The sequence below is a fragment of the Staphylococcus sp. GW823-FHT05F06 genome (assembly GCF_058795495.1).
On sequence record NZ_JBXAHW010000003.1, the window covers coordinates 115,344 to 173,014 of the forward strand.

General features: G+C 32.0%; 55 protein-coding genes, 2 pseudogenes and 1 riboswitch (2 of these 58 cut by a window edge). Of the genes and pseudogenes, 32 read left to right on the forward strand and 25 right to left on the reverse strand.

Annotated features, from left to right (window positions below; genetic code table 11):
* Positions 1–541: the 5' portion of an alkyl hydroperoxide reductase subunit C gene (gene ahpC / locus AC1Q7N_RS03310; protein WP_002437170.1), read on the reverse strand. It extends 29 nt beyond the left edge of the window; only the first 541 of its 570 coding nucleotides appear in the window; its start codon is at positions 539–541; its stop codon lies beyond the left edge, outside the window.
* 444 nt (positions 542–985) lie between these two features.
* On the reverse strand, positions 986–1,765 hold the full coding sequence (locus AC1Q7N_RS03315) for a 2-keto-4-pentenoate hydratase (RefSeq protein ID WP_002455900.1): 780 nt from the start codon (positions 1,763–1,765) through the stop codon (positions 986–988).
* A gap of 140 nt (positions 1,766–1,905) precedes the next feature.
* On the opposite strand from AC1Q7N_RS03315, the gene AC1Q7N_RS03320 reads away from it, so the two are divergent.
* Positions 1,906–2,661 carry an NADPH-dependent oxidoreductase gene (locus tag AC1Q7N_RS03320; protein WP_002455899.1) on the forward strand — a complete coding sequence of 252 codons (756 nt, stop codon included), beginning with the start codon at positions 1,906–1,908 and terminating at the stop codon, positions 2,659–2,661.
* Between the two features lie 121 nt (positions 2,662–2,782).
* On the opposite strand, the gene AC1Q7N_RS03325 is transcribed toward AC1Q7N_RS03320, so the two are convergent.
* The 4 genes from AC1Q7N_RS03325 to AC1Q7N_RS03340 all read right to left on the reverse strand — a co-directional run bounded on the left by AC1Q7N_RS03325 (position 2,783) and on the right by AC1Q7N_RS03340 (position 6,708).
* Complete coding sequence (locus tag AC1Q7N_RS03325; protein ID WP_002437162.1) at positions 2,783–4,171, reverse strand: L-cystine transporter; 1,389 nt, start codon at positions 4,169–4,171, stop codon at positions 2,783–2,785.
* A 308-nt stretch (positions 4,172–4,479) separates the two neighbouring features.
* On the reverse strand, positions 4,480–5,382 hold the full coding sequence (locus tag AC1Q7N_RS03330) for a hypothetical protein (protein ID WP_001829387.1): 903 nt from the start codon (positions 5,380–5,382) through the stop codon (positions 4,480–4,482).
* A gap of 125 nt (positions 5,383–5,507) precedes the next feature.
* The gene (locus AC1Q7N_RS03335; protein ID WP_001829400.1) at positions 5,508–6,173 is read right to left on the reverse strand and encodes a hypothetical protein; all 666 of its coding nucleotides are present in this window, start codon (positions 6,171–6,173) and stop codon (positions 5,508–5,510) included.
* A gap of 127 nt (positions 6,174–6,300) precedes the next feature.
* Positions 6,301–6,708: a YflT domain-containing protein gene (locus tag AC1Q7N_RS03340; RefSeq protein WP_001829411.1), complete on the reverse strand. Its 408-nt coding sequence runs from the start codon at positions 6,706–6,708 to the stop codon at positions 6,301–6,303.
* Positions 6,709–6,919: 211 nt separating this feature from the next.
* Positions 6,920–7,022, forward strand: a riboswitch (purine riboswitch).
* 282 nt (positions 7,023–7,304) lie between these two features.
* On the opposite strand from AC1Q7N_RS03340, the gene xpt reads away from it, so the two are divergent.
* The 5 genes from xpt to AC1Q7N_RS03365 all read left to right on the forward strand — a co-directional run bounded on the left by xpt (position 7,305) and on the right by AC1Q7N_RS03365 (position 12,799).
* Positions 7,305–7,883, forward strand: coding sequence for a xanthine phosphoribosyltransferase (gene xpt, locus AC1Q7N_RS03345; RefSeq protein WP_001829410.1), 579 nt, complete (start codon positions 7,305–7,307; stop codon positions 7,881–7,883).
* Positions 7,883–9,151 carry a xanthine permease PbuX gene (gene pbuX, locus AC1Q7N_RS03350; RefSeq protein ID WP_002455896.1) on the forward strand — a complete coding sequence of 423 codons (1,269 nt, stop codon included), beginning with the start codon at positions 7,883–7,885 and terminating at the stop codon, positions 9,149–9,151. The genes xpt and pbuX overlap by 1 nt, the downstream gene beginning before the upstream one ends.
* A 37-nt stretch (positions 9,152–9,188) precedes the next feature.
* Complete coding sequence (gene guaB, locus AC1Q7N_RS03355) at positions 9,189–10,655, forward strand: IMP dehydrogenase (RefSeq protein ID WP_145376416.1); 1,467 nt, start codon at positions 9,189–9,191, stop codon at positions 10,653–10,655.
* A 166-nt stretch (positions 10,656–10,821) separates the two neighbouring features.
* The gene (gene guaA / locus AC1Q7N_RS03360; protein ID WP_002468031.1) at positions 10,822–12,363 is read left to right on the forward strand and encodes a glutamine-hydrolyzing GMP synthase; all 1,542 of its coding nucleotides are present in this window, start codon (positions 10,822–10,824) and stop codon (positions 12,361–12,363) included.
* Positions 12,364–12,634: 271 nt separating this feature from the next.
* Positions 12,635–12,799 carry a terminase gene (locus AC1Q7N_RS03365; RefSeq protein ID WP_186311565.1) on the forward strand — a complete coding sequence of 55 codons (165 nt, stop codon included), beginning with the start codon at positions 12,635–12,637 and terminating at the stop codon, positions 12,797–12,799.
* 27 nt (positions 12,800–12,826) lie between these two features.
* On the opposite strand, the gene AC1Q7N_RS03370 is transcribed toward AC1Q7N_RS03365, so the two are convergent.
* Positions 12,827–13,501: an IS6 family transposase gene (locus AC1Q7N_RS03370; protein ID WP_001105960.1), complete on the reverse strand. Its 675-nt coding sequence runs from the start codon at positions 13,499–13,501 to the stop codon at positions 12,827–12,829.
* A 79-nt stretch (positions 13,502–13,580) separates the two neighbouring features.
* The gene (blaZ, locus tag AC1Q7N_RS03375; protein ID WP_145376519.1) at positions 13,581–14,426 is read right to left on the reverse strand and encodes a penicillin-hydrolyzing class A beta-lactamase BlaZ; all 846 of its coding nucleotides are present in this window, start codon (positions 14,424–14,426) and stop codon (positions 13,581–13,583) included.
* A 106-nt stretch (positions 14,427–14,532) separates the two neighbouring features.
* On the opposite strand from blaZ, the gene blaR1 reads away from it, so the two are divergent.
* The 4 genes from blaR1 to AC1Q7N_RS03395 all read left to right on the forward strand — a co-directional run bounded on the left by blaR1 (position 14,533) and on the right by AC1Q7N_RS03395 (position 18,239).
* Positions 14,533–16,290, forward strand: a complete 1,758-nt coding sequence (blaR1, locus tag AC1Q7N_RS03380) for a beta-lactam sensor/signal transducer BlaR1 (RefSeq protein WP_001096386.1) — start codon at positions 14,533–14,535, stop codon at positions 16,288–16,290.
* The gene (blaI, locus tag AC1Q7N_RS03385) at positions 16,280–16,660 is read left to right on the forward strand and encodes a penicillinase repressor BlaI (protein ID WP_001284653.1); all 381 of its coding nucleotides are present in this window, start codon (positions 16,280–16,282) and stop codon (positions 16,658–16,660) included. Before blaR1 ends, blaI begins: the two co-directional genes overlap by 11 nt.
* Positions 16,661–16,923: 263 nt before the next feature.
* Positions 16,924–17,502 (forward strand): recombinase family protein, encoded by a 579-nt coding sequence (locus AC1Q7N_RS03390; RefSeq protein WP_000690625.1) that lies wholly within the window; start codon positions 16,924–16,926, stop codon positions 17,500–17,502.
* Between the two features lie 125 nt (positions 17,503–17,627).
* Positions 17,628–18,239 carry a recombinase family protein gene (locus AC1Q7N_RS03395; RefSeq protein ID WP_000635275.1) on the forward strand — a complete coding sequence of 204 codons (612 nt, stop codon included), beginning with the start codon at positions 17,628–17,630 and terminating at the stop codon, positions 18,237–18,239.
* A 149-nt stretch (positions 18,240–18,388) separates the two neighbouring features.
* On the opposite strand, the gene AC1Q7N_RS03400 is transcribed toward AC1Q7N_RS03395, so the two are convergent.
* Positions 18,389–19,246, reverse strand: coding sequence for a YitT family protein (locus AC1Q7N_RS03400; RefSeq protein ID WP_000162894.1), 858 nt, complete (start codon positions 19,244–19,246; stop codon positions 18,389–18,391).
* A 248-nt stretch (positions 19,247–19,494) separates the two neighbouring features.
* On the reverse strand, positions 19,495–20,523 hold the full coding sequence (locus tag AC1Q7N_RS03405) for a gamma-glutamyltransferase (protein WP_145376521.1): 1,029 nt from the start codon (positions 20,521–20,523) through the stop codon (positions 19,495–19,497).
* Between the two features lie 247 nt (positions 20,524–20,770).
* On the opposite strand from AC1Q7N_RS03405, the gene AC1Q7N_RS03410 reads away from it, so the two are divergent.
* The 3 genes from AC1Q7N_RS03410 to AC1Q7N_RS03420 all read left to right on the forward strand — a co-directional run bounded on the left by AC1Q7N_RS03410 (position 20,771) and on the right by AC1Q7N_RS03420 (position 22,083).
* Positions 20,771–20,959 (forward strand): hypothetical protein, encoded by a 189-nt coding sequence (locus AC1Q7N_RS03410; protein ID WP_002455893.1) that lies wholly within the window; start codon positions 20,771–20,773, stop codon positions 20,957–20,959.
* A gap of 140 nt (positions 20,960–21,099) precedes the next feature.
* A complete protein-coding gene (locus AC1Q7N_RS03415) occupies positions 21,100–21,717 on the forward strand; it encodes a CadD family cadmium resistance transporter (RefSeq protein ID WP_002447710.1) in 618 nt (205 codons plus the stop codon).
* An 18-nt stretch (positions 21,718–21,735) separates the two neighbouring features.
* Positions 21,736–22,083, forward strand: coding sequence for an ArsR/SmtB family transcription factor (locus AC1Q7N_RS03420; protein WP_002447711.1), 348 nt, complete (start codon positions 21,736–21,738; stop codon positions 22,081–22,083).
* Between the two features lie 2,123 nt (positions 22,084–24,206).
* Here AC1Q7N_RS03420 and AC1Q7N_RS03425 read toward each other — a convergent pair.
* The 4 genes and pseudogenes from AC1Q7N_RS03425 to AC1Q7N_RS03440 form a co-directional block, all read right to left on the reverse strand.
* Positions 24,207–24,447 (reverse strand): annotated as a pseudogene (locus tag AC1Q7N_RS03425) (tyrosine-type recombinase/integrase); the annotation flags it as partial.
* A 118-nt stretch (positions 24,448–24,565) separates the two neighbouring features.
* A complete protein-coding gene (locus tag AC1Q7N_RS03430; protein WP_002489086.1) occupies positions 24,566–24,727 on the reverse strand; it encodes a hypothetical protein in 162 nt (53 codons plus the stop codon).
* A 55-nt stretch (positions 24,728–24,782) separates the two neighbouring features.
* Complete coding sequence (locus AC1Q7N_RS03435) at positions 24,783–25,313, reverse strand: hypothetical protein (protein WP_145376523.1); 531 nt, start codon at positions 25,311–25,313, stop codon at positions 24,783–24,785.
* 12 nt (positions 25,314–25,325) lie between these two features.
* Positions 25,326–25,727 carry a hypothetical protein gene (locus AC1Q7N_RS03440; protein WP_002470699.1) on the reverse strand — a complete coding sequence of 134 codons (402 nt, stop codon included), beginning with the start codon at positions 25,725–25,727 and terminating at the stop codon, positions 25,326–25,328.
* Between the two features lie 562 nt (positions 25,728–26,289).
* Here AC1Q7N_RS03440 and AC1Q7N_RS03445 point away from each other — a divergent pair.
* A pseudogene (locus AC1Q7N_RS03445) lies at positions 26,290–26,754 on the forward strand (flavodoxin family protein); the annotation flags it as partial.
* Between the two features lie 262 nt (positions 26,755–27,016).
* Here AC1Q7N_RS03445 and AC1Q7N_RS03450 read toward each other — a convergent pair.
* Positions 27,017–27,151 (reverse strand): hypothetical protein, encoded by a 135-nt coding sequence (locus AC1Q7N_RS03450; RefSeq protein WP_161375103.1) that lies wholly within the window; start codon positions 27,149–27,151, stop codon positions 27,017–27,019.
* On the opposite strand from AC1Q7N_RS03450, the gene AC1Q7N_RS03455 reads away from it, so the two are divergent.
* The 3 genes from AC1Q7N_RS03455 to AC1Q7N_RS03465 all read left to right on the forward strand — a co-directional run bounded on the left by AC1Q7N_RS03455 (position 27,105) and on the right by AC1Q7N_RS03465 (position 30,359).
* Positions 27,105–28,088, forward strand: coding sequence for a PTS sugar transporter subunit IIC (locus AC1Q7N_RS03455; RefSeq protein WP_224785162.1), 984 nt, complete (start codon positions 27,105–27,107; stop codon positions 28,086–28,088). The two genes, AC1Q7N_RS03450 and AC1Q7N_RS03455, sit on opposite strands and share 47 nt — an antisense overlap.
* Before the next feature lie 514 nt (positions 28,089–28,602).
* The gene (locus AC1Q7N_RS03460; protein ID WP_001829355.1) at positions 28,603–28,986 is read left to right on the forward strand and encodes a VOC family protein; all 384 of its coding nucleotides are present in this window, start codon (positions 28,603–28,605) and stop codon (positions 28,984–28,986) included.
* Positions 28,987–29,156: 170 nt separating this feature from the next.
* The gene (locus AC1Q7N_RS03465; protein ID WP_492712797.1) at positions 29,157–30,359 is read left to right on the forward strand and encodes a GTP-binding protein; all 1,203 of its coding nucleotides are present in this window, start codon (positions 29,157–29,159) and stop codon (positions 30,357–30,359) included.
* A 238-nt stretch (positions 30,360–30,597) separates the two neighbouring features.
* On the opposite strand, the gene AC1Q7N_RS03470 is transcribed toward AC1Q7N_RS03465, so the two are convergent.
* The 3 genes from AC1Q7N_RS03470 to AC1Q7N_RS03480 form a co-directional block, all read right to left on the reverse strand.
* Positions 30,598–30,861, reverse strand: a complete 264-nt coding sequence (locus AC1Q7N_RS03470) for a hypothetical protein (protein WP_001832458.1) — start codon at positions 30,859–30,861, stop codon at positions 30,598–30,600.
* A gap of 244 nt (positions 30,862–31,105) precedes the next feature.
* Complete coding sequence (locus AC1Q7N_RS03475) at positions 31,106–31,177, reverse strand: phenol-soluble modulin PSM-delta (RefSeq protein WP_087587975.1); 72 nt, start codon at positions 31,175–31,177, stop codon at positions 31,106–31,108.
* A 90-nt stretch (positions 31,178–31,267) separates the two neighbouring features.
* Positions 31,268–31,336 (reverse strand): alpha-1/alpha-2 family phenol-soluble modulin, encoded by a 69-nt coding sequence (locus tag AC1Q7N_RS03480; protein WP_096824640.1) that lies wholly within the window; start codon positions 31,334–31,336, stop codon positions 31,268–31,270.
* Between the two features lie 595 nt (positions 31,337–31,931).
* On the opposite strand from AC1Q7N_RS03480, the gene AC1Q7N_RS03485 reads away from it, so the two are divergent.
* From AC1Q7N_RS03485 to AC1Q7N_RS03495, 3 genes are all read left to right on the forward strand, one after another.
* Positions 31,932–33,428 carry an NADH dehydrogenase subunit 5 gene (locus AC1Q7N_RS03485; RefSeq protein ID WP_002437143.1) on the forward strand — a complete coding sequence of 499 codons (1,497 nt, stop codon included), beginning with the start codon at positions 31,932–31,934 and terminating at the stop codon, positions 33,426–33,428.
* Positions 33,429–33,445: 17 nt separating this feature from the next.
* A complete protein-coding gene (locus tag AC1Q7N_RS03490) occupies positions 33,446–36,007 on the forward strand; it encodes a DUF2309 domain-containing protein (protein WP_145376525.1) in 2,562 nt (853 codons plus the stop codon).
* Positions 36,008–36,119: 112 nt separating this feature from the next.
* Entirely contained in the window at positions 36,120–36,488 is a 369-nt protein-coding gene (locus AC1Q7N_RS03495) for a Na-translocating system protein MpsC family protein (RefSeq protein ID WP_001829349.1), read from the forward strand.
* 41 nt (positions 36,489–36,529) lie between these two features.
* On the opposite strand, the gene AC1Q7N_RS03500 is transcribed toward AC1Q7N_RS03495, so the two are convergent.
* Entirely contained in the window at positions 36,530–36,778 is a 249-nt protein-coding gene (locus AC1Q7N_RS03500; RefSeq protein ID WP_001829374.1) for a hypothetical protein, read from the reverse strand.
* Between the two features lie 251 nt (positions 36,779–37,029).
* Here AC1Q7N_RS03500 and AC1Q7N_RS03505 point away from each other — a divergent pair, with 251 nt between their 5' ends.
* The 4 genes from AC1Q7N_RS03505 to AC1Q7N_RS03520 all read left to right on the forward strand — a co-directional run bounded on the left by AC1Q7N_RS03505 (position 37,030) and on the right by AC1Q7N_RS03520 (position 40,266).
* Positions 37,030–37,701, forward strand: a complete 672-nt coding sequence (locus AC1Q7N_RS03505; protein ID WP_001829381.1) for a phosphatase PAP2 family protein — start codon at positions 37,030–37,032, stop codon at positions 37,699–37,701.
* Positions 37,702–37,807: 106 nt separating this feature from the next.
* On the forward strand, positions 37,808–38,536 hold the full coding sequence (locus AC1Q7N_RS03510) for an alpha/beta hydrolase (protein ID WP_002456834.1): 729 nt from the start codon (positions 37,808–37,810) through the stop codon (positions 38,534–38,536).
* Positions 38,537–38,550: 14 nt separating this feature from the next.
* Positions 38,551–38,793 carry a hypothetical protein gene (locus AC1Q7N_RS03515; RefSeq protein ID WP_001829367.1) on the forward strand — a complete coding sequence of 81 codons (243 nt, stop codon included), beginning with the start codon at positions 38,551–38,553 and terminating at the stop codon, positions 38,791–38,793.
* Between the two features lie 144 nt (positions 38,794–38,937).
* Positions 38,938–40,266, forward strand: coding sequence for a sodium-dependent transporter (locus tag AC1Q7N_RS03520; RefSeq protein WP_001829393.1), 1,329 nt, complete (start codon positions 38,938–38,940; stop codon positions 40,264–40,266).
* A 178-nt stretch (positions 40,267–40,444) separates the two neighbouring features.
* Here the strand turns inward: AC1Q7N_RS03520 and AC1Q7N_RS03525 are convergent, their stop codons facing one another.
* Entirely contained in the window at positions 40,445–40,984 is a 540-nt protein-coding gene (locus tag AC1Q7N_RS03525) for a pentapeptide repeat-containing protein (protein ID WP_002456835.1), read from the reverse strand.
* 302 nt (positions 40,985–41,286) lie between these two features.
* Here AC1Q7N_RS03525 and AC1Q7N_RS03530 point away from each other — a divergent pair, with 302 nt between their 5' ends.
* The 6 genes from AC1Q7N_RS03530 to aae all read left to right on the forward strand — a co-directional run bounded on the left by AC1Q7N_RS03530 (position 41,287) and on the right by aae (position 47,655).
* Positions 41,287–42,195, forward strand: coding sequence for a PLP-dependent cysteine synthase family protein (locus AC1Q7N_RS03530; RefSeq protein ID WP_001829369.1), 909 nt, complete (start codon positions 41,287–41,289; stop codon positions 42,193–42,195).
* Positions 42,188–43,333 (forward strand): bifunctional cystathionine gamma-lyase/homocysteine desulfhydrase, encoded by a 1,146-nt coding sequence (locus AC1Q7N_RS03535; RefSeq protein ID WP_001829386.1) that lies wholly within the window; start codon positions 42,188–42,190, stop codon positions 43,331–43,333. The genes AC1Q7N_RS03530 and AC1Q7N_RS03535 overlap by 8 nt, the downstream gene beginning before the upstream one ends.
* Before the next feature lie 246 nt (positions 43,334–43,579).
* Positions 43,580–44,605, forward strand: coding sequence for a methionine ABC transporter ATP-binding protein (locus AC1Q7N_RS03540; protein WP_001832450.1), 1,026 nt, complete (start codon positions 43,580–43,582; stop codon positions 44,603–44,605).
* Between the two features lie 2 nt (positions 44,606–44,607).
* Complete coding sequence (locus tag AC1Q7N_RS03545) at positions 44,608–45,267, forward strand: methionine ABC transporter permease (protein ID WP_001829353.1); 660 nt, start codon at positions 44,608–44,610, stop codon at positions 45,265–45,267.
* Positions 45,268–45,310: 43 nt separating this feature from the next.
* The gene (gmpC, locus tag AC1Q7N_RS03550) at positions 45,311–46,156 is read left to right on the forward strand and encodes a dipeptide ABC transporter glycylmethionine-binding lipoprotein (RefSeq protein ID WP_002456836.1); all 846 of its coding nucleotides are present in this window, start codon (positions 45,311–45,313) and stop codon (positions 46,154–46,156) included.
* 524 nt (positions 46,157–46,680) lie between these two features.
* Entirely contained in the window at positions 46,681–47,655 is a 975-nt protein-coding gene (gene aae, locus AC1Q7N_RS03555) for an autolysin/adhesin Aae (protein WP_001829380.1), read from the forward strand.
* Between the two features lie 126 nt (positions 47,656–47,781).
* On the opposite strand, the gene AC1Q7N_RS03560 is transcribed toward aae, so the two are convergent.
* Positions 47,782–49,287: a glycosyltransferase gene (locus AC1Q7N_RS03560; protein ID WP_001832460.1), complete on the reverse strand. Its 1,506-nt coding sequence runs from the start codon at positions 49,285–49,287 to the stop codon at positions 47,782–47,784.
* Positions 49,288–49,661: 374 nt separating this feature from the next.
* On the reverse strand, positions 49,662–49,940 hold the full coding sequence (locus AC1Q7N_RS03565) for a hypothetical protein (protein WP_001829373.1): 279 nt from the start codon (positions 49,938–49,940) through the stop codon (positions 49,662–49,664).
* A 187-nt stretch (positions 49,941–50,127) separates the two neighbouring features.
* Here AC1Q7N_RS03565 and AC1Q7N_RS03570 point away from each other — a divergent pair, with 187 nt between their 5' ends.
* Positions 50,128–50,514: an NUDIX domain-containing protein gene (locus tag AC1Q7N_RS03570; RefSeq protein ID WP_001829379.1), complete on the forward strand. Its 387-nt coding sequence runs from the start codon at positions 50,128–50,130 to the stop codon at positions 50,512–50,514.
* Between the two features lie 512 nt (positions 50,515–51,026).
* Here AC1Q7N_RS03570 and AC1Q7N_RS03575 read toward each other — a convergent pair.
* The 3 genes from AC1Q7N_RS03575 to gltC form a co-directional block, all read right to left on the reverse strand.
* Positions 51,027–51,812 carry a YibE/F family protein gene (locus AC1Q7N_RS03575; protein ID WP_001829362.1) on the reverse strand — a complete coding sequence of 262 codons (786 nt, stop codon included), beginning with the start codon at positions 51,810–51,812 and terminating at the stop codon, positions 51,027–51,029.
* Positions 51,809–52,921 carry a YibE/F family protein gene (locus AC1Q7N_RS03580; RefSeq protein ID WP_002437110.1) on the reverse strand — a complete coding sequence of 371 codons (1,113 nt, stop codon included), beginning with the start codon at positions 52,919–52,921 and terminating at the stop codon, positions 51,809–51,811. Before AC1Q7N_RS03580 ends, AC1Q7N_RS03575 begins: the two co-directional genes overlap by 4 nt.
* Positions 52,922–53,057: 136 nt before the next feature.
* On the reverse strand, positions 53,058–53,939 hold the full coding sequence (gene gltC / locus AC1Q7N_RS03585) for a glutamate biosynthesis transcriptional regulator GltC (protein ID WP_002456837.1): 882 nt from the start codon (positions 53,937–53,939) through the stop codon (positions 53,058–53,060).
* Positions 53,940–54,130: 191 nt separating this feature from the next.
* Between gltC and gltB the strand changes: the two genes are divergently transcribed.
* Positions 54,131–57,671, forward strand: the 5' portion of a protein-coding gene (gene gltB / locus AC1Q7N_RS03590) for a glutamate synthase large subunit (RefSeq protein WP_001832455.1). 956 nt of this gene lie beyond the right edge of the window; only the first 3,541 of its 4,497 coding nucleotides appear in the window; it begins with the start codon at positions 54,131–54,133; its stop codon lies beyond the right edge, outside the window.

Genomic DNA, 57,671 nt, shown 5'->3' on the forward strand with positions numbered 1-57,671 from the left:
GTTGTAATGATTCTGAACCTTCTTCCCATTTAGCTGGGCAAACTTCACCTGGATGTTGACGTACATATTGAGCGGCTTTAATTTTGTTAACTAATGTACTTGCGTCACGTCCGATTCCGTCGGCATTGATTTCTGCTGCTTGTACCACACCATCAGGGTCGATAATGAAAGTACCACGTTGTGCTAGACCAGTTTCTTCATCCAACACATCGAAATTGCGAGTGATTGTTTGAGAAGGATCACCAATCATGCTGTATTCTAGTTTGCTGATTGCATCAGAATGGTCATGCCAAGCTTTGTGTACGAAGTGTGTATCTGTTGATACTGAGTACACGTTAACACCTAATTCTTGTAATTTAGCGTATTGATTTTGTAAATCTTCTAATTCAGTAGGGCATACGAATGAGAAGTCAGCAGGATAGAAACATACAACGTTCCAAGAACCTTTAAAATCTTCTTGAGTAACTTCTTTAAACTCATCTTTTTTTGGATCATAAGCTTGTGCTGTGAAAGGTAAAATTTCTTTGTTAATTAAAGACATAGATAAATTCCTCCTGAAAAGTTAAGTGTTAATTAGAATTACTTAAAAATAATTGTTTGTTTATAATAATTCTAATCTCTTGTTTAGTATTATTACATCTTGGCATTGAATAGTCAACTTTAGAAGTTCTTAAAATCTATGAAAGTATAAAAAAGCTATAATTAAGCCGTTTTAAATCCCTCATTAATTAAAGAATAACGAGTAAAAAAAGTTGAAAATCCAATGTGAAACTGAAATTTTCAAATGTGTATGACTTTGAAATTCAGTTGTCATTCTCAACTATGGTTATTTTATTGATAATGAAGTGTAATTTTATTACTACTTCATATATATAATAACATGTATCATACATGGATTTCCCTTTTTAGCATCTGTATAAAGCAGATAGAGTTAATTCCACAAGTTGTTATGACTTTCTGTGAAAATAACCCTATTAAACTTACTTTATTTATTAACCGAAAATGATACCTTACCGATACCACTATATTCAGCACGGTACGTGCCATATTCTAATTTTAGTGGAGATATAAAAGTTCCAGATGAAATGATATCTCCTTTTTTAAGTTGTTTACCGTGCGTGTGTAGTTTTTTAATTAGCCAATGAATAGCGTTTAAAGGATTTCCGAGTACTTCGGATGATTCTCCTGTGGCAATGCATTTATCATCTTTATATAAATTTAAATGTACATTAGCAAATGCATCGTTATCAAGTCCGTCTACAGGGTCACCTACTACGACAAGTCCTGTTGCGGTATTATCTGATATTAAATCTGATAAAGTAAAATTTGGAAACCAATTTTTATATCTTGCATCTGGAATTTCAATGCCTGGCGCGATACGGGTATGATATCTAATTGTTTCTAAATCAGCATCATAAGGTAAGTCTTCCTGCACTATAAAGATAATTTCTGGTTCTAGTAATGGTGAAAATAATTCTGAAAGAGAGACTGAGGCACCATCATTAACAATTTGGTTAGATAAGAGTGTTCCATATGCAGGTTCGTTAGTGTTAGCAATTGCTTGCGTTGCCTTGCTAGTCATACTAACTTTATACCCTGTAACAGTCGAACGGTCTTTGAAAGTTAATTGGTCAATTAGTTCTTCTTGTACATGATATGCTTCTTCTTCGTTTAATTGATAGTTCTCACTAATGAAATCGATGGGTTTTTTATATCTATAAGCTTTAAATAAAACTTTAGCCACTTCTTTATTTGTTAGTGTCATATTGTACCCCTCCCCTAAATTATCTGAAAATTTATACTATTATGATAACTTTTAAATGTGAAGTGTGCAAATTGATTTAAATATACTTCATTTAGGGTATAAAATAATTAATAATGTAAATTTTGATAGGAGTGGGTATAGTGTCAGATTATGTTTATGAGTTGATGAAACAACATCATTCAGTTAGAAAATTTAAGAATCAACCACTTGGTTCTGAAACGGTAGAAAAATTAGTAGAGGCGGGACAGAGTGCTTCTACATCCAGTTATCTTCAAACTTATTCTATTATTGGTGTTGAAGATCCAAGCATTAAAGCGCGTTTAAAGGAAGTGTCAGGTCAGCCTTATGTTTTAGATAATGGTTATTTATTTGTATTTGTTTTAGATTATTATCGTCATCATTTAGTAGATGAAGTTGCGGCGTCAAATATGGAGACATCATATGGTTCTGCAGAAGGACTATTAGTAGGTACAATAGATGTTGCATTAGTTGCGCAAAACATGGCAGTTGCTGCCGAAGATATGGGGTATGGAATTGTTTATTTAGGGTCATTGCGTAATGATGTTGCGCGAGTGCGTGAAATTTTAAATTTACCTGATTATACGTTTCCGTTATTTGGTATGGCAGTAGGTGAACCTTCTGATGAAGAAAATGGGTCACCTAAACCGCGCTTGCCATTTAAACATATTTTTCATAAAGACCAGTATGATGCGAATCAGCATCAACAACGTAAAGAATTGGAAGCATACGACCAAGTAGTGAGTGAATATTATAAAGAACGTACTCACGGTGTGCGTACAGAAAATTGGTCACAACAAATAGAAACATTTCTAGGACGTAAAACACGTTTAGATATGTTAGATGAATTGAAAAAAGCAGGATTTATTCAAAGATAAAAAGAACCTGAGACAGAAATACATGTCTCAGGCTAGGGTGGGGCGATATTTTCAACACGAATGTTGCCCCGCTCTTTTTATAATTGTATGTCGTAATGATCAATGACCACTTTTCTTACATTTAATTTGCAGATAAATCGCCGTAATCATTTGAGTCAAATGTTTTTTTGTCCCAATGATTCGTTAAGCGTGCGGTACCTGTTCCAGCTAGCATTGAGTCATTAACGTTAAGTGCTGTACGACCCATATCGATGAGAGGTTCGATAGATATCAGTACCCCTGCGAGAGCAACTGGTAGATTAAGTGTAGATAATACGAGTATTGATGCGAATGTTGCCCCGCCACCTACACCTGCAACGCCAAATGAACTTATAATAACAACAGTAATAAGTGTAACAACAAATTGGAAGTCAATTTCTACATTTGCTACTGGTGCCACCATAACTGCTAGCATAGCAGGATAGATTCCTGCACAGCCATTTTGCCCTATGGATAAACCAAAAGTTGCAGAGAAGTTTGCAATTCCCTCAGGTACACCTAAACGTTTTGTTTGCGTTTGAACATTTAATGGTAATGCACCTGCACTTGAACGTGAAGTAAATGCAAAGATTAGTACTTCTATTGTCTTTTTCACGTATTTAACGGGATTGATACCTAAGACACTCAGTATAATTAAATGGATAATATACATTGTGATTAGAGCTGCGTATGAAGCAATTAAGAATTTACCTAACGTCCAAATTGCAGAAAAATCACTTGTCGCAAGAGTAGAAGCCATAATAGCTAAAATGCCATAAGGCGTTAATCGTAAAACAAAAGTTACGATAGCCATAACGATAGAATAGATTGCTTCTATACCACGTTTAAGTAAGCTTCCATGTTCTGGCTGTTTTCTTGCAACTCTAAGATAAGCAAAGCCCACAAACGTTGCAAAAATAACAACTGCAATTGTCGAAGTTGTACGTTGTCCTGTGAAATCTAAAAATGGATTGCTTGGGAATACTTCGAGAATTTGTTGTGGTAAAGTGTTTGCAGTTAAATCTTTGGCTTGTTTTGAAATTTCTGTACCACGTGAATGTTCTGCACTACCTAAATCAATAGACGATGCATCTAGACCAAAGATTAAAGCGTAAAAAATTCCAACGATAGCTGCGATGGCTACAGTACCAATTAAAAACATAAAAATATAAGAACCGATCTTAGCGAATTTTTCACCAATTTGTATTTTGCTAAAAGCGGCAACAATTGAAATGAATATTAGTGGCATGACAATCATTTGTAATAGTGCAACATAACCATCTCCGACAATACTAAACCAGTCTGTTGATTGTTCGAGAGTTTTAGACTCTGCACCATATATGAGGTGTAATACAATGCCAAATACGATACCTATTGCTAAAGCGGTAAAGACACGTTTAGGGAATGAGACGTGTTTTCTTGCCATAATATTTAACATTATTAGGAAAACAAGTAACACGATGACATTAATTACTGTAAAAAGTATTTCCATATCGATATATAGCTCCTTTTTAATTTTTAGTATTCCGACATATGTAATAAGAATAAAGGGGGTTAAGAAGAAATTCAAGTTGTTGATTTATAGTTTTCAGATTCATTTAAAGTTGAATAGAGTGAAGGTGATTATTAGAACAATGAAAAATGAGAAGTTTATGTTTATCAGAAAAGTGAGCAAAGAGGACGTAAAGAAGTTTATATTAATAAAAAAGACGCGTGCAATCATGCTATAAGAAGACATGATTGCACGCGTTTTTATTTAATATTATGAATAAACATGAGTCAGCTATGAATACAAATCATTTATAAGTTAAATAGACGTGCAAAGAAACCTTTCTTCTCTTCTTTAGGTTGTTGTTGGTAAGTCGATTGAGAAGAAGGTGTAGCTGATGTTGATTGAGAATGAGAAATTGACTCAGATTTTTCTGAGTTAGATACACTTCCTGATTCTGACAAGAACTCGCTTGTAGACGTACTTTTTGATTCAATTTCCGATTTGCTATTTGTATTACTTTCGGATGTTATTGAGTTAGACTCGGACAGAGATGAACTCATTGAATCATTTGCTGATTCAGATTGGCTCAAACTTGCTGTAGTGCTTTGACTTGCGACGTTGCTCTGAGATATTGAAGCGCTATTTGACATTGAATCAAAATGACTGCGTAATTCACTATCTTTTAATTCGTTAGCTTTAGCGATGTCTTTAGATTGTTGTTCTTGTGCTGACTGAATAGCCTCTTGAGAATTTTGGATTGATTTTAAAGATTGGGCATTCGAATCTAATTTTGTTGTAATATCAGTCTGTAATTCTTTGAGTTCCTGTTGTTGCTGATGAACTTGGTTAATCATTTGCCCTAACATTTGACGTTCTTCTCGCATTTTTTGAATTTCAGAACGTAAATCTTCAACGAGTTGTGCTACATTTTGATCAGTTGGTAATTGGCTATCCTCGTCTTTAACAATGACTTGTAAAAAGTCTTTTTCCTTTTCAAGCTCTTCAAATGCTAAATCATAACTATTTGTTTGTTTAACTTTGTTAGCGATATCTGTAAATAATTCGATGTCATCTTCTTTAAAGTCTGTGGCTTCACGACCACGATATTCTGTTTTACTAAGGTGATAGCCTCGTTCCTCTAAATGTTGTACAATTTTTCGGACCTGCTTTTCACTTAGTTCTACACGTTGAGCAAATTCTTTAGTTAACATTGAAAAAGTCCCTTCATATTTTAATTATGTATGGTGACGTTTGTCTTCGGTCAGTGAAACGTCAGTCTTATCTCATATGATAGTTTACCTTTTCTTAATATTGATTTCAAGGTGTTTTAGACAGACTATCTTAAATTCATTTCTTTTAGGAGAGGGTAAATAATTTCTCTTGAAATGCCATTTGCAAAAACATATTTAAGAATATAATTAGATTTGACACTTGTACCATAAATGTCCTTTGTTAATTCAATGTTAGCTTTAATAAATAAATCTACTTTTTGTGGCGTTTCCTCTTGGTTTTGGTTTGGATGAATATAGTCAATGTCGTCCTGCTTTTCAAATTGATTTTCAAAGAGGAATTGACGACGATGTTCTAGTGCATTTCTGAGCTTGTCATCGATGTTAGCAGTCGAGGGTTCTTTTGGAACTTCTAACATGATGAAATTAATATCTCTATTATGAACTTCTTGTGATAAAAGGTTTAATTGTTTTTCTATTGCCTCTAAAGTTAAGGACATTCTTTCATCATGATTGGGGCTTTCTTTTGCGATTAAGTAAATTAAAAATGCAGAATTGGTTGTTGCTTCGTAATGTGCAGTTGCTAAGCTAACTACAGTCTGGTTTTCAATTCCAACGATAAAGGCGTAATCATTTTCTGTTTTATTATTTTCAAGTGAGCGTTTAAAAATTTTACTATCTTCATCTAAACCAATATCCAATTTATCATCATATAATTTGAGTGCCTCGTTAAATAATGGATCTTTAGCTGATTCTATCACTTTAAATTCCATGTTATATCCTCTCCCTAATATTATTCATTCGTAGCGAATTAGCTTTATTTAATGATAAAAAAAACCATAATGTCTGCTCGACGACACAAACATTATGGTGCAATGCTTTTATAATTTAGAAATAAAATTATGCTTTAGGCCCTTCAGACTCTGCGGCATAATGAGTAATATCCACTTCTTTATATGCAGCATTATTATCTTCAACTTCATCATGAGAAGAACGGTCACTGTTAGCAACAACGAGCATTTTATCGTTTAAAATATCTTGTTTATATCCTTCTAGTTCATTGTCAGTTAAATCATAACGAGATAATACTGTTTCTTCTCCATCTTCACCTGTAAGTAAACGAGACATACGGTCACTAAATGAGCCACTTGTAGCCATTAACGAGATTTGAGAGTTGTGTAAATCATCTAAGTGCAACTTACTTTTACTGATAACAGCTAATTCTGTCTCTAAATAACCTTCAGATTTTTTTTGATTGATGACTTTATATAATTCATCTTGGTTATTCACTACAGTAATTTTTGCCATGATTATCGCCCCTTTTAAAAATGTTGTCTTACATGGTTATACCCTAGTCTAATTTAATAAAACTATTACACAGATAATTATATAATTTTGTATTAAAACATTTCAATGATAATTCATCCTTTAATATAACGCTTACACTGAATTTTGATGCTTTTTGAATCGTGAACATCTCTTTAATTATATTGAAAATACAACAAAAATTTGCTATTATCATAAAATAATTTATATGACTCATATAATCTAGAGAATATGGCTTTAGAAGTTTCTACCGTGTCGCCATAAACGACACGACTATGAGTAACAATCCAATACATTAAGAGCAGTTTAAATCGCTAAAGCAACATAAAAGTGAAACGCATTTGGTATAACTGGTAACAAATGAGGATACACATAAGCCTGTATAAATTGAGTGCAATTGTTTAAGTTTTATCAAATTTAATAAGCGTTTTTAGGATTACGTATGCGTATCTTCTTCTTAATTTGCTTTAAGGCAAAGTATTGCACGTTCACTCATAGATCCTGAAACTATTAATGGTAGTTTGAGGTTTTTTTGTATCTAGGAATCGAATTTGAATTTACTTGAGGAGGTTTTTTGAGTGGAGTCGTTAGGACGAAAAGTCAAAGAAGATGGCGTTGTCATCGATGAGAAAATTTTGAAGGTAGATGGATTTTTAAATCATCAAATTGATGCAAAGTTGATGAATGATGTAGGTAAAACATTTTATGAGTCTTTCAAAGACGCTGGTATTACTAAAATTTTAACTATTGAAGCTTCTGGTATTGCGCCTGCTATTATGGCTTCTTTTCATTTTGATGTTCCTTGTCTATTTGCTAAAAAAGCTAAACCTAGTACTTTGAAAGATGGCTTTTATAGCACGGATATTCATTCATTTACAAAAAATAAAACGAGTACAGTCATTGTATCTGAAGAATTTTTAGGTGCAGACGATAAAGTACTTATCATTGATGACTTTTTAGCTAATGGTGATGCTTCGCTAGGTCTTAATGACATTGTAAAACAAGCAAATGCGACGACAGTTGGCGTGGGTATTGTGGTTGAAAAAAGTTTCCAAAATGGTCGCCAACGTTTAGAAGATGCAGGCTTATATGTATCTTCACTTTGTAAGGTAGCTTCATTAAAAGGCAATAAGGTAACTCTTTTAGGTGAAGCGTAATGAAAAATTTCATATTAAGTGTGCAACATTTGTTAGCGATGTATGCAGGGGCTATTCTTGTTCCTATTATTGTGGGGACAAGCTTAAAATTTTCAGCTGAAGAAATTGCTTATCTAGTTACTGTTGATATATTTATGTGCGGGGTAGCGACATTTCTTCAAGCAAATAAAGTCACAGGGACTGGATTACCGATTGTACTAGGATGTACGTTTACTGCCGTTGCACCTATGATACTCATCGGTCAAACGAAAGGACTTGATGTTTTATATGGTTCGCTTTTAATATCCGGTATCTTAGTTGTTTTAATTGCACCTTTTTTCTCTTATTTAGTTAAATTCTTTCCACCTGTTGTAACAGGAAGTGTTGTGACAATTATTGGAATCAATTTAATGCCAGTTGCAATGAATTACTTGGCAGGTGGTGAAGGAGCGAAAAACTATGGCGATACTAAGAATTTAATATTAGGTGGTGTTACACTACTCATTATTCTTATTTTGCAAAGATTTACAAAGGGCTTCTTGAAATCAATTGCGATACTTATAGGATTAGCAATAGGTACTGCTTTAGCTGGTATATTTGGAATGGTTGATATCAAACAAGTGGGTGATGCACATTGGTTTGGTTTCCCTGTGCCATTCAGATTTTCTGGCTTCGGATTTGATGTCAGCTCAATACTTGTATTTTTCATTGTTGCAGTTGTAAGTTTAATTGAATCTACTGGTGTCTATCATGCACTGAGTGAAATTACTGGTAGAAAACTAGAAAGAAAAGATTTTCGAAAAGGGTACACTGCGGAAGGTCTAGCAATCATTTTAGGTTCAATATTTAATGCGTTCCCTTACACTGCATATTCCCAAAATGTAGGTCTTGTTTCTTTATCAGGAGCTAAAAAGAACAATGTGATATATGGAATGGTTATTCTTTTACTAATTTGTGGTTGTATACCTAAATTAGGTGCTTTAGCTAATATTATTCCATTGCCGGTTTTAGGTGGGGCAATGATAGCAATGTTTGGAATGGTTATGGCATACGGCGTTAGTATTTTGGGTAACATTAATTTCCAAAATCAAAATAATTTATTAATTATTGCAATTTCAGTAGGGTTAGGTGCTGGTATTAGTGCAGTACCTCAAGCATTTAAAGGATTAGGAGAACAATTTGCTTGGTTAACTCAAAATGGTATAGTGCTTGGCGCAATTTCTGCAATCATCTTAAATTTCTTTTTTAATGGTATAAAGTATAAACAAACTGAAGAAAATGTGAAATAATGTAACTAAGTATAAATAAAATTGGAGGCTGTTTTTAATGTGGGAAAATAAATTTGCTAAAGAATCTTTAACATTCGACGACGTGTTACTCATTCCAGCTGCATCAGATGTTTTACCAAGCGATGTTGACTTAAGTGTCAAATTATCAGATAAGATCAAGTTAAACATTCCTGTTATCTCAGCAGGTATGGATACAGTAACTGAATCAAAAATGGCAATTGCTATGGCTCGACAAGGCGGTTTAGGTGTTATTCATAAGAATATGGGCGTCGAAGAGCAAGCTGATGAGGTAAAAAAGGTTAAACGTTCAGAAAATGGTGTTATTTCTAACCCGTTCTTCTTAACACCGGAAGAAAGTGTGTATGAGGCTGAAGCATTAATGGGTAAATACCGTATCTCTGGTGTACCCATTGTCGATAATCAAGAGGATCGCAAGTTGATTGGGATTTTAACAAATCGTGATTTACGTTTTATTGAAGATTTTTCAATTAAAATATCAGATGTAATGACGAAAGATAATTTAATAACAGCTCCAGTTGGTACGACTTTAGATGAAGCCGAGGCTATTCTTCAAAAACATAAGATTGAGAAACTTCCATTAGTAGAAAATGGTCGTTTAGAAGGATTAATCACTATTAAAGATATTGAAAAAGTACTTGAATTCCCATATGCAGCTAAAGATGAACATGGCAGATTGTTAGCTGCGGCAGCAATCGGTACGTCTAAAGATACTGAAATTCGTGCACAAAAACTAGTTGAAGCTGGCGTAGATGCATTAATTATTGATACAGCTCATGGTCATTCTAAAGGCGTTATTAATCAAGTTAAACACATCAAGGAAACATATCCTGAAATTACTGTTGTCGCTGGTAACGTAGCGACTGCAGAGGCAACACGTGCTTTATTTGAAGCGGGTGCCGATGTTGTTAAAGTAGGTATTGGTCCAGGCTCAATTTGCACAACACGTGTTGTTGCAGGTGTAGGTGTGCCTCAAATTACAGCAGTTTATGATTGTGCTACAGAAGCCCGTAAGCATGGTAAGGCTATTATTGCTGATGGTGGTATTAAGTTCTCAGGTGATATTATCAAAGCATTAGCTGCTGGTGGTCATGCGGTTATGTTAGGTAGTTTGTTAGCTGGTACAGAAGAAAGTCCTGGTGCAACTGAAGTATTCCAAGGTAGACAATATAAAGTTTATCGCGGTATGGGATCTTTAGGTGCTATGGAAAAAGGTTCAAATGATCGTTACTTCCAAGAAGATAAGACGCCAAGAAAATTTGTTCCTGAAGGTATTGAAGGTCGTACAGCTTATAAAGGACCATTACAAGATACAATTTATCAACTTATGGGTGGCGTTAGAGCTGGTATGGGTTATACTGGTTCAGAAAACCTAAAAAAATTACGTGAAGAAGCACAATTTACACGTATGGGACCAGCTGGTTTAGCTGAAAGTCATCCTCACAATGTTCAAATTACGAAAGAATCACCAAACTATTCTTTCTAGTGTTAAACTTTGGGTGATGAATTAATCATTTGTAGGAACGTGCTTAATTCTTAAAACAACAATGCTTAATGATACGTTACAATACTTAAAGCTATCATTTAGAGCATTGATAGGCGCGTTTCTCTTACTTTTACATAAAATCAAACAATAAAGGAGATTCATGACTATGGAAATGGCGAAAGAGCAAGAGCTGATTCTTGTTTTAGACTTTGGTAGCCAATATAACCAGTTAATTACGCGTCGTATCCGTGAGATGGGCGTTTATAGTGAATTACATGATCACGAAATTTCTATTGAAGAAATTAAACGAATGAATCCTAAAGGTATCATTCTTTCAGGTGGTCCAAATTCAGTGTATGAAGAGGGGTCATTTACCATCGACCCTGAAATTTACAATTTAGGTATTCCAGTTTTAGGTATTTGTTATGGTATGCAATTAACGACTAAGCTTTTAGGTGGTAAAGTTGAGCGTGCCAATGAGCGTGAATATGGCAAAGCTACAATTAACGCTAAATCAGATGAACTTTTCTTTGGCTTACCTTCTGAACAAACAGTATGGATGAGTCATTCTGATAAAGTAATTGAAATTCCTGAAGGATTTGAAGTGATTGCAGATAGTCCAAGTACTAATTATGCAGCTATTGAAGATAAAAAACGTCGCATTTACGGTGTACAATTCCATCCAGAAGTACGTCATACTGAATATGGGAACGACTTACTAAGAAACTTCGTCCGCCGTGTTTGTAATTGTACAGGTGAATGGACGATGGAGAATTTCATTGAAATTGAAATTGAGAAAATCCGTCAACAAGTAGGTAATCGTAAAGTATTATGTGCAATGAGTGGTGGAGTAGATTCATCCGTAGTTGCTGTACTTTTACATAAGGCAATCGGCGACCAATTAACATGTATTTTTGTGGACCATGGTCTATTACGTAAAGGTGAAGGTGACATGGTCATGGAGCAATTCGGTGAAGGTTTTGATATGAATATTATTCGTGTTAATGCTCAAGAACGCTTCATGAGTAAACTAAAAGGTGTTTCTGATCCAGAACGTAAACGTAAAATCATTGGTAATGAGTTTGTATATGTCTTTGATGACGAAGCTGCGAAATTAACAGATGTAGATTTCTTAGCTCAAGGTACGTTATATACGGATGTGATTGAATCAGGTACTAAGACAGCTCAAACAATTAAATCTCACCATAATGTAGGTGGATTACCTGAAGACATGGAATTTGAACTTATTGAACCGATCAATACATTATTCAAAGATGAAGTGCGCGCATTAGGAATAGAATTAGGTATACCTGAACACTTAGTTTGGAGACAGCCGTTCCCAGGACCTGGATTAGGTATCCGTGTACTTGGAGAAATTACTGAAGATAAGCTTGAAATTGTTCGTGAATCAGATGCGATTTTACGTGAAGTGATTCGTGAGGAAGGTCTTGAAAGAGATATCTGGCAATACTTTACAGTACTTCCAGGTATTCAATCGGTCGGTGTCATGGGAGACTACCGTACGTATGATCATACTGTAGGTATTCGTGCGGTAACATCCATCGATGGCATGACTAGTGACTTTGCTAGAATTGATTGGGAAGTCTTACAAAAGATTTCAAGTCGAATTGTCAATGAGGTGGACCACGTTAATCGCGTTGTCTATGACATTACCTCTAAGCCACCAAGTACAATTGAGTGGGAATAGAATATAATATAATAATGCAACAACCCTTTAACAGCAATGGTTAGAGGGTTGTTTTTGTATTTCCGAAGTTGGAAAAGGGCGGTGGATGAAAGTTTATTAGGTATTAATGAATAACTATATTTATTAACCAATTCAGCTAATGGTGACGGAAACTAAGGAAATTGTTATAAAATGTGGTGAATATAAGGAAAATCTATAAAACGGTAAATTGCAACTTGTTTATAATGAATATGTATAGCTAGTAGAAGGCCATACTAAGCCAAGTGATTGTTTGAAAGTTCGTGATGATATGCTTGGGAAATGCCATAAACTATTTACTGAGAGAAAAGAGTTTACAGGTGATACGCCAGTAATTGTTAATATTGGCGAATGGGATGAGGGCGATGAAGAAGATAAACAGAGAGCGGTTCTGTTGCAAAGTAAAAAATATAGCTAATCACTAATATATCATGTCAGTGTTCGTTTAACTTGCTAGCATGATGCTAATTTCGTGGCATGGGGAAAATCCGTAGATCTGAAGAGACCTACGGTTCTTTTTATATAGAGCGTAAATACATTCAATACCTTTTAAAGTATTCTTTGCCGTATTGATACTTTGATATCTTGTCTTTCTTACTTTAATATGACGGTGATCTTGCTCAATGAGGTTATTCAGATATTTCGATGTACAATGACAGTCAGGTTTAAGTTTAAAAGCTTTAATTATTTTAGCCATTGCTGCCTTCGTTGAAGGTGCCTGATCTGTAACTACCTTTTGAGGCTTACCAAATTGTTTAATGAGACGTTTGATAAACGCATATGCTGAATGATTATCTCGTTGCTTACGCAACCAAATATCTAATGTATGTCCCTCTGTATCAATGGCACGATATAAATAGCTCCATTTTCCTTTTATTTTGATATACGTCTCATCAATACGCCATTTGTAATAAGCTTTTTTATGCTTTTTCTTCCAAATTTGATATAAAATTGGGGCATATTCTTGAACCCAACGGTAGATCGTTGAATGATGAACGTTTACACCACGTTCTCTTAATATTTCAGATATATCACGATAGCTCAATGCATATCTTAGATAGTAGCCAACGGCTACAGTGATAACATCCTTGTTAAATTGTTTATATCTGAAATAGTTCATACAGAAGACTCCTTTTTGTTAAAATTATATTATAAATTCAACTTTGCAACAGAACCGTATTTATTATGCATTTAGAATATTAAAATTCCTTCATTACACTCTTGGCGGTTTCACTTATCAACTTATCATTTGGCTTATCACTTTTATTGTCTTTATTCGTAAAAATGACTAAAACAATAGGTTCAGATTGGCCCTTAGGATAAACAAAAGCAACATCATTTCTAGAAGCATATGTTATTGCTTGACCACTTTTATCAGCAACATTACAGTCTTTTGAAACACCGTCTTTAATTAAAGTATCTCCGCTTTTATTATTTAACATTAAATCAAGTAAGAATTTTTTGTTTTCTTTGCTTAATTTTCCATTTGCGATAAGTTTATTTAAAGTCTTACCGAAAGCAGCAGGTGTTGAAGTATCTTTTTTGCTCTTTGGTGAATAGTAATTTAATTCTATCTCATATCTAACTGGATTTGTTACTTTATCTCCTAGTTCTTTTAGACGTTGTTTAACTTTTTTGATTCCACCAATTTCTTTTATAATTTTATTGTTTGCTGTATTATCACTATATGCCATTGAAGCCTCAATAAGTTCTTTTAAAGTGATATCTTTTCCTACATATTTTTCTAAAATAGGAGAATAAGCAACTATATCATCTTTGTTAATATGTATTTTTTTATTTAACTTATTATAAGGTACTTGTTCTAACAAAATAGCACTATTTATCGCTTTTGAAGTCGAAGCATAGGCAAATCTCTTATCTGAATTAAATTTTACTTCCTTACCACTTTTAGTATCTAAAGCATAAACACCAATATGAGCATTATATTTTTTTTCTAAATCATTTAACTCTTTGGCATGTGAACTGTTTGAATTACATGCACTTAAAACTAAAGCAATTGCAATTAAAAATATTAACTTTTTCAAAATAAACCCTCCAATATTACAGTTGTAATTTTTACAAATTAATAATATTACAATTGTAATATTGGTGTCAATTGTTTATTATAAATAATTGAAAGAAGGTGTCAAAATGGCTAAATTACTAATAATGAGCGTAGTAAGCTTTTGTTTTATATTTCTATTGTTAGTATTTTTTAGGTATATATTAAAACGCTATTTTAATTATAGTTTAAATTATAAAGTTTGGTATCTAACTGTGCTTGCTGGATTAATTCCTTTTATCCCAATTAAATTCTCTTTTATAAAATTTAATAATGTGAATAATCAATCGCCCACAGTTGAAAGTAGGTCACACGACTTGAACCATAACATAAATACCACCAAACCTGTTCAAGAGTTCACAACAGATATCCATAAGTTTAATTGGGATTCAATTGATAATATCTGCACAGTTATTTGGATAGTTTTGGTTATTATTTTAAGTTTTAAATTTTTGAAATCCTTATTATATCTTAAATATTTAAAGAGACAGTCACTTTATCTAAACGAAAATGAAAAAAATAAAATAGATACGATACTTTTCAACCATCAATATAAAAAAAATATTGTGATTCGAAAAGCAGAGACTATTCAATCTCCAATAACTTTTTGGTATGGGAAATATATTATTTTGATTCCTAGTTCATATTTTAAAAGTGTAATTGACAAAAGACTAAAATATATAATATTGCATGAATATGCTCATGCTAAAAATAGAGATACTTTACATTTAATTATCTTTAATATCTTCTCTATTGTTATGAGTTACAATCCATTAATACATATTGTAAAAAGAAAGATAATTCATGACAATGAAGTAGAAGCCGATAGATTTGTTCTTAATAATATTAACAAAAATGAATTTAAAACTTATGCGGAATCTATTATGGACTCCGTATTAAATATTCCATTTTTTAATAAAAATATATTAAGCCATTCATTTAATGGTAAAAAGTCATTACTCAAAAGAAGATTAATTAATATAAAAGAAGCCAATTTGAAAAAACAGTCCAAATTAATTCCAATTTTTATTTGTATTTTTACTTTTTTGCTCATGGTAATTCAAAGCCAGTTTTTGATGGGGCAATCCATAACTGATTATAATTATAAAAAGCCCTTACAGAACGATCACCAAATTTTAGATGAAAGTAAAAATTTTGGTTCAAATAGTGGATCTTTCGTCATGTACAGCATGAAGAAAGACAAATACTATATTTATAATGAAAAAGAAAGTAGAAAGAGATATTCTCCTGATTCAACTTATAAAATTTATTTAGCGATGTTTGGACTTGACCATCATATCATAAGTGATAAAAATTCACGTATGTCATGGAATCATAAACATTATCCTTTCGAGTCTTGGAATAAGGAACAAGATTTAAATACAGCAATGCAAAATTCAGTTAATTGGTACTTCGAACGTATTAGTAATCAAATACCAAAGAACTATACTGCGGCTCAACTCAAGCAATTAAATTATGGTAATGAAAACTTGGGAAGTTATAAAAGCTATTGGATGGAAGATAGTTTGAAAATATCTAATCTTGAACAAGTAATAGTTTTTAAAAATATGATGGAACAAAATAACCATTTTAGTAAAAAAGCAAAGAATCAATTATCTTCTTCATTATTGATTAAGAAAAATGAAAAGTATGAACTGTATGGGAAAACAGGTACAGGTATAGTAAACGGGAAGTATAATAATGGGTGGTTTGTAGGTTACGTAATTACAAATCATGATAAGTATTATTTTGCTACACATTTATCAGATGGAAAGCCGTCTGGGAAAAATGCTGAATTAATCAGTGAAAAAATATTAAAAGAAATGGGTGTTTTAAATGGCCAATAAGCAAGTTGAAATATCTATGGCTGAATGGGATGTTATGAATATAATATGGGATAAAAAATCAGTATCAGCTAATGAAATTGTAGTTGAAATTCAAAAATATAAAGAAGTTAGCGATAAAACGATTAGAACATTAATCACAAGACTATATAAAAAAGAGATTATAAAACGATACAAATCAGAGAATATTTATTTTTACTCATCAAATATTAAAGAAGACGATATTAAAATGAAAACTGCTAAAACCTTTCTTAATAAACTGTATGGAGGGGACATGAAAAGTTTAGTGCTGAATTTTGCGAAAAATGAAGAATTAAATAACAAAGAAATTGAAGAATTGCGAGACATTTTAAATGATATTAGTAAAAAGTAATTAGAGATATGTTTCAAACATAATACATATGTAAACTATGCTTGACTCTTATTAAATTAGTTTTGTTAATAACATTTAAAATATTTTATTAAATATGAGAGTGTCCAGAAAATAACCATTTTCTATACACTCTCTTTTTATGTCTATATATATAGCAAGTATACATATTTTAGTGTTCAATAACCCAACAGAAAATCTATGTTCATAAATATGGTTAGAATTAAGTTATGATACAATGAAGATGTATATAGGAGGTTTGTATTTTGAAAATAGGTTATGCAAGAGTTTCAACTGGTTTACAAAATTTAAATTTGCAGGAAGATCAATTAAATCAATATGGTTGTGAAAAGATATTTAGCGACCACATAAGTGGATCAAAAAGTAAACGTCCTGGTTTAGATAAAGCCATTGAATTTGCGAGGGCAGGAGATACGATTGTTGTTTGGAGACTAGATAGACTAGGGCGTAATATGGAAGATTTAATCACATTAGTTAATGAACTTAATAATCGAGGCGTGAGTTTTCATAGTTTAGAAGAAAATATAACAATGGATAAATCAAGTTCTACAGGACAATTGTTATTTCATTTATTCGCAGCATTTGCAGAGTTTGAACGCAACTTAATTTTAGAACGTTCTTCAGCAGGACGAATTGCCGCTCGTGCTAGAGGACGCTATGGAGGTCGTCCCGAAAAATTAAATAAACAAGATTTAAAGTTACTCAAAACACTTTATGATAATGGAACACCAATTAAAACTATTGCAGAACAATGGAAAGTTTCACGTACCACAATCTATCGTTATCTCAATAGGTTAAATAATCAAGAAAATAAAGATAAATAATATTACTAAGTTTTAAGAAAGATAAAAATAGACAGGACACACCCTAATCATACAAAATGAATTGTTGAAATTACAGCAATTAAAATGTATGATTAGGGTGTATATTAATTATGAGGTGAAACTAAATGATTGTGGGCTATGCGCGGGTATCATCAGTAGATCAAAATTTAGAAAGACAACTTGAAAATTTAAAAACATTTGGTGCTGAAAAAATTTTTACAGAAAAACAATCAGGTCAATCTATAGAAAACAGACCCGTCTTTCAAGAAGCATTGAACTTTGTGAGAATGGGAGATCGTTTTGTCGTGGAATCAATTGATCGTTTAGGTCGTAATTATGATGAAGTCATTAATACCGTTAATTATCTTAAAGAGAAAGAAGTACAATTGATGATTACCAGTCTACCAATGATGAATGAAGTCATTGGTAATCCATTATTAGATAAATTTATGAAAGATTTAATTATACAGATATTAGCAATGGTTTCAGAACAAGAAAGAAATGAAAGTAAACGTCGACAAGCTCAAGGGATTCAAGTTGCGAAAGAGAAAGGCGTATATAAAGGACGACCTTTATTATATTCTCCCAATGCGAAAGATCCTCAAAAACGTGTTATCTATCATCGTGTTGTAGAAATGTTAGAGGAAGGCAAAGCGATTAGTAAAATTGCGAAAGAAGTGAATATTACAAGACAAACTGTTTATAGAATTAAACACGATAACGATGATTTGTTTTAATAAACGGTTTTTCAATGCAAATGAGAGCTTCTCACAGCGTCTGAAAACTTATGGTGATCAATTATTCTGAGATTTTAATATTAAAACAAGAAAAGAGAGAACCAATAAAAAGCTACCTAATAACTGGTAGCTTTTTATTTATCGTAATTTTAATATATATCTGATTTTTTCATATTTCCAGCCTTAACTTCTGCTGTATCATATATTGCGATAAATGCGTCTGGGTCTACATCATTTATAATTTCTTTAAGTTTTTGTTCTTCGAGTTTATTAATAACACAAGAAATTTCTACAAATGAATTATTTTCTTCATCAATAGTCACTTTTGTAAATGTGCAATACCTTCCCAGTCTTTCTTTAATTTCTTTATTCATAATGTCATAATCTTTTGTAATAATTTTAAACGTTTTCGAACCACTTAGTCCTTCTTCAATAATATGTATAACTTTTGAAGCAATAAAATATGCGAGCGCTGATAAAATGGCACCTTTAAAGCCAAAAACAGTAGAAACAAGTATAAATACGAATGTATTGAGAAATAAAATTAAATCACTTGTTCCGAAAGGTAACTTTCTAGATAATAAAACGGCTAACATATCTATACCATCTAATGCCCCACCATTTCTAAGGGCAAGACCCATGCCTAATCCAATAACAACTCCACCAACTACAGTAATAAGTAGTGAATCACCTTCAATAATTGTTGGTACATGATGCATAATCGAAGTGAATATAGATAATGATAAGATACCTATTATTGAAAATATAGCAAACTTACGTCCGATTTGTTTATAACCTAACCATATAAATGGTAAATTGATTATTCCTATTAATATTCCTAAAGGTAAACCAAACAAAGTGGAACCTACAATACTAATCCCTGTGACTCCTCCGTCAGAAACGTTATTTGGGATTAATATAGATTCCAAACCATATGCTGTAATAAGTGCCCCAATTATAATAAGTAAAATCCTGCCGAATGATATAATCACCATTTTTTTTGTCATTTTTGAACTCCTATTTTTATTATTAAAAAGTCTTCACCTATATTATAACTTGTTTTATCAATTTAATGAAATTGGTGTTAATGATTGATATCATATTTTTTTAAACAAAATTCTAAAAAAGATAATTTAATGTTTAATCAGCGTCTAATACTCAAAGTAAATAAATGAAAAATTTCCCAAGGCATTTACAAATATATTAAAATACACCAATCTCTAAAATTTTGAAGATTGGTGTATTTTAAATCAGTTTATCTGGTTCCTACATCATTTGCAATTTCAGTTTTTTTATTTTTAATATGATAAATACCTGCTTGAACACTTCCAAAATTAGGATTATCTTTTTCTTCTTTAATATTGTAACCTTGATTTTGAAGTATATCTAAATACTTTTTATTCATCCCTTTTTCAAAATGTACTGTATTACCATCATTATAAAATCTAGGTTTATATATACTATCTTGCAACGATCCATTACCTCTAAGGTAATCAATAATTACTTCATTAAGAATAGTTGGTATTTTATTTCCACCAGGGCTACCAATTCCCATATAGTAGTCTGGTCCAACTATAATTGTTGGAGATATATATGACCTTGGCACAGTATTTTTAGCATGATAATTGTTACTATCTTTATTATCAGAGAAGTTCGTCATGGAATTATTCATATAGAATCCTTCATCCATATATTTACCAGACCCAAAGTATCCTGATAGTGTATTTGTCGTACTCGTCATTTGACCTTGTTTGTCAACGACTACAAAGTGTAAAGTACTCGTTTTCTTAACACTATTATCGCTAATAGAGTCAGATGTATTTTGATTGTTATATTTATTACTTATATACATATTTGAAAGGTATTCTTGAGAGAAGTTCGTTTTAGCATTAACGATATCTCTATTACTGTACATTAAATCTCTTCCTGATAAAACACTATTTAAGTATTGTTCATCACTTTGACCATTATTAAGCATCTCATCTAATTTTAAACCTTGTAGCATTAATCCGCCACCTAAGGGATTAGATGATGAATAAACATGGGTATTTAAATACTTTGTTTCACTTGGTTTTTTCTGTTTTGATTTATAATTATTAAAATCAGTTTTATCAATCTGGCCGTTTAATTCTGTAGTTAGATGCTTTGCAAGTTTATCGTAAAAGTAATTAGGCCCATTATTTTTAATGCCTTTTAATGTTTTAGTAAGTTGTGGCTGCTTTACAATATCTCCATTTTTAACAGTATTACCATCTCCTTTGAAAAAAGGAGATGATTTATCAATACCTTTGCTATATTTTTTTACTTTGCAACAGAACCCAGAGAGCTCTAGATAAAATAAAAGAAAACTATCCTAATAGAACTATGATTGTGGATGATATACCGTTAGAGGATTAAATAGAGCCTATCTGAAAATATTCAGATGGGCATTTTTAGGTTTTTAATTGCGGAGTTATTTTGTTAGAATTTAAATTAATTAATAAATTATAATTTAAAAGAGGTAAGATTAAAAAATAATAGGAGAATGGTAATTGGACAAAGTTAATTACTTTTTAAAAGCTTTAGTATTGGTAATTATGCTTCGTTGTACCATGAATTATTTACTTCCATCACCTGATACAATAACTTTTGAAATTTTAGATGGGCTTGCTTTTGGTGTTTTAACTGTATTTTTAATTAATTGGATTATTGGAATTTTTAAGAAGTATTCACAAAAATAAATCGCTCATTTATGTTGATTTTGAAATTGTTAAGAATTCTAAGTATCGATATCAATAAAGCAATTGGAATAAAGCATCTATGATTATTTGAAAACATAAGTTACAATATATTCAAAAATATTTTTGAATGAGGTGTAATTATGATTCAGACTATTGTAACTGCTGCTATTCTGTATATTGCGACAGCAGTAGATTTATTAGTGATTTTGTTAATATTTTTTGCTAAAGCAAAGACTAAAAAGGAATATCGAGATATTTATATTGGTCAATATGTAGGATCTGTGACATTGATTGTCGTAAGTTTATTCTTTGCCTTTGTCTTAAATTATGTTCCTGAAAAATGGATATTAGGATTATTAGGGTTAATACCGATTTATTTAGGAATTAAAGTGGCTATTTATGATGATTGTGAAGGAGAAAAGAGAGCTAAAAAAGAATTGAATGAAAAAGGATTGTCTAAATTAGTTGGTACGGTTGCAATTGTTACGATAGCAAGTTGTGGTGCTGATAATATTGGTTTATTTGTTCCGTATTTTGTGACATTAAGTGTTACTAATTTATTCATTACTTTGTTTGTCTTTTTAATTTTAATTTTCTTCTTGGTATTTACTGCACAAAAATTAGCTAATATTCCAGGAGTTGGAGAAATTGTTGAGAAATTTAGCCGTTGGATTATGGCTGTTATTTATATAGCTTTAGGTTTATTTATTATTATAGAAAATGACACTATTCAAACAATTTTAGGATTTATATTTTAATTTAGGGTGTGATTTCATATGAGTTATGAAAATGCTTGTGATGTGATCTGTGTACATGAGGATAAAGTTAACAATGCTTTAAGTTTTTTAGAAGATGATAAATCTAAGAAATTACTTAACATTTTAGAAAAAATTTGTGATGAGAAGAAATTGAAAATTATATTATCTTTGATTAAAGAAGATGAGTTGTGTGTTTGTGATATTTCTTTGATATTGAAAATGAGTGTTGCTTCAACTTCACATCATTTAAGACTTTTATATAAAAATGAGGTACTTGATTTTTATAAAGAGGGAAAGATGGCATATTATTTTATTAAAGACGATGAAATAAGAGAATTTTTCTCTAAAAATCAGGAGGGTTTTTGAAGCGAGTTGAAAACGAGTTTCCTCTTGCTTTGATATTATACAGAAATAATACTAAAATAAAAAATAAATGTAAGCGTGATTTATAAACACAAAAGTAGATGTTTAACATTTACAATTATAGTTTTCTTAAAGATAATGAACGTATCTACTGAAATGTACTACTCAAAATTGAGTATCCTTTAAATGACTGTATCCGCTAGATGTAGTCTTTTTAACTTGTCAAAACTTGACATTTCATAAAGTTACAAACAGATTTAAAAGTACGCTTGTAACCAGTACCTTAAAATAGGTAAGTGGTTTGATATTAGAATAAAGGGTGCCTCAAATTAGGGGTACCTTTTTGTGTATAACCGAACCCAATGTGGTTTCGTTAAATGTGTCCGTAAGTGGACGTATTATCTACTTAGCTTAATATCCTCAAATTTGGGGATATTGATTTATACACAGCCCCAATGTGGGTTCAGTAATAGACTGAATAACTCTATATATTTACTCAGCTCAAATGTGAGCGTATTAATTAATAATACAAATGCTGACGCACTAAGTCAGTGCATTAGAAAACGAAAATATTCGTTCTCTAAAATTAAGCTGAATACAGCCGAAATGTCGGCACTAGTAGATATATCACAACGGTAAATCAGAAAACGACTATATCCGTTCTATAAGTTCAGACAAGCCAAATGTGGCTTGTCTGAATATATATAGCTAGAAAACTCAAATATGAGTTCTCTTATATCCAAACTACTAAAACGTTACTTTGGAAAACCGAAATATCGGTTATCTAACTTATAGATGTGCGTAGTCAATTTGGCTACGCAGCTTAAAATGAAAATTTTAATATGTGGGATATTATCACTCCCCAAATCTGAGGAATGAAAGCTATGTACCTACAATGAGTACGCAGCTTATAGTCGAAATATATTTATGATGTATAATCTCGTGGCGCAGATTTGCGCAGTGAGTTTCACAGTCCAAATATGGACAGTGATATATACAAATTTGTTTACATCTCATACAGTATTTTAGCGTGTAAGCTGACGCACCACTTTAGTGCATGAGCTTATGTAACAATTTGTGACGGTAGCTACTAATTGAATATAGCAACCGCTTCGATATGTAGGCACATTCTCAATTTAAGCATATGTTAATACACGGGTGTAGTCCTAAATTAGGATTGCAGCATTTATCAGCTTGTTGATTTAGCAATGTGGTTAAAGGTTTTGTGTTTTGTTGATACCTTAAATAAATAGACAGATTACTAAATTGGAATTTTTAAATGATTTCTTTAATGTTTAAAAAAGGATTAAGTGGTATAATTAACTAGTAATAACCTTTATATATTTAGCCAATGGCATTAGCTCGAGGTAGTTGCTAGCACTCATTCTGACCTTTTAGCATCTATAATTTTAATTATAATCTTGTTAGGAGTGGTAAAGATGAGCGATAGTAAAACTCTCAGACAAATATGTACACCAATTTTACAAAACAGTATTAGTGATTGTTTTGAGTGCATAGCCTCTGCCTTTAGCTAAGTATATAAAGGATTACACACACACACACGGACAAGTTAAATATTTCATTTTAAACGCCACTTACTAAGTGGCGTTTTTATTTTGAATACGTTAATTAAAAATTAATAGCAATCTATAAAAAAGAAGTACCTATAAAACTCTAATATGACAACGTATATCAATAGTCGAAAACACATGTGAAAAATACATATCATCGAGTGGGAATAATAGCATAGAATAATGAAAACCCTTAGGCATAGGCTTAAGGGGTTGTTTTTGTACTTCTGAAGTTGGAAAAGACGGTGTGTGAAGTTTGTTTTTATTTGAACGCAAAAAATAGAGATAACCATATAGATTATCTCGCTACCAGGATATATCATTTAAATAATAAAACATAGATAATCCCCATAACTGCACTGAATATAAACATCATCCAAATTAAATGTGGATTAAATCTCCAATCTTTTGAATGAGTTTTAGTTATTTTCTTTGCATACCATAAATCGATTACTTCTAGTAAAGCACAAAATAAACCACATAATAAAGGATATATAACAAAATTTATTTAAAAATCCTATCTTTATTAATAAGTTATTATGTATCTTTTCTAATTTATTCAGTAACATGCCTATATATTTGTAGGATAGTTTTATGGTCTGTATGACCTACACGATTCATAATTGTACTTAGTAATGTGTCTAACTGTGATAATAATGATATGTGACTATGACACATTAGTATGGCTCGTTATATGCTTTTCAATACCTACATTCTTTGCACCAATTTGTAAATTTCTATTGATTGATGTAATTGATAGGGGGCTTCCTCTATGGTTAGTGAATATAAAATCTCTATGTAACAATAGATTGTTTAAATCAGGATGTTAATTTGTATCTTTCAAACCACTCATCAAATGCTCATGGAATGTTAGTGACTTAAGTATAGTAGGGTCTTATAGTTTAATTTTTCTTCTATACGCTCATCTTATTTAAGCGTTTCTGAGCCACTTTTTGTAACTGCTTATCATTTCTAAATACCATGCTAACACGTCGCCAATTGTTTGTGAGTGAATCTTTATACTTCTCATAATAGCGATATTTAGTTTCACCATGTTTATTTGGTGAATTTCTCATGCCACGAGTTTACCCTCCCTAAATAAAAAGGGTAGACGTGCTACCCAATTATTTATTATTCTTCATAATCTTTAGGATCATACTCATAACCATACTTTTGCGCGTTCTGTTTACGTAGCTCCTCTTTTTCTGATTGAGTAGCGTTATTCCATTCCTCTTGTTCTTTAATCCATTCATCTGGTTCTTCGTTTTGAGATTCCGAAGCTTCATTTACATCTTCTGGATCAATCAAACCAAAATCTGTACCTCCGGGAATGTTTTGTTTATCCCATTCATATATCTCTTCTTTTGTAGGTTCATGATTATCAGACTGTTGTGCTTGTTGATTAGCTTGTTGCGTTTGTTGTTGAGATTGAACCTGTTCATTTGTAGCAGATTCTTGCATTGACTTGTTATTCTTTTTTTCTTGAGATTTCTTTTGTTCTCCAGACTTTTTATCCTCATTAGTTTTTTTGTCTTTTTTATCGTCAGATTTCTTTTCAGTAGTAATTTCTGACTTTTTATTTTCATCTTCCTTAGTGTCGTCTTGGCCACAAGCACTTAACACTAGTGCAGCAGCAAATAATGTACATAATAATTTTTTCATATGTATTCTCCTTTAATTTAATGCCTCATTCATAGCTTTTTTATACTTTTCAAATACATGATCGTCAATGTCGCCATTCATTTGAATTAAAAATTTATCTTTAGTGTATACATGTGAATAGAACGTAGCACTGGATTTACCCAATTCTTCATAATACTTTTTCATTTCTTTTAGGTCATCTTCATTTTTAAATTTTAAAATACGTGCATTCTTATCTTCTGAAACAGTAAATATTTTAGCATTTTCAGTTTTCATTGGTGCCATACCAAAATCTTCACGGTCCATTTTTCGTAAGTTTTCGACACTTAAACCTTCTTTTTTAAATTTGCTTGTAATATCACTGATTTCATAATTCTTACCACATGCAGCTAGCACTAATAAACTACTTAATAAAAATATAAAAAACTTTTTCATTTTATAAGTAACTCCTTTTTTTACTACCTTTTATATTCATTTTTCTATGGTGTATTAGATATTGTTCGATAGAACCACCACCTTAATTGATGAATTAACTTTCATTAATGAATAGTTATCGTGTGTAAGTGTCTTTTATTTTATCTTATATCTTTAAGAGATTGGATACTGTTATGATTGGCAAATAATTTTAATTGGTTTTCATTTTAGGATAATGTCTTTTCTGAACTCACTTAATTGTTCAATATTATTATTTAAATAAATTTCTTCTTGCTTTAATATACTATTGAAAATTGAAGTGATAATTTCTGTTATCATAATTTTAACTTACCCTTATAATAATACACCATTTAAAATTTTTTTGTTTAAATTGTCATAACTAGTATTGAATAATTATATATTTTTTAATTCTTTAATATAGATTTTACTATCTTCAACAGATATAAACTCACTTAGCATGATCTTGATTTTTTATTTATGTCTTTTTAGGTCTAGTTCAACTACTTAACTTTGGATTTTTAAAACCTATTGATAATAATAAAATGTTCTAATTGATGGAAAGTTTATAAATTTATACCAAAGTAACATTGAAAAGGTTAATGATAATCGTCATAGCAATGAAACTAGCATTCATAATGATGATTATAAAAAAATTTTAAATAAAGTTTTAAAATCAGATATTATAATTTTCTCAACGCCTCTCTATTGGTATTCCATGAGTGCGTCTTTAAAACTCTTTATTGATAGATGGACTGAATCATTGCGAGATACGCAAATAGATAACTTCAAAGAAATTATGTCACAAAAAAAGTACTTAATTTTAATCATAGGCGGTGACAGTCCACGTATTAAAGCACAACCTTTAGTCCACCAATTTAAATTAATATTTGAATTTATGAATATTACTCATTTTAGATTTTTAATAGGCGAAGGTAATAAACCATTCGATGTTTTAAATGACTCACAATTTATGGAAGAACTCGCAAATACAAATCTTGCTTTGAAAAAAGGTGATATTTATGATTGATTTATTAAAAATTTAAATTGTTCTTTTTAGAGAACTGAATTCATCAAAATCACGATTGTGTATCGTTTCAATCATTTCATTAATATGTCGTGGAGGATTAATTTGAGGAATTCTAATAAAAGTCTCCATTGGTAGAGTAAGTTGAAGCTTGTTACAATGTTTTACTATTTAACTTTATTTAATTTAATAAATATTTTCTATTTTTTAAAAAATTCTCCTCAAAGGTATATTTTTTTGGTACTATGTATTTTATAGTTGTTTTCTAAAAAATCAGAAAATTATAAGTGTTATGGGGAGTGTTTGATATGGATTTGCTTATAGGTACTTTATTTTTAATTTTAGTTTTAGTTATTTTTACTCTATTTACATACAAAGCACCTAGTGGGATGAGGGCGATGGGAGCTTTAGCGAATGCGGCGATTGCATCGTTTTTAGTTGAAGCTTTCAATAAATATGTGGGTGGTCAAGTATTTGGGATTAAATTCTTAGAAGAACTGGGAGATGCTGCTGGAGGTTTAGGTGGTGTGGCTGCGGCTGGATTAACTGCATTAGCGATTGGGGTATCTCCAGTTTATGCACTAGTTATTGGGGCAGCTTGTGGAGGTATGGACTTGTTACCAGGATTTTTCGCTGGGTATATTGTAGGCTACATGATGAAGTATACCGAGAAATATGTGCCAGACGGTATTGATTTAATTGGTTCAATCATTCTTCTCGCACCTATAGCTAGGTTAATTGCTACTGGATTGACGCCAGTGGTTAATAACACGTTAATTAAAATTGGGGATATTATACAAAGTAGTACAGATGCTAACCCGTTGATTATGGGAATTGTATTGGGAGGTATTATTACAGTAGTAGGTACTGCTCCATTAAGTTCAATGGCTCTCACTGCATTGCTTGGTTTAACGGGTGCGCCTATGGCTATAGGTGCCATGGCCGCATTTAGTTCCGCGTTTATGAATAGTGCATTGTTCCATCGTTTGAAATTGGGAGACCGTAAATCAACCATTTCAGTCGGAATCGAACCGCTTTCTCAAGCTGATATTGTTTCCGCTAATCCTATTCCTATTTATGTCACTAATTTCTTTGGTGGGGCAATTGCCGGTATTATAATTGCTTGGTCAGGTATGATTAATAATGCAACTGGCACTGCTACACCTATTGCAGGTTTTTTAGTGATGTTTGGTTTTAATAGTTTAACGAAAGTGATTATCTATGGTGTGGTTATGGCGATTATAGGAACTATTGCTGGTATTGTAGGGTCTATTGTTTTCAAAAAGTACCCCATTATTACTAAAAAGCAAATGTTAGAACGGGACACAACGACATAACTGAGTATACAATGATGAGCGCTAGGACTAGGCGATTTGAAAATTGATCAAAGTCATAAATGATTTCACGATTATGTGAATACATAAAATGAACAGAATATTTTCTATTCAAAGTTGGAGAAAATATTTTTGTTAATATGTATGCGTGCAACTCTTAAATATTAGGAGAAATGTGGTTGAACAAAATAATATCACACCATTTATTTGACACTTGAGTATGAAAAATATACAGTTAGGCAAATTTAGTATGTTGAAGCATAAACGTTTTATAATAAAAGTGTTAAAAAAGTATTGAGAGGATATGTAGATTATGAACGATTCAATTCAATTCGTAATACAATTTCTCAACTTTTTAAATAGTGTGCTAGTCAACGGTGAACCTAAAATATAGAAAAGTAGCCACTCCATTGAGGAGTGGTTTTATTGTATTAATTTGCAATAATCCCGAAAATGATTAGTTTAAATTGATGAAAGTGTGTCTAAATGTGTTAATAAATAAAAAAAGGAGGAAATTATGAAAAATGTAAGCCCATTTATTTACGTTAAGGACGTAGATAAATCTTTATGTTATTACAAAGATGTATTTAATGCTCAAACAGAAATACTTATGGGTAAAGATGGTCGAACTTATCATGCCCAACTTATTATTGGTGATGAAACGTTCGTACATTTCTCCGATACGTTTCATAAGCATCCCGTTTCTAAAAATCCTCATCTTATTATTGAATGTGATTCATTAGAAGAGTTGGAGCGTGTCTATAAAAGGTTAATTGATGATGGTGGTCATGCTAAAGTGAAACTCAATAAAACTTTTTTTAATGCCTATCATGCAGAGGTAAAAGACCGTCTCAATGGTATCATTTGGGTATTTAATTACTTTTTAGATGAACATATATAATTGTAATAGTTTAATCTTAGTTAGTTGGAAATTTATAATGATTCCAACTAGCTTTTTTTATTTAATCACGTTTATTCAATTTTTAAAAAATTGAGTATTGATAAAAGAAGGAACTTTCTATAGAATGTAAAACGTAATAATTACTATTTACAAAAGAGAGGGTTCTTGAAATGGCGAAAATACCTGTAACTGTATTAAGTGGATATTTAGGGTCGGGCAAAACGACATTGCTTAATCATATATTAAAAAATAGAGAAGGGCGACGCATTGCTGTCATAGTCAATGATATGAGTGAAGTTAATATTGATAAGGATTTAGTAGCACAAGGTGGCGGCTTATCTAGAACAGATGAGAAATTAGTAGAACTTTCTAATGGATGCATATGTTGTACTTTAAGAGACGATTTGTTACGAGAAGTCGAGCGCTTAGTTCACAAAGGGGGTATCGATCAAATTGTAATTGAATCAACTGGGATATCTGAGCCTGTACCAGTAGCTCAAACGTTCTCATACATAGATGAAGAATTAGGTATTGATTTAACCTCTATATGTCGATTAGATACAATGGTGACGGTTGTAGATGCGAATCGCTTTGTTAATGATATTCGTAGTGAAGATTTATTGGCAGACCGTGATGAAAGTGTTGATGATGAAGATGAGCGTACTATTGCTGACTTACTCATTGATCAAGTAGAATTTTGTGATGTGATGATTATCAATAAAATCGATTTGATTAGCGACGAAGCTTTAGAAAAATTAGAAAATGTATTACGTGCATTGCAACCCGAAGCTAAAATTATTAAAACAGTAAATGCTAAAGTGGAATTATCAGATGTACTTAATACGCAATTATTTGATTTTGAGAAGGCAAGTGAATCAGCTGGATGGATCAAAGAATTAACAGCTGGAGGACATGCGACACATACGCCGGAAACAGAAGAGTATGGGATTACATCATTTGCTTATACTAGACGATTACCATTTCATGCAAAAAGATTTCATCAATGGCTAGAACAAATGCCAGAAAATATTGTAAGAACAAAAGGGATTGTATGGTTAGCGCAGTATAATGATGTAGCGTGTTTGTTATCACAGGCTGGTTCATCTTGTAATATTCACCCCGTTACATACTGGGTGGCAACAATGAGTGAAAGTCAACAGCAAGCTATTTTGGAGGCGCGTCAAGATGTAGTAGAAGATTGGGATATCGAATATGGAGATCGTCAAACGCAATTTATAATTATTGGTACGGATTTAGATCAAGAAAAAATTTCCCGGGAATTAGATGCATGCTTAATTCATAGTAGTGAGATTGATGAAGATTGGCGATTACTAGATAGTCCGTATCAATGGACTTATGATCGACGAATGTAATTGTTTGATTCTGTACTTTAAATGAAAATGTAATATGAATGAATATACTGTGCTGTTTCACGTGAAAAATAAAATAGGCAAGTGCCTCTGAATTCAGAGACGCTTGCCCGCTTAAATAATGAAATCTAAAATATTAATATCGACGTATTTTCAAAATCAGTTATTAGTTGCAAAAAATTTCTATGGCCGAAGGTGTGATATGAGTCGTGCCTAACTATTTTGCAGTTGAAAATAACATTTAAACGATTGCAAATGGTGTGGTAAAGATAAGTAAGGCAAAAAAGTTAATAAAAAATAGGATGATGTTTAACGTCTTATTACCTTTAAACATTGCTATGATATTAATAATAATTGAGATAACAAAGATAATTGCTCCTGGGAAATACCAAAAGTTAAAGTCAGTGTTGTTATAGATGTTCGTAAACATGGTTGTAAAACATATAAAAATGCTAATGAGTGTGACAATAATTGATAATAAACTGGAAATTGAACACTTCTTCATTTTGTCCTTCCTTTCGATGTCGTTATTTATCAAATGAATCAATAGTCATCGTTTTTTCAACAAACGTGATACTGTGTATACCATTATAAGTAAAAATATATTCATTACAATAGTTTATTTTGAAAAGTTATCCAATAATGAAGAGAAGTAAATGTTGGATGTTTAAAGGAGTTTAAACGAGCTGAAAATAAATAGACATAAAAAAACCACCATCGTAAAAGATGGTGGTTATGTAGAATGTAGACTATTTTTTGAATTTTTTAACGATGTCTACGATAGTTTTAACGACTTCGATGATAGTTGATACGATGCTCATGTTCATGACCTCCTTTCAAAAGGGAAATGTATTTAGAGATGGTTGTTGAATATTCAAAAGCTAACTTATAAAATACGTAACTTTTAAATATTATTTTTGAGTAAATTGATCAATTAAGCCTTTAACAATTTCAACAATTTTAGCGATTACATCTGCCATTTAAATGACCTCCCTTACTAATTTGTTATCTATAGTGTAACTGGAATTTGAATTAAATATGTGCATAGTCCCTAAATTAAAATATCAATGTCTTAAGTGAATGATTCATGTTTTTCACTCAACAGTGAGTTATTCCTAAGTGTTATTTTGTCTTTATACTGTTTACATAAGCTTTACAAAAGGATCTTTGAGTAATTAAGCTTTCAATAATCATTATTATATGATTAATTGAGTCTTATTTTGAGAAGCGTAACCATTGACACTCTTGCTCATTTAAAATATATTAATAGTATTATTCGAAAAGGTAATAACTAAGTCTTGCTTTAGCAATTTTAGGTTGAATAACCTTGATTGATAAAGGGGAAAGAGTTCTTACTTTACTACAAAATGATATAGGCAGCTTATTTAAATAAAGTGTACGATTTATTTATACTCCGTAAGATTTATATACATATTGAGGATAAAAGTGCGAAACACTTGAGTTAAATTGAAGCCTACAATAGTTTAAATTCTTTCATTATGACATATATGAAAGGTTAGCTATTGTAGGCTTTTTATTATTGTTTTAGATATTTTTTGAGATGGAGGATACGCAATGTTAAGTTCAGAGTTAATTTTGTTTATGTTTTTTATTACACTTGTCATTGCTATACTGAGTGGATTAATATTTTTGAATCATCGAGTTCCCATTCAATATATTAAATTTCATATATATTTACTTGTTTTACCTATCATTACGGGATTAAGTGGATTAATATTTTTCGGTGAAAGGGCGAATGTTGGACCTTTTGTAGTTGATCATCTTACTTGGTTAATGATGACATTTATTTTGACTTTAGGCTTTATCATTCAAAAGTTTTCTATGCGTTATTTAATTGGCGACATGCATTACCGTAAATATTTTCCGTTTTTTACATTAATTACTGCATTTGCTTCATTGGCATGGTTAAGTGGAGACTTAAGGTTAATGACCATGTTTTGGGGTGCAACATTATTTGTGTTAACACGGCTCATTAAAGTTAACAAATTATGGAAGGTGCCTAGGGAAGCAGCAAGAATTTCAGCTTGGTCATTTATATTGGCATGGTTGTCGTTATTGATTGCTGTCATTTTATTGTATATCGCTACAGGAGATTGGTATATTTATTCGAATATGTCAGATGATAATGCAATCAATTATGGAATGCGTCTCTGTATCAATTTACTTATTGTTTTAGCTGTGATTATTCCGGCGGCACAATTTCCATTTCAAGGCTGGCTTATTGAATCTGTAGCTGCGCCTACGCCAGTTTCAGCTATTATGCACGCTGGTATTGTTAATGCTGGTGGCGTTATTCTTACACGCTTTTCTCCGGTATTTAATGACGAAATAGCCATTTCACTGTTATTAATTATTGCAAGTATTTCAGTATTGTTGGGTTCTGGAATCAGTCTTGTGCATGTTGATTACAAGAGACAACTTGTAGGTTCTACGATAAGTCAAATGGGTTTTATGTTAGTACAATGTGCGCTTGGGGCATATTCTGCGGCGATAGTACATTTAATATTGCATGGTGTGTTTAAAGCGACATTATTTCTACAATCGGGTTCTGTTGTTAAAAGATTTAACATTCCTACGCCTCCATCTGTTAAAAAATCATATGGCTGGCTTGTATTTGGTCGTCTACTAGCTATTCTTATAGCGATAATATTTTGGTTGAATAGTGATAGACATGCATATGATGTATTAAGCGCTCTTATATTAGCTTGGTCGTTAATGGTGTCATGGAATCAATTAGTTGCTTTTAGTCATGGACTCATCGGAAGAGTCATCGGAGTATGTATGATTATTGTTGTAGCAATTGTTTATATTATTACGCATCATTATTTCTTCACGACATTAAGTAACGTTGATATTCATATTGTTTCACCACCACTCATAAGTATTATTCTATCGATTGCTATTATAGTTTTCGGCAGTATGTTAAGCATATGGGTATCACGGCGAAGAGAATCAAAGGCATTTGCGAAGTTATACTTGTGGCTTATTAAAGTAGGAGAGGCTAAAACCCAATCTATAGAAAGTCATCCATCATATTTAAAACGATTTTAGTAAAGGAGGATAGAATTATGCTTCAATCAGATATCAATGAATTAGTCAATCAGGCTAAACGTGTAATTACACCTTTATCACCGATTTCAACATTTGCTGCCCGTAATCCGTGGGAGGGGCTAGAAGATGCTTCGTTTGATCAAGTGGCACGTTGGTTAAAAAGTGTGAGGGATATTGACATTTATCCTAATGCGTCTACTATTCACAGAGCGATTAGTAATAAAGAAATAGATTTAAAAGTATTTGAAGAACGGTTGGATGAAAATCGTGCGCATTATAATAATAGGTCACTATCTGACAGTGATATCAACACATATATTCAAAGAGCGAAAAATTTAAAAACGATTGAAGAAGGTTACTTTAATACAAAAGATAACGAGAAACTGGAAAAATGGGTACAAACTAATTTTAAGGATTATAAGAAAAAAGAAGATGTGATAGCGCAAAGTGCTAGTGTTTTCACAAAGGAAGGTACACGACTTATTGATATTTTAAATGCTCATATGATTAAGTGGTCTAAATTATATGTTGATGACTTTCAATCAAGTTGGACTATGCCAAAAAGAGAAAAAGGATTCTATCATGCCTGGCAACGTTTAGTTAAACATGATCCATTATTCACAAAAAAACAACGACTTACTTTAGCACATTTGCCAAATCAAGCAACCGAAGCAATAGAGTACGCCTTTCAAGAATTAGGAGTAAAAGAAGAACATCGACAATCATATATTGAGAGTCATTTATTATCTTTACCAGGTTGGGCAGGAATCATGTATCATCGGTCACAGACACAAAGTAATGATGCGTACTTATTAACAGACTATGTTGCGATTCGTCTATCAATTGAGATGGTACTTTTAAATGACCACCATACAACATTATTAAAAAAATCTATATATCTTCAAAAAAAGTTAGAGCAAATACGTTATTTGCTATTTAACATACAAATGAATGTTGAGCAGTGGTTAAATCTATCATCTAAAAAGCAACAAGCATACATTGAATTGGGGACACGATTCAGCCCGTTTTATTTTAAAAAGTTATGGTTAGATGCATGGGAAGAAACGCATGAACGTCGATTGGTTGATGAAATTTATCGTGTTCCAACCGAAGATACTGATCAAGCAAAAGTACAACTTGCGTTTTGTATTGATGTACGATCCGAACCGTTTAGAAGACATTTAGAAAGTGAAGGGCCTTTTGAAACAATAGGGATTGCTGGGTTCTTTGGTCTGCCAATTCAAAAAGAAGTACTTGATGAACAATTTGCACATCCATCTTTACCAGTGATGGTAGAACCTGCATATCGTATTAAAGAATATGCTGATCAACATGAAATGAAAATTTATAATCAACAACAACATACACTTACATCTATGTTTTACAACTTTAAATTAATGAAAAACAACGTGTTGCCAAGTTTGCTTTTACCAGAATTAAGTGGTCCTTTTTTAAGTATTGCGACTATAGCTAACACAATTTTCCCTAAAAAAGCAAAACGTATTGTTCATCGATTCTCACAAAAATGGCTACGTAAACCAACAGGTAAATTAACTATTCAGCGTGAGCAAGATGCGTATTCAAAACTACCAATCGGCTTTACTTTAGAAGAACAGATTCAATTTTCCAAAAAAGCATTACAATTAATGGACTTAACAGATGATTTTGCACCACTTATTGTTCTATGCGGACACGGTAGTGAATCACATAATAATCCCTATCATGCTTCATTAGAATGTGGGGCTTGCGGCGGTGCCTCGAGTGGGTTCAATGCGAAATTATTAGCAGTAATGTGTAATCAAGAAAATGTTAGACGTGGATTATTGATGGAAGGAATCGACATTCCAAGACATACAGTGTTTATAGCTGCTGAACATCAAACGTCAGTTGATGAGTTAGAGTATATTTATGTTCCACCTTTAACTACAGAAGCTCAAAATGCCTTTGACGAACTTAAGCATGTGATGCCAAAAGTATGTTATAAAGCCAATTTAGAACGTTTGGCATCGTTGCCAAATATAAAAAACACTGACCATAATCCTAATGCTGAAGCGCATCGTCACGCTAGCGATTGGAGTGAAGTTCGTCCAGAATGGGGTCTAGCACGAAATGCTGAATTCATTATTGGGAAACGTCAAATCACCCAAAATAGTAATCTAGAGGGACGGGCATTTCTTCATAATTATGATTGGACAAAGGATGAAGACGGTGAGATTTTAAATACAATTATTTCTGGGCCAGCACTAGTAGCCCAATGGATTAATTTACAATACTACGCCTCAACCGTGGCACCTCACTATTATGGAAGCGGTAGTAAAACAACGCAAACTGTAACAAGTGGTGTAGGTGTCATGCAAGGAAATGCTAGTGATTTAATGTATGGCTTACCATGGCAGTCAGTAATGATGAATGACAAAGAGGCGTATCACGCACCTATTAGGCTTTTAATTGTTATTCAAGCGCCAGATGCATATATTCAACGTTTGTTAAAACATCATAATCACTTTAGACAAAAGGTTGATCATCAATGGATAAGACTTGCCAGTATTGATGAAAATAATAGTTGGAAAGACTGGTAGGAAATACTCGGTGAGATTAACAATTAAAGATTCATTAGAAGAAATTAAGTTTTTTGATTATTTCGGTTTAATGTTAAACTATAAGTAATCAAGAAATAGGAGTCGTCCAGTTATGAAAAAGACGAAAGGTATTTATGAATCTGAAATTAGTAAAGCCATTACACAATGGGAGAAAGATTTTTTAGGAAGAGGTTCTTTGTCTGTAAAAACAGATATTCTTCGTGATATGGTTATTGTTAGTTTACAAGGTATTTTGACACCTGCTGAATATCGCGTGTGTAAAACGAATGAAGGGCTTTTAAATATTAAACGTACACGTTCTGAACTTGTAGAGTCTGGTGAAGAGGACTTGAGTCGCATTATTAAAGATTTGACTGGACTTAATGTGAAAAGTTTTCATAGTGATTTAAGTACTATTACCGGTGAACGCGTAATGATTTTTAAGTTGGAAGATCGTTTTGATAAAGCATTACATGAGTAATAAATTATTTAACGGTACTATCTTTAATAGATAGTGCTGTTTTATTTTAAATGCAAAAAGTCATTAAAGAAGATGAATAGACGATAACCTATACCCATTAAATTTGGAATCATAATCATAGTAGCGATGAGTTTATCTGATTTAAAGCCAATGATACATAAAATAATTGGAATTATGTAAAGAATAAACAACCATACTAACAACGTATCAAAGTCTGGATGTAATGGAATAAAAAAACGAATTAAGGTAATAAGGAGCGCAATATAAATCAATATTTTTTTAGTAAACAATGTGTCGCCTCCTCATTAAAATTATATTTTATGTTAAATCACATTATACATTATTGTATATGTAATGAGTATGATATTTTGTAGACATTTAAAGTATTCAAGTAAATGTTCTTTAAGTAAAATTAATGATAAAACACTGATATAGTGTAAAATGAGAAAGAATGAATATGTTTGAAGTGAGAAGACATATTACATATTCAAAAGAAGACATAATAACTTAAGTGAACCATATTAAAGAAATAGGTGTTGATATGAATTTTAAATATATGAATATAGCAAAAGGGATAATTCCAATTTTAATAAGCATGATTATTCTTTTAAGCTTTATCTCTACTCATGTGCTAGCGCAAAATCAGTGGTTGAGAATGGTTGATCTTAGCGTACAAGAGTGGTTTAGTAATCAATTTGGGGATCCCAATAGAGTGTTTGGACATGGTTTCATCAACAATATAATGACGTTTTGCGCTACCTTTGGTGATGTTAAGATCATTTTAATTGTGGCTACCATTATTGCAGTGCTACTCACGTTTTACAAGAAGGTTCCACAAGCAATATGGCTAATCATAACGATGACTAGTGGCGCATTGATTAATTATTTAATTAAGCAAACGATTGAAAGGTCAAGGCCCGAGAATCATTTAATTGTTGATACAGGATGGTCTTTTCCTAGTGGGCATTCTAATATTAATACATTATTCTTTTTAATGATTATGATCATTATTATCCCGTTAATCCGACAGCGTGCTTTTAAATTTATAATCACAATTTTAAGTATTGTATTTTGGATTAGCGTTTTAATAAGTAGACTGTATTTTCATGCACACTACTTTTCTGACGTTGTAGGAGGCGTAAGTTTAGCTATTATTTGGGTGTCGTTATTTATATTAGTGTCACCTTTATTAAATTTTTGGGGAGAAAAGTAAGTGAAAGTAGCACGAAAAATTTAAAAATATCATTTTTTAGACGGTCTTGAGAGTGCAGGGCGTCTATTTTATATCAACATCTACATAAATAGGAGTGAATGTAAAAATGAAAGTTAAATCACCACAATCAATCTACTTAAAAGGACATCGTCAACAAGCTGTATTGTTATTACATTCTTTTACGGGAACTGTACGTGATGTAAAACATTTAGCACAACAGTTGAATGAAGAGGGATTTACTTGTTACGTGCCTAGTTATCCAGGCCACGGTTTGCCGCTTAAGGAATTTACCCAACACAATATCAATGATTGGTGGGAACAAGTTACAGCAGCATATCAATTTTTAAGAAATGCAGGATACAGTAGAATTAATGTGACAGGCGTATCATTAGGCGGATTATTTACTTTAAGGTTAGCTGAACATTTTGATTTAGAACGTATAGCTGTGATGTCAGCCCCACATAAAAAGCGTGAAAGCGAGATTGCGTGGCGTCTTGAAAGGTATGGGCATCGAATGAATGAAATTTTGAGTTTAAGCGAAGAAGAGCGTCGTCACCAAATGGAAACCATCTTGTCTTATGATAAAGAAATTGAAGTGTTTCAAGGTGTAATTGATGAAATTATGGCTTATCTTGCAAATATTACAGTACCAGTGAATATTATGTATGGCGAAGAAGATGACCCATTATATGCTCAAAGTGCGCAATACATTTATGATAATGTAAATAGTCAAGATAAAGAACTGCTCAAATTTGAAAAAAGCGGTCATCTTATGACGTATGGCGATCATGCATACAGAGTAGAACAATCTATTATTCAATTTTTCAGTAAATAAAGGAGTGTAGAAATATGAAACGTACATTTTTATTAACTTATACAACCGTATCAGGAAAAACATATACGGAATTTAAAACATTTGAAAATGGTCCCGATTACGATACATGTGTATCACGAATTATAGATGAATTTGATGAATTGGCATACTTATATATTAAAAAAGATGTTGTACATTATATTAATGTTGATCACATTGAAAGTCTAGACATTGAAGAAGTGACAGAGGGACAACACATTACTTATGATTTTGAATAAAAATACAGCATCAATCCATAAATATCAAAAAATGTGTATCTCATTATTCTGACAATATATAGGTACATTGCACATAAAATAAACTCATGATAGAGTAGAACTTAAGCATTTTAACACTTTAGCGCTTTAAAGGGAGTTGGTAATTTGAGTGGTCATTCACAATGGAAGACGTCTACCGGTTTTATATTAGCTAGCGCAGGTTCTGCAATAGGATTGGGTGCAATGTGGAAGTTCCCATATATGGCAGGTATATACGGCGGTGGCGCTTTTCTATTAATGTTTTTAATTTTTACTATATTTGTAGGACTACCACTGTTAATTATGGAATTTACGGTAGGTAAAATGGGTCGTACATATACAACGCAAATATATAAGAAATTAACGGGAAAGAAATGGCTTAATATTATCGGATGGAATGGTAATTTAGCCGTATTTATACTATTTGGTTTTTATAGTGTTATTGGTGGTTGGATTATTATATATATAGGTTATGTCATAGCACAAATCATGGTTTTTAAATCAAGTACGCTGACAAATATTCAATTTGAAACAATCATTAGTAATCCATGGTTGACTGTTTTAGGTCAAGGCATATTTATTTTGATAACAATGGTAATTGTTATGTTAGGTGTTGAAAAAGGTTTAGAAAAAGCTTCTAAAATAATGATGCCTCTATTATTTATCTTTTTAATTATCGTTGTAGCACAATCTTTAACTTTAGAAGGTGCTTTAGAAGGTGTACGTTATATACTGCAACCTCGAGTTGAAGATATGTCTATTCAAGGTGTACTATTTGCGTTAGGACAATCGTTTTTTACGCTGTCCCTAGGTACAACCGGAATGATTACTTATGCAAGCTATGCACCTAAAAATATGACGATAAAGTCTTCAGCACTTTCAATTGTCGTAATGAATATTTTAATTTCTGTCTTGGCTGGATTAGCTATATTTCCTGCGCTTAAAACATTTGGTTACCAACCCCAAGAAGGCCCTGGCTTATTATTTAAGGTTTTACCACTAGTATTTAGCGAAATGACTTTTGGTACATTCTTTTACTTTATATTTTTACTATTATTCTTATTTGCGGCATTAACGTCTTCTATATCATTATTAGAGTTAAATGTATCTAATTTTACTAAAAATGATAATAGTAAAAGACAAAAAGTGGCAATCATAGGTAGTATACTTGTATTTATCATTAGTATCCCAGCAACATTATCTTTTAGTAGTCTAAGTCATTTGCGTTTTGGCGCTGGTACGATATTTGATAATATGGATTTTATTGTATCTAATATTCTTATGCCATTAGGGGCACTAGGAACAACATTAGTGGTTGGCCAATTACTAGATAAAAAATTATTAAAAGAAAGCTTTGGGAAAGACAAATTCAACCTATTTTTACCGTGGTATTATTTAATTAAGTTCATCATGCCTATTGTTATTATTTTAGTATTTATAGTTCAATTATTTTAAGTCATTGAGACGTTATTGATAAAACTAAAACAAACGGTCAATTCCATTTTTTAGTGGAGTTGACCGTTTTACTATATAAAGAATGTTATGTAGTTGATTCGAAATATCTAACACCATTAAACGAGCGAATGTTTAACTATGATCTTAAATTGTTTTCTTAAGCGGAAGATAATGAATGTTAAATAGAAGTGTCTATATTTTCTAAAGTAACATCTTGTTTTTGTAATTCATTCATTAACTTTTGCGACATAGTTGAATTAGTAATAATTACATTTTTGAACTCACAATTTTTGAATTTTACATCTTTAAATGTTGTTCCTTCAATTTCTACATTTTTGAAAGAAACGTTTTTAAAAATGATATCAGTCCATTTTACGCTACGAATGAGATTGCTATCGAACATTGCATTTTGGAATAAAGTACTATTAAATACGGATTGATCAAATGGTGTATTCACAAATGTTGAATCTTTAAATTGGTTTTTGTAAAAATGAACATCTTCGAAAATACAATTATTAAACCCGCACGTTGTAAATTTACAATTACAAATTGCTTCTATATTCTTAAAAATACCTTCATTAAAATTACAGTTTTTAAAACGACTTTTATTAACCTCTAATTCATCATACATAGAATTTCTAAAACTAGATGATGTGTAACGAAGATTCTTATAATTTTCATTGGTAAATACAGATAAAGATAAATCTTGTTTCGTCATAATTAAAGCAGCTCCTTATCATTTCTAGTGTATGTAATTCGATAACTTTTATCGATGTGCTAGCTTATTTACCCCTATCATAACACTTTCGGTATGTATTCTCATATAAACGTAATCAATTATAAAAATACTTATTTTAAATAATGTTTAAATTTCAAATTGATTGTACGTTTTTCAGAAATTGCAAAAACAATGCCGATAAGTTATAATTCATATCTGATAAGTAAGAATTAGCGCTAACATAAATAAAGAAAGTGGGTTAAGTTCAGTGATACTCATTGTTGTCATCTGAACCAAAAATAATGATTGCATACGATTTGATAGGACAAACTCCATTAGTTTTATTAGAAAGCTTTAGTGACGAGAATGTTAAAATATACGCCAAACTTGAGCAATTTAATCCTGGTGGTAGCATCAAAGACCGTCTAGGGAAGTACTTAATTGAAAAAGCAATAGATGAAGGACGACTTAAAGAAGGGGATACAATAGTCGAAGCGACTGCTGGTAATACAGGCATTGGACTTGCTATTGCTTCTAATCGGCACAAAGTAAAATGTATCATCTTTGCTCCAGAAGGATTTGCAGAAGAAAAAATTTCAATTATGAAAGCATTGGGTGCAGATGTTAGACGTACCCCCAAAGCTGAGGGAATGACTGGCGCACAGCAAGAGGCGTTGGCATACGCAACACGATATGGATATTTATATATGAATCAATTCGAAACTAAAGATAATCCTGGGGCATATACACAAACACTTGCCAAACAACTCACAGATGAACTTTCACATATTGATTATTTTGTGGCAGGTGTTGGGTCCGGTGGTACGTTTACAGGAGTTGCACAACACTTAAAAACGTATGATGTAAAAAATTATATTGTAGAACCAGAAGGCTCTGTCTTAAATGGTGGTGTCAGTCATCCTCATGCAACTGAAGGGATTGGTTCTGAAAAGTGGCCATCATTTTTAGAAAAAGAATTAGTAGATGGTATTTTTACTGTTGCCGATAAAGATGCTTTTAATAATGTTAAACTTGTCGCGAATAAAGAAGGATTGTTAGTTGGTAGTTCTTCGGGAGCGGCATTACAAGGAGCGTTGGAATTAAAAAAAAGCATTCAAAATGGTGTGATTGTTACCATCTTTCCAGATGGAAGCGATCGATACATGTCCAAACAAATATTCAACTATAAGGAGAGTTTTAATAATGAATAAAAAAACGCAAATGATACATGGGGGACATACGACAGACAACTATACTGGAGCAGTGACAACACCTATTTATCAAACAAGTACTTATTTACAAGATGATATTGGTGATTTAAGACAAGGGTACGAATATTCACGTACTGCAAATCCTACACGTGCGTCTCTTGAAAGTGTTATTGCTAATTTAGAACATGGTAAGCATGGTTTTGCTTTTGGTTCAGGAATGGCAGCAATTAGTGCAGTTATCATGTTATTAGATAAAGGAGATCACTTAGTTCTTAATTCTGATGTTTATGGTGGCACATATCGTGCATTAACTAAAGTATTTACTCGCTTTGGTATAGACGTAGATTTTGTTGATACAACTAAAATTGAAAACATTGAACAATATATTAAACCTGAAACTAAAATGTTATATGTAGAAACACCTTCAAATCCATTATTGCGTGTGACTGATATTAAAGCATCAGCAAAAATTGCAAAAAAATATGATTTGATATCTGTAGTCGATAATACATTTATGACACCTTACTACCAAAACCCTTTAGACTTTGGTATTGATATCGTATTGCATTCGGCTACTAAATATATTGGAGGCCATAGTGATGTTGTAGCTGGTCTTGTTGCTACTGCTGATGATGATTTAGCAGAACGTCTAGGCTTTATTTCAAATTCTACAGGTGGTGTACTTGGACCTCAAGATAGCTATTTATTAATCAGAGGTATTAAAACGCTAGGTCTAAGAATGGAGCAAATAAACCGAAACGTTGAAGGTATTGTGCAAATGTTACAAAAGCACCCTAAAGTTCAACAAGTATTCCATCCTAGTATTAAGGAACATATGAACTATACTATCCATCAAAATCAAGCAACTGGGCATACAGGGGTAGTATCTTTTGAAGTTAAAGATACAGAAGCGGCTAAACAAGTGATTCACGCAACAAACTACTTTACACTGGCAGAGAGTTTAGGGGCAGTTGAAAGTCTAATTTCTGTACCGGCACTTATGACGCATGCGTCCATCCCATCAGATGTAAGAGCCAAGGAAGGTATTACGGATGGTCTCATTCGTTTATCTATTGGTATTGAAGACACAGAAGACTTAGTTAATGATTTAGAACAAGCCTTAAATACTTTGAGATAATATCACTTATTTAGAGATTAAGATGATGAAATGAAACGTTTTGCATCTTAATCTCTTGTTTTATATTTACTATTGAGTTGCGTAATTTCCACAATTTTTGAGATAAGTAACCAATTGTAGAACATTATTTTTCAGAATATTAATTAATTTTGGAAAAATCAAAAAAGATTGTTGACGGTACGACATCAATTCAATATAATGCAAATATTCAGATAATTTTAATCGGAAATTGGAGGGAGAGATTAGGTGATTGAATTCAAAAATGTTAACAAAGTTTTTCGCAAAAAAAGAGAAACTATTCAAGCTTTGAAAAATGTATCATTTAAGATTGACCAACATGATATTTTTGGTGTTATTGGTTATAGTGGTGCTGGTAAAAGTACATTAGTTCGGTTAGTCAATCAACTTGAGACAGTATCAGATGGTCAAGTTATTGTTGATGGTCATGAGATTGATACATATAAAGAAAAAGATTTACGTGATATTAAAAAAGATATCGGTATGATCTTTCAACATTTCAATTTGCTTAATTCTAAATCAGTCTATAAAAATGTTGCAATGCCACTTATTTTAAGTAAGACAAATAAGAAAGAAATTAAGGAAAAAGTTGACGAAATGTTAGAATTTGTGGGGCTTGCTGATAAAAAAGATCAATTTCCAGATGAATTATCAGGTGGACAAAAACAACGTGTTGCCATCGCAAGAGCATTAGTAACGCATCCTAAAATATTATTATGTGATGAAGCGACAAGTGCTCTGGATCCAGCTACTACAAGCTCAATTTTAAATTTATTAAGTAATGTGAATCGAACATTTGGTGTGACGATTATGATGATTACACATGAAATGAGCGTAATTCAAAAAATTTGTCATCGTGTAGCTGTCATGGAAAATGGCGAAGTGATAGAAATGGGGACAGTTAAAGATGTCTTTAGTCATCCACAAACGAACACTGCAAAAAATTTCGTTTCGACGGTGATTAACACTGAGCCTTCAAAAGAGTTACGGGCCTCTTTTAACTCGAGAAAAGATTCAAATTTCACAGATTATAAACTGTTTTTAGACTCTGAACAAATTCAATTGCCAATATTGAACGAGCTTATCAACGAGCATCATCTTAACGTTAACGTATTATTTTCTTCTATGTCAGAAATTCAAGATGAAACGGTTTGTTATTTGTGGTTGAGATTTGAGCATGATGAGTCATTTAATGATTTTAAACTTACTGATTACCTTTCAAAACGACATATTCGGTATGAGGAGGTTATATAAATATGTTTGGTTCAAGTTTAGATTCATCTCAATTATTACAAGCTCTATACGAAACATTGTATATGGTGACTGTATCACTTGTAATCGGTGCTTTAATAGGTATACCTCTTGGCATCTTGTTAGTGGTAACTAGAAAAAACGGTATATGGTCGAATACAATATTGCATCAAGTATTAAATCCTATCATTAATATTTTAAGATCAATTCCGTTCATTATTTTATTAATAGCCATAGTGCCTTTTACTAAATTGCTAGTTGGCACATCTATCGGCACAACAGCAGCCATAGTACCACTCACGGTTTATGTAGCACCTTATATCGCACGCTTAGTAGAAAACTCATTACTGGAAGTCGATGACGGGATTATTGAGGCAGCTAAAGCAATGGGTGCATCACCTCTTCAAATTATACGTTATTTTTTATTGCCAGAAGCACTTGGTTCATTAATTCTAGCTATAACTACAGCTATTATTGGTCTCATAGGTAGTACAGCAATGGCTGGTGCTGTTGGTGGTGGCGGTATAGGTGATTTGGCTTTAGTGTATGGTTATCAACGATTCGATACAATTGTCATTGTGATTACAGTCATTGTACTTATTATTATTGTTCAAATTATACAAACGTTAGGTAACTTTATCGCTAGGGTTATCCGTAGAAATTAAAATACTAGTAAGTGTTTTATAAATATTTAGGGGGAATTCATTTATGAAAAAGATTTTAAGTTTTTTAATCGTTGCAATTTTAGTTTTATCAGCATGTGGCGGTAATAATGGTAAAAAGGTAACCATAGGTGTTGCATCCAACGACACGAAGGCTTGGGAAAAAGTTAAAGAATTAGCTAAAAAAGATGATATTGATTTAGAAATCAAGCACTTTTCAGATTACAATGTTCCAAACAAAGCACTTAGTGACGGGGATATTGATTTAAATGCCTTCCAACACTTTGCTTTTTTAGATCAATATAAAAAAGCTCATAAAGATACCAATATTGAAGCACTTAGCACTACAGTATTAGCTCCATTAGGTATTTATTCAGATAAAGTTAAGAACATTAAAGATGTTAAAAAAGGTGCGCAAGTTGCTATTCCGAATGATGTATCTAACCAAGCTCGAGCACTTAAGTTATTAGAATCTGCAGGTTTAATTAAGCTTAAGAAGAACTTTGGATTAAACGGAACAACAAAAGATATTGAAAGTAATCCTAAAGATTTAAAAATTAAAGCTGTTGATGCACAACAAACAGCGCGTGCACTTTCTGATGTGGATATATCAGTTATCAATAACGGTGTTGCAACAAAAGCAGGAAAAGACGCTAAAAAGGATCCTATTTATTTAGAAAAAGCAAGTTCAGATGCAGTAAAACCATATATTAATGTTGTAGCTGTCAACTCTAAAGACAAAGATAATAAAACCTACAAAAAAATTATAGAACTTTATCATTCAAAAGAAGCTCAAAAAGCATTAAAAGAAGACACTAAAGACGGTGAAAAACCAGTAGATCTTTCTAAAAAGGAAATCGAAGAAATCGAAAATGAGTTGGCAAAAAAATAATATAAAGTTTTAGCGCAACATTCACCATATAGAAATTTTTAGTCTAGAATTCCAGTTATATGTGATGGTTGCAAAACAATTTTATAGTCAATGACTAAGTTGAAGATATATTTCTATATCTTTCATGGCATTTTACCTTTTTGAAGTGGGATAAAGAATTCATAGCGAATTCTATTCCTACTTCTTTTTTTATTCGAAATGTTGCATTTAGAATCTAGAAATAAGCGTCTGTCCATTTAATATTAATTTGAAAATAGAAAAAACATTACATTCGAAATTGTAAATATAAGGTGCGAAACCATATTAATAATAATTGTGATAAAAAAGACATTGTAATTGACTGCAAAATGTATTAAATTGGATAAATGCAAATATGTTTGAGCGTAGCCCTATTTTTTATTTAAAATAATATTTGTAATCAGAATGTCATCTAAAGCAAACATGCTATACATAATTAAAGAGTATAATATCTTTGTATTGTTAAAACGCGAATAAACAAAACCTAAAGTAGAGGAGGATTTCAAGTGCAAAAAAAATATATTACTGCCATTATTGGAACAACTGCCCTTAGCGCATTGGCATCAACTCATGCACAAGCTGCAACAACGCATACAGTAAAAAGTGGAGAATCTGTATGGTCAATTTCTCACAAATATGGGATTAGTATTGCTAAATTAAAATCACTTAATGGATTGACTTCCAATTTAATATTCCCTAATCAAGTATTGAAAGTATCAGGCTCATCTTCAAGAGCAACGTCAACAAATAGTGGCACAGTTTATACAGTTAAAGCTGGAGATTCATTATCTTCTATTGCTGCAAAATACGGTACAACTTATCAAAAAATCATGCAACTTAATGGGTTAAATAACTATCTTATTTTCCCTGGACAAAAGTTGAAAGTTTCTGGTAAAGCGACGAGTTCCAGTCGTGCAAAAGCTAGTGGGTCTAGTGGTCGTACTGCAACATATACTGTTAAGTATGGAGACTCACTATCTGCAATTGCTAGTAAATATGGGACAACGTATCAAAAAATTATGCAATTAAATGGATTAACTAATTTCTTTATCTATCCTGGACAGAAGTTAAAAGTGCCTGGAGGTAGTTCTAGTAGCTCATCTTCTAATAATACTAGATCAAACGGTGGCTATTATTCACCAACTTTTAACCATCAAAACTTGTATACTTGGGGACAATGCACATGGCACGTATTTAATAGACGTGCTGAAATAGGAAAAGGTATCAGTACATACTGGTGGAATGCAAATAATTGGGACAATGCATCAGCTGCTGATGGATATACTATTGATTATCGTCCTACAGTAGGCTCAATTGCACAAACTGACGCTGGTTACTATGGTCACGTAGCGTTTGTAGAGCGCGTGAATAGCGATGGAAGTATTTTAGTTTCAGAAATGAACTGGAGTGCAGCTCCTGGAAATATGACATATAGAACAATTCCAGCTTATCAAGTGAGAAATTACAAATTTATTCATTAAGAAAATTGTTTAACAATATATAACTATCAAATTAAGCCCATTGATGATTGGATTAAGAATCATCAATGGGCTTAATTATAGTTTTATAAAGATGCTACCAAATCTTTATAATATCGGAAAACTTTACTATTTTAATAAGTCTAAGCTTTGCATAAGTTGTTTGTAATTATTCACTGCGGCGTTATATTTTAAAGTGTCTTTATTTTTCACTTTTTGTAGTGGGTGCTCAATGATGTTAATCATATGTTTTGATAAACTATCAATATCATTTTTTTCAATGAGATAGCCATTTATCCCGTTTTGAATAATTTCACTTGGACCGTAACGAACGTTATAAGATAGGACTGGACACCCCATTTCTATACTTTCCATAAGTGTTAAGCCAAATCCCTCATATTGACTTGTAAGTAGAGAGGCTTTAGAATTCTTAAATTCTTGTAAAGGTTGATTGGTATATTTAAATATTTTAACTTTATCCGATAATTTTAATTCTGAAATCAAAGTATTCATCAATGGAATTTGATTATCTTCATCTCTACCAAATAAATGTAATTCTGTTTGGTAACCACTTTGCAAAAACTTGTGATAAGCTCTAATAATATGATCAATCTGTTTCTCTGTGCTAAAACGGCCTATATATATAAAGCGATTTTGATTGTTTGAGGAATCTTGTTCTACCTCCGTATCTAATTCGATAAAATGTGGTACTAGTTGGAATTGGTCGTCACTTATATGGAAATGTTGCTGTATATCGTGCTTTTGTTGGTGAGTGAGAACAATATACTTATAAACATTTTTTGATTGATTTAAAGCAAATCGATATGATTTTTTTATTTGGTCCCCTGATAAATGCGAGCTATGTAAAACAAGAATATTTTTTGTTTGGTGCGTTTGTTTAAGTAATGGTTTATCTAAAAATCGAGCATCATTAAAGACGATATCTTGATTTTTGAATCTATTCTGAAAATAAAACTGAGCTAATAATTTATCATTTTTAAAGGTCTTATAAAGTTTTTTATTTCTATATATTTCTACGCCATTAATTTTGCTGTTTGGTTTAGTTTTGAAATATCTCTTGCAGTACATAGAGCCCTCAGTATCAAATAATTCGTCGCTATGTTTTAAAGAAGAGTCATCATAATAATATTCTTTTCTATGAAGTTGGCCGTATAAGTTATATTGATGGCGCTCATATTTCAATCCTGATGTGGGAGAAATGAAGTCCTCATATTCAAGAACATTAGACTGTCCATAATACTTTCGAGATCTCACATGACATTCATTATTATAATAATGAATAAGACCACTCTTTTTTCCTTGCTTATCAATAAGTCCTTTAATCTTTCTAGGTGTTTTAATGTATTTTGGATTCCTAGTAATCAATGTTTTTGGGACTTTAAAAAGTTTGAAATTTGATAACCATTCATACATATTCTCGAATTGTATATTTTCTGTAACTTTGTTTTCTTGTCTGTATTTTTTATAAATACTAGGATAATTACCATGATAATTAGTGGTGAGAATTTTACTTGGAATTTTAAATTCTTCATCTAACAGTTTAATTCGTCTGAGTAAAGCTTGAGTTCTACCACCATGGGATAATGGAAGGGTGGTTGTTACTGTGTATATCATAATTAATTCTCCTTTATTTCAAACTTAAATTATTAGATAAGTTGTATAAATTGTTAATTACTTATGATAAACATTTTTATGAAAATTACAAGAATTTTAATAACTATTCAGAATTTGTACTATATAACCGTGTTTGTGTTTAGTATTAAATGCAATGCTTTGTCACACTATTTTATAATTGTTTAATTTGTTTAAAATAAAAAAGAGGTGAGGAAGAATTTTTAATCTATTCATCTCCCCACCTCTTACTTTAAGATAAAAAGTTTAAAAATGATTAGAACAATATTTTTAAAACTAGTCATCTCATAAGAATATATTTTAATGTTTGGCAACTTATTTTTTCTGAAAAAATTTAATTATCAGTTTTAATTTGTTTAGTGATAGTCATATTCATCTCTAACTTTTTTAAAACTTGTGAATAAGCGTACCCCATTGATTGCAAATGATCCAAGTGCACTTAACTTACGAAGTTTAGATGCAGATTTAATAGAAATGTAAAAATCAATGATTGTTCCAAGTGCGCTTAGACCTAATGATAAATAGACAAGTTGTTTATTCTTAGCATTATAGCGAATTCCGTTATAACCATCTACAATGAATCCTGCTACATTGAATAATCTTGATAAACGTGAAGCGTTTGCTTGTTTAGCCATAAATTATGATTCCCTCCGTATACCATACTTATTTTGAAGATTAAAATATTCGAATGTATGGTTAATTGTCATATTTTCAATTAAATGTAGTTTAGTTAAATCATGTAGTAACTTATTTATGATAACATAATACTAAATATAAGTATGAAATTGAAGATATTTATTATGAATAAGGGTGAATTGATGAATGATTAAATGTGTTTGCTTGGTTGAAGAAAAGAATCATCAGTTACTACTTGTACAAGTTCGACATAGAGATAAGTATTATTTCCCGGGTGGTAAAATTGATGAGGGTGAGAGCCTTGTGGAAGCTTTACAGAGAGAATTGAAGGAAGAATTGCGCTTAGAATTAGCTAAAGATGAATTAGAATTTATTGGAACTATTGTCGGAGAAGCCTATCCACAACCTAATATGTTGACTGAACTTAATGGATTTAAAGTTAATCGAGCTATAGATTGGTCAAAAGTTGAAACCGATCATGAAATTACTGACATGAAATGGTTCGATATCAATGACAGTGAAAATATAGCGCCTGCAGTGAATACGTGGATTAAGGAATTTATCAATGATTAATAGATAGGGTTTAAATATTAACATCATATTACGCAACTCAATTTCTATTGATGTGAAGTTTTGATAATATCAAGTTTATGAAAGCGCGCTAATTGAATATTTAAACTGTGCTCATTATAGAAGCCATTAACCTAACCTAGTTGTGCAGGTACATAGATGACTGAATCTTTCTGAGTGAAAAGATTAATGGTTAGACAGTATATGAAAAAACCTATTTGCTATATTATTTTGGCGATGCATTATAGAAAGTTAATGTTGAGCAAAAGTTGTCGGTGAAAAGTGAGTAAGTTGTTACACAGATGTGAGAAAGATATATTTTCATGGGTTAAAGAATTTACGTACACTATCAAATATAAAAAAGAATATGACGAATATTTATTAAAAATGCAATTACTTTAAATTAGGTTTATACATTAAGAATAATATTAAACATCCCATCGCCATATAATAATTAAGTTAAATTGTTTGATTATCAACGCTCGCTTTAATTATTTAAAGGCGATGGGAATATTTTATTTATTTTGTTGATTCGTAAGAGTCTTCTTCTGACTGACATGTTTAATCATAAATGCTGTAATCCATGCAGTAATGGGAATGCTAATTGCAACGGCGATACCACCAAGTAAAATAGCTATAAATTCCTGTGTGAATATCTTCGAATTAATGATGTGTCCAAATGAATATTTTAATTTAAAGAACCAGAAGAATAAAGTTAATTGTCCTCCGAAAAATGCTAAATAAATGGTGTTGGCAGAAGTTGCTAATATCTCTCTACCCACACGCATACCAGACTGAAATAATTGATGCTGATTTAAATTTGGATTAGTCTCATTTAGTTCATACATAGGGGAACTAATTGTTATTGCTAAATCAATGACTGCAGCTATCACTGCAAGAACAATTGTAAATACCATAAATTGTACCATATTAATACCAATATTCATTGAATACACATATGTTTCATCCTGCTGTTCGGTGGCAAAACCTTGTAAGTGACCCATCTCAACTGAAAAGTATATCATGAGTATTAATATAAGTATTGTTACTAAAGTACCTAGAAAAGCCGCTTGTGTTTTTACATTGTAACTATTTAATACAAATAAATTAATTGCGGCTATGATAAAGCAAAATATAAATGTGACAAGATAGATTGGCACACCATATATAATTAAAAGAATACTTATTACAAGAATGATAAAATTTAAAAACAAAGTGAAAAAAGAAATGAGTCCTTTTTTACCTCCGAAAATAACCATTATCAACAATAATAAGAAACCTAAAATAGTAATTGCACTCATTGATTAACACCTCGCAGTTTAAACCATAGTTCCATTAAAGCAATTGTTATAGGAATAGTTAAAACGATACCTATCCCACCAGTTAATGCTCGAGCAACTTCTAATGACCAATTCATCGAAATAGTATAAGTAATAGTGTTAGCATTTTTTAAATAAATTAGAAACATAGGTAAGCTACCAGATAGATATGAAAAGAGAAGTATATTAGTCATTGTTCCCATTATATCCTGACCGATATGTCTTCCGGCAAGAGCCCAACGTTTCATGGAAATTTGAGGGCTACGTTTTAAAATTTCGTACATCCCACTTGCAATAGTAATAGAAACATCCATCACTGCTCCAAGTGTACCTATTAGTACGGAAGCTAGAAAGACATCCTTAGGAGGGAGAGTAAGGAAAGTGATTGTTTCGTATTTTATTCCATTTCCCCCGGTAAATTTGATGATGACTTCGGTAATTCCAACACATAAGAACGTACCAATCAGCGTACTTACAATAGTAATTAAGGTTCGGCTATGCCAACCTGTTACAAGTAGTAAAGTGAAAGAAGTGGAAATGATAATAGCACAAGTCATCAAAAAGAATAAACTTATAGCCCCATATTGATCATGTATTAAAATAGCTCCCATAACGGCAATGGTATTAACGATAAGAGATAATATAGATTGAAGTCCTACTTTTTTTCCTACAACTAAAACAGTAAGTAAAAATAAGCCGGTTATTATGACAACAATAGTATCTCGTTTTTTCTCTATAATAGTTGCGTCTTTAGGATTTTTAGAAATATGTAAAAGAACCTTGTCATTTTTGGAAAATGATTCTGAATCAGCTTGAGATTTCACATATTGGTGGGGAATCGTCGTTGTTTGCCCCTTGAATTCACCATTTAGAATCTTGAATGTTATCTTCTCTTTGTACTTAATATCTTTATTTTTGTGCTCGTCTGTTACCTTTTGTGATTGGATATCAGTAATTTGAGTGATTTGTCCTATAGGCATATTATAAAATCTATCGTTAAAAAACGTGAATATTAACGTACCTAAAAACAGGCAACTAAAGATTATCATCATCCAAGTAAAAGGTGTTTTAAAAAAATTCTTGGATTGCATCTTAAAACCTCAATTCTCAACTTGATAATCATATTGATATAGTGATTATACGACCTTTTATGATTGAACTCAAAAAGTTATCAATGAAATGTTTATGTTGAAGAGTGATAAAGTTTTGCAAAGATAAGATGAATGGTTAATATATAGTCGATTTATTTAATAATGTGCAAATTAAATTCCATGCTATATTAATGTCGTTTTTCTTGTTATCTTTTCGCATAACTACACATAGCATTCGTTTTAATTCTGTATGATTTAAAGGGATTTTAGTCCAATTTACGTGATCATATAGTAAAGAATTTTGACTAGAAATAATAAATCCCTTATTATGACTCAAAATATGTTGAGCGAGTTTCATATCTGAAATCATTCGTACTTGTGCCTTAGTCTTTTCAATCAATTTACTTTTTATTGAGCTTGTCATTGGTTCGAGACAGTATAGTGATTGATTTGTAAATTGAGATAGCGGGGGATGTACAGTCATAGCTAGTGGATGTGATTTGGGCACATACATATAATAATTTTCTTCAAATAAAGGCATGACGCGTAAATGTGTTTCCCGTTCTAACACAGGAGTAAATTCAGTGATTGCAAGATCCAATTGATTGGAAAGGATTTGATCTAATAATTTATCATGTTTTGTAAGTTGCGGAATCATGGTACTGTTACTTTGTTGTTCAAATGTTTGAATTAGGGGAAGAATCATTTGAGAGGCATCACTTTCTTCATATCCAATATAAATTGTCTGTTGGTTATGTGATACGTGTTGTTGAAATGAGTGAATGGTTTTATCCATTAATTCTAGTATTTGAGTTGCCTGTGAGAGTAACTGTCTACCTTCAACAGTTAATATGATATTTCTCCCACTTCTTTTAAATAATGTCACCCCCAATTCTTTTTCGAGTTGAGTGATTTGACGACTAATCGCAGACTGTGCAATGTTTAGTTCTAATGCCGCATCTGAAATATGCTCTCGACGTGCAACCTCTACAAAGTATCTAAGTTGTTTTATATCCATAGTTGATTTCCCTCCATTCAATAAAATAAATACTGTCTTATTTTAAACCTAGTATATCAGTATTTTTTACAATCGTTCTAATAATTAGATGAATTTAATCTAATTTATATATTGAACAGATAAATAAATTACATTATAGTAATTACTATCAAACAAAATTGTCAGAAAATTCTAATAAGGGAGTGTGCATCATGTACAATGAGAAATTAAAAAAGGGACTATACGATTATCGTGAAGAGCATGATGCGTGTGGTATTGGATTTTATGCCAATATGGATAATAAAAGATCTCACGATATTATAGAAAAATCTTTAGAAATGTTAAGACGGTTAGATCATCGTGGTGGAGTAGGTGCCGATGGTATTACTGGTGATGGTGCAGGAATTATGACGGAGATACCATACCAATTGTTCGAACAATTAACAGAATTCAAAGTTCCCGGCGAAGGATATTATGCCGTGGGATTATTTTTTTCTAAAGAGAAAGTTAGAGATTCAATTCACGAAGAGATGTTTAATCAATATTTTGAAAGTGAAGGTTTTAAAGTCATTGGATATAGAGATGTGCCAGTAGATACTCGCGCTATTGCTCAACATGTTGCAGATACTATGCCTTATATTCAACAAGTATTTGTTGACATCACAGGTGTAAAAGAAGTTGAAAAACGATTGTTTTTAGCAAGAAAGCAAATTGAAAAATATAGTGAAACACAATCCATAGATTTATATTTTACAAGTCTCTCTCATAGAACGATTGTTTATAAAGGTTGGTTACGTTCGGATCAAATTAAAGGCTTATATTTAGACCTACAAAATGAGGCATATCAATCAAAATTAGGACTTGTACACTCCCGCTTTAGTACTAATACATTTCCAAGTTGGAAACGTGCACATCCCAATCGCATGCTTATGCACAATGGTGAAATTAATACCATTAAGGGTAACGTAAACTGGATGCGAGCACGCCAAAATAAACTAGTTGAAACATTATTTGAAGATGAGAAAGATAAGGTGCATTTTATTGTTGATGAAGATGGTAGTGACTCATCAATAGTTGATAATGCGTTAGAGTTCTTATCATTAGCAATGGAGCCTGAAAAAGCAGCGATGTTATTAATTCCAGAGCCATGGTTATACAATGAATCTAACGATAAAAAAGTTCGCTCTTTCTATGAATTTTATAGTTATTTAATGGAGCCATGGGATGGACCAACTATGATTTCCTTTTGCAATGGAGATAAGATAGGTGCATTGACTGATAGAAATGGATTAAGACCTGGGCGTTATACAATAACTAAAGACAATTTTATTGTTTTTTCTTCCGAAGTAGGTGTCATTGATGTTCCAGAAGAAAATGTAGCATTTAAAGGACAACTTAATCCTGGAAAGTTATTACTTGTAGACTTTTTGCAAAATAAGGTTGTAGAAAATAATGAGCTAAAAACTAATATTGCTAATGAGTTGCCCTACGAACAATGGCTAAAAGATTATAAAAATAAAAATGATTTAGATAATATTTATTACCAATCTTCCGACTGGGATGATCAAACACTCTTCCGCTTACAGAAACAATTTGCTTACACTAAAGAAGATATCAATAAATATATGACAGATTTAGTCATCAATAAAAAAGATCCCATCGGAGCGATGGGATATGATGCACCTATTGCAGTTCTTAATGATAAGCCTGAGTCACTATTTAATTATTTTAAACAATTATTTGCACAAGTTACCAATCCACCCATCGATGCTTATCGAGAAAAGATTGTAACTAGTGAACTTTCATATTTAGGTTCAGAAGGGAACCTCTTATGTCCTGATGAATCAGTTTTAGAAAGAATTCAATTAAAAAAACCAGTTTTAAATGAAGCGCAATTATCATCAATCGATCATTCGTATTTTAATGTAACGTATTTATCTACACTTTATACAGGTGATTTGGAAAGTAGCTTAAATGAACTAGGGAACCGAGCAATACAGGCTGTACATGAAGGTGCGAAAATTTTGGTGTTAGACGATACGTCTTTAACTCACGAAAATAGTTATGCAATGCCAATTTTATTAGCGTTAAGTCACGTGCATCAATTATTAATTCGAGAAGGATTAAGAATGGAGACCAGCCTCATTGCGCAGTCCGGTGAAACACGAGAAGTTCATCACGTTGCATGTTTACTTGGTTATGGTGCAAACGCTGTAGTTCCATATTTAGCGCAACGAACGATTGAACAATTAACGCGTCAAGGTCAACTTTCAGGAACTGTCGCTGAAAATGTTGCTACGTATACCAATGTATTGTCAGAAGGCGTTATTAAAGTGATGGCTAAAATGGGCATTTCTACTGTACAAAGTTATCAAGGAGCACAGATATTTGAAGCGGTAGGTTTATCGAATAGCGTCATTGAAAAATATTTTACAGGTACACAGTCAAAATTATCTGGTATAAGTATTGAACAAATAGACAAAGAGAATAAAGCGAGACAAAGTGATGATTCTGATTATCTTGAATCCGGAAGTGTATTTCAATGGAGACAGCAAGGTCAGCATCATGCATTTAATCCTCGTACGATTTTTTTATTGCAGCATGCATGTAGAGAAAATGATTACGAGTTATTTAAAAAATTCTCCAAAACTGTAAATTTAAAACGTACGGATCATATTAGACATTTATTAGAATTCAAGACACGCCAATCTATTGATATTAGTCGTGTTGAACCAGCAAGTGAAATCGTAAAACGTTTTAATACAGGAGCAATGAGTTACGGCTCTATCTCAGCAGAGGCACATGAGACGTTGGCTCAAGCTATGAATCAAATTGGAGGTAAAAGTAATAGTGGAGAAGGTGGAGAAGATTCTTCACGTTACGAAATTCAAAAGGATGGAAGTAATAAGATAAGTGCGATTAAGCAAGTTGCATCAGGTCGTTTTGGGGTGACGAGTGATTACTTGCAACATGCAAAAGAAATTCAAATTAAAGTCGCACAAGGCGCTAAACCAGGGGAAGGTGGACAACTACCAGGTTCAAAAGTATATCCATGGATTGCTGAGACTAGAGGTTCGACACCAGGTATAGGATTAATTTCACCACCACCACACCATGATATTTATTCAATTGAGGACTTAGCACAGCTCATTCATGATTTAAAAAATGCAAATAGAAGAGCTGATATTGCAGTTAAGCTTGTATCAAAAACTGGCGTTGGAACTATAGCTTCAGGGGTAGCTAAAGCTTTCGCCGATAAAATTGTTATAAGTGGTTATGATGGAGGTACAGGTGCATCGCCTAAAACAAGTATTCAACATGCAGGTTTGCCATGGGAGATAGGCCTTGCCGAAACACATCAAACACTTAAATTAAATGATTTGCGTAGTCGCGTAAAATTAGAAACGGATGGTAAGTTACTGACGGGTAAAGATGTAGCTTATGCTTGTGCGCTTGGTGCAGAAGAATTTGGTTTCGCAACAGCACCACTTGTTGTTTTGGGGTGTATTATGATGAGGGTTTGTCATAACGATACGTGTCCAGTAGGGGTTGCAACACAAAACAAAGATTTAAGAGCTTTGTTTAGAGGTAAGGCACAGCATGTAGTTAACTTTATGTATTTTATAGCTGAAGAATTACGTGAAATTTTGGCTTCACTTGGTTTAGAAACAGTAGAAGAGTTAGTAGGAAGAACAGATCTTCTTCAACGTTCGACGCAATTGAAACCAAATAGTAAAGCAGCTTCGCTTCAAA

Bases quoted from the DNA above. Each gene is read 5' to 3' on its own strand.
- AC1Q7N_RS03315 (WP_002455900.1), bottom strand. From the start codon at position 1,765: ATGACACTAACAAATAAAGAAGTGGCTAAAGTTTTATTTAAAGCTTAT.
- AC1Q7N_RS03325 (WP_002437162.1), bottom strand. From the start codon at position 4,171: ATGGAAATACTTTTTACAGTAATTAATGTCATCGTGTTACTTGTTTTC.
- AC1Q7N_RS03330 (WP_001829387.1), bottom strand. From the start codon at position 5,382: ATGTTAACTAAAGAATTTGCTCAACGTGTAGAACTAAGTGAAAAGCAG.
- AC1Q7N_RS03335 (WP_001829400.1), bottom strand. From the start codon at position 6,173: ATGGAATTTAAAGTGATAGAATCAGCTAAAGATCCATTATTTAACGAG.
- AC1Q7N_RS03340 (WP_001829411.1), bottom strand. From the start codon at position 6,708: ATGGCAAAAATTACTGTAGTGAATAACCAAGATGAATTATATAAAGTC.
- pbuX (WP_002455896.1), top strand. From the start codon at position 7,883: ATGAAAAATTTCATATTAAGTGTGCAACATTTGTTAGCGATGTATGCA.
- guaB (WP_145376416.1), top strand. From the start codon at position 9,189: ATGTGGGAAAATAAATTTGCTAAAGAATCTTTAACATTCGACGACGTG.
- guaA (WP_002468031.1), top strand. From the start codon at position 10,822: ATGGAAATGGCGAAAGAGCAAGAGCTGATTCTTGTTTTAGACTTTGGT.
- AC1Q7N_RS03370 (WP_001105960.1), bottom strand. From the start codon at position 13,501: ATGAACTATTTCAGATATAAACAATTTAACAAGGATGTTATCACTGTA.
- blaR1 (WP_001096386.1), top strand. From the start codon at position 14,533: ATGGCTAAATTACTAATAATGAGCGTAGTAAGCTTTTGTTTTATATTT.
- blaI (WP_001284653.1), top strand. From the start codon at position 16,280: ATGGCCAATAAGCAAGTTGAAATATCTATGGCTGAATGGGATGTTATG.
- AC1Q7N_RS03395 (WP_000635275.1), top strand. From the start codon at position 17,628: ATGATTGTGGGCTATGCGCGGGTATCATCAGTAGATCAAAATTTAGAA.
- AC1Q7N_RS03400 (WP_000162894.1), bottom strand. From the start codon at position 19,246: ATGACAAAAAAAATGGTGATTATATCATTCGGCAGGATTTTACTTATT.
- AC1Q7N_RS03415 (WP_002447710.1), top strand. From the start codon at position 21,100: ATGATTCAGACTATTGTAACTGCTGCTATTCTGTATATTGCGACAGCA.
- AC1Q7N_RS03420 (WP_002447711.1), top strand. From the start codon at position 21,736: ATGAGTTATGAAAATGCTTGTGATGTGATCTGTGTACATGAGGATAAA.
- AC1Q7N_RS03430 (WP_002489086.1), bottom strand. From the start codon at position 24,727: ATGAGAAATTCACCAAATAAACATGGTGAAACTAAATATCGCTATTAT.
- AC1Q7N_RS03435 (WP_145376523.1), bottom strand. From the start codon at position 25,313: ATGAAAAAATTATTATGTACATTATTTGCTGCTGCACTAGTGTTAAGT.
- AC1Q7N_RS03440 (WP_002470699.1), bottom strand. From the start codon at position 25,727: ATGAAAAAGTTTTTTATATTTTTATTAAGTAGTTTATTAGTGCTAGCT.
- AC1Q7N_RS03460 (WP_001829355.1), top strand. From the start codon at position 28,603: ATGAAAAATGTAAGCCCATTTATTTACGTTAAGGACGTAGATAAATCT.
- AC1Q7N_RS03465 (WP_492712797.1), top strand. From the start codon at position 29,157: ATGGCGAAAATACCTGTAACTGTATTAAGTGGATATTTAGGGTCGGGC.
- AC1Q7N_RS03470 (WP_001832458.1), bottom strand. From the start codon at position 30,861: ATGAAGAAGTGTTCAATTTCCAGTTTATTATCAATTATTGTCACACTC.
- AC1Q7N_RS03485 (WP_002437143.1), top strand. From the start codon at position 31,932: ATGTTAAGTTCAGAGTTAATTTTGTTTATGTTTTTTATTACACTTGTC.
- AC1Q7N_RS03490 (WP_145376525.1), top strand. From the start codon at position 33,446: ATGCTTCAATCAGATATCAATGAATTAGTCAATCAGGCTAAACGTGTA.
- AC1Q7N_RS03495 (WP_001829349.1), top strand. From the start codon at position 36,120: ATGAAAAAGACGAAAGGTATTTATGAATCTGAAATTAGTAAAGCCATT.
- AC1Q7N_RS03505 (WP_001829381.1), top strand. From the start codon at position 37,030: ATGAATTTTAAATATATGAATATAGCAAAAGGGATAATTCCAATTTTA.
- AC1Q7N_RS03510 (WP_002456834.1), top strand. From the start codon at position 37,808: ATGAAAGTTAAATCACCACAATCAATCTACTTAAAAGGACATCGTCAA.
- AC1Q7N_RS03515 (WP_001829367.1), top strand. From the start codon at position 38,551: ATGAAACGTACATTTTTATTAACTTATACAACCGTATCAGGAAAAACA.
- AC1Q7N_RS03525 (WP_002456835.1), bottom strand. From the start codon at position 40,984: ATGACGAAACAAGATTTATCTTTATCTGTATTTACCAATGAAAATTAT.
- AC1Q7N_RS03530 (WP_001829369.1), top strand. From the start codon at position 41,287: ATGATTGCATACGATTTGATAGGACAAACTCCATTAGTTTTATTAGAA.
- AC1Q7N_RS03535 (WP_001829386.1), top strand. From the start codon at position 42,188: ATGAATAAAAAAACGCAAATGATACATGGGGGACATACGACAGACAAC.
- AC1Q7N_RS03545 (WP_001829353.1), top strand. From the start codon at position 44,608: ATGTTTGGTTCAAGTTTAGATTCATCTCAATTATTACAAGCTCTATAC.
- gmpC (WP_002456836.1), top strand. From the start codon at position 45,311: ATGAAAAAGATTTTAAGTTTTTTAATCGTTGCAATTTTAGTTTTATCA.
- AC1Q7N_RS03560 (WP_001832460.1), bottom strand. From the start codon at position 49,287: ATGATATACACAGTAACAACCACCCTTCCATTATCCCATGGTGGTAGA.
- AC1Q7N_RS03565 (WP_001829373.1), bottom strand. From the start codon at position 49,940: ATGGCTAAACAAGCAAACGCTTCACGTTTATCAAGATTATTCAATGTA.
- AC1Q7N_RS03570 (WP_001829379.1), top strand. From the start codon at position 50,128: ATGATTAAATGTGTTTGCTTGGTTGAAGAAAAGAATCATCAGTTACTA.
- AC1Q7N_RS03575 (WP_001829362.1), bottom strand. From the start codon at position 51,812: ATGAGTGCAATTACTATTTTAGGTTTCTTATTATTGTTGATAATGGTT.
- AC1Q7N_RS03580 (WP_002437110.1), bottom strand. From the start codon at position 52,921: ATGCAATCCAAGAATTTTTTTAAAACACCTTTTACTTGGATGATGATA.
- gltC (WP_002456837.1), bottom strand. From the start codon at position 53,939: ATGGATATAAAACAACTTAGATACTTTGTAGAGGTTGCACGTCGAGAG.